This is a genomic window from Myxococcus sp. SDU36 (assembly GCF_030168875.1).
GTDB lineage: Bacteria > Myxococcota > Myxococcia > Myxococcales > Myxococcaceae > Myxococcus > Myxococcus vastator.
The window spans coordinates 8,682,686-8,740,356 of sequence record NZ_CP077414.1 but is presented as its reverse complement, the minus strand read 5'-3'; the positions used below and the strand labels follow the sequence as shown (position 1 = coordinate 8,740,356).

Below are 57,671 nucleotides of genomic sequence, written 5' to 3'. Positions count from 1 at the left end.
TCTTCCGCATGGAAGAGTCCAACAACACCTACGTCGCCGGCCACGTGGAGAACCCCACGGGCAGTGGGCCTGTGTCACTGCTCATCGACTTCGATTCGAAGGCGATGGCGGCCGATGACTACACGCGATTCCTCGACAGCAAGTTCCATGTGGTGCTGCGTGGCTCAGCCGCCCCTTCCTTTATCGACAAAGGAGCGGACGCCGACTTCCAGTCCACCTTCTCCTTCACCGCGTTCGAGTAGCGGGGCTCGGTGCGCGCGTAGTGGTGACGCAAGCCCGGCACCGGCGACGGAGGCCGCGCGAAGATTGAGCTGCGCCCGCTGACAGACGCCCAGCAGCAGGACGCCCTCTTCCATGCCTATGACGCGCGCAACATCGACAAGGTGGGCAGCGCCTTCCGCCTGCCGCCCCTGCTGCGCGGGGACGGGCGGGACTACTGTTGCCGCGCACGTTGGTTGATGGTCGCGTGAGTCGGCTGGTTGATGGCCATCGCCGGAGGCGCGCGTCAGCGCGCCGCACGGCTGATGGGCATCAAGGGCGAGCGCGCGTCAGCGCGCAAGCCTCTGATGCTCATGCAAGCTACGGCTCGTCGGTTCCGACGGTGTCGAGCACGCGGGCCAGCGCGTCGCGCTCCACCAGCTACTTCTTTCGCCGGGCGGCCTCGCGCAGCGCCGCCGTGGCGAGCCGGTCCACGTCGCGCAGCGCGCCGCTGGCGGCCTCGTGCAGCATGGCAAGCGCGTCGGAGGCGAAGAGCTCGCGTTCGCACCCGGCGCGGGCCAGTCGTGTGCGCAGGTACTCCGCGGTGTCCTCCGGGGTGAGAGGCTCAATGCGCAGCCGGGTATGCAGGCGCGAGTAGAGGCTGCGGTTGTGTCGGCGGGCCAGCCTCGACTCCAGCTCGGGAAGTCCGACGAGGATGAGGGAGAGCAGCGCGCGCGAGTCCCACTGGTAGTTGAGGAGGATGTGGAGGTGGTCGAGCACGTCCTGGTGCAGCAGGTGGGCCTCGTCCAGGAGGAAGACGGGGTGCAGCTTCTCCCCGCCCAACTGCTCGACGTGCGTCGTCACCGAGTAGAAGACGGCGGCCGCGGTGGCCGAGGGCTTGAGTCCGAGGGCCAGGCACAGCTGGCGGTAGAAGTCGCGGCGGCCCAGGGTAGCGTTGTGGCAGTAGGTGAGGCGAAAGCCCTGGGCGGGCAGCCGGTGGCGCAGCGCGCGCAGCACGCAGGTTTTGCCCACGCCCGGCTCTCCGGTAAGGACGACGCTGGTGCGGTTGCGCAGGGCCTCGCCCAACTCCTCCACGAGGGCGGCCTTGGAGGTGGGCAGCCACAAGTCCGAGTCGGCCACCTCCTTGGAGAAGGGCGCGTGGCCCAAGCCGAAGTGGCCGACGTAGGCGGGCGTCATTCGTCACCTCCGTCCAGTTGGGCGTGCGCGGGGCGGCAGACGAAGACGAGACGGCCGGCCAGGTGGCCCGCGTCCAACTCGTAGTCCACCCCCTCCAGTGCCACGGTGGTGTCGCGGCGCACGCGGCGGCGCACGCGCACGGTGAGGGCGTCGGCCAGGGCCTTCTCGTCCAGGCCGTCCGGGGCGCTGGCATGGGCCTGGAAGACGGAGGCGGGACTGCGGCCGACGAGACTGGAGTGCGTGGCGGCGTGGTAGTGCTCATCGAGGAAGGCCCACAGCCGGACGTTGACGTCATGGAGGCTGGCCACCGGCCCCAGGAAGTCCAGGCACCCCTCGCGCAGCGTGCGCCAGAAGCGCTCCATTTTTCCGCGCGCCGGAGCGTCGTAGGGCTTGGCGTGCAAGAGGCTGATGCCCAGGCGCGCGCAGGCGGTGGCCAGCGTGTCGCCACGGTAGGTGGCGCCATTGTCCAGGTAGAGGGCGTCGGGCTTGTCGTGCCGGCGCAGGGCCCGGACGAAGAGGCCCAGCATGTCCACCTCCCTCTCGGTGTGGTGGGCCTCCAGGGCCACCACGTAGCGGCTGGCGTCGTCCAAGAGGGCGTGCACGCGCAGGGGCCGTGACTTGCCGCCCACTTCGAGCGCTGGGCCGTGGCAGACGTCCCCCTGCCACAGCGCCATGGGGCGCGCCGCCTGCCACCGCAGGCGCGTGCGGCTGCCAGCCGAGTCGCGCAGGGCCACCCTGTCCAGCCCCTCCTGCCGCAAGAGGCGACGGACGGTGGAGGCGGAGACGGCGCCCTGCTGCATACGCCCGTCCGCTACCAGCGTGCGCAGGATGAGGGCGGCCGAAGCGGAGGGGTGCTCCCGGCGAATGTCGCACAGCAGCTCTCGCAACTGGGGCGCGACGTCTTGCGCCCGGCCCCTGTCACTTCGTGGCGCAGGCGTCAGCCCGGCCAGGCCGCGCCTGCGGAAGGCGGAGTACCACCTCTCCAACGTCGGCACCGAGAAGCTGCGCGTCGCGTCCGCCCCAGGGGGCCGGAAGCGCTGGGTGGAAAGCTGTGCGAGGGCAGCGGCCAACTGGCCTCTGTCCAACTCGGCTTGTGTCAGGGCGCCAATGACTCCGTGGCGGAAGACGGCCACGGCCTCGGCGTGTGAGGCGGCAGACAACTCGTCCATGCACTCCTCCAGGTGGCCCGCCGCGAGGAATGGGAGGGCGGGCCAGGCGCGCCGAAGGGTGCCGGGGCGAGGCAAGCAACGCAGCGGGGCTGTCGGGTGGGACGGGGTAGCGCGGGCGCCCGCGGAGGGCGCCGGGCGAAGCGCCCCTCGGCCTGAGTGCGCGGCCCCCATGGGGGCCAGGACGTGCAGCGGTGGAGGGCTGGGGCCTACCGCCTCAGGGGCCCGAGCCGCGAGCGTGGCCGCCGCCCGCGCGGCGATGCGGCGGGGACTCCAGTCCTCCGGACATGGGGGCAGCGCCCCCCAAAGCCCGCCTCGCGGCAGTGCCCGTACCCATGCGTAGAGCGCGCACCAGCGCCCCACGCTGCCTGGGCCCACCACGCGCCAGGGACTGACTTGCGCACGCACCTGGGCCACCGGGAGCGCAAGCAGCCCGAAGAGCGCCAGCGCCAGCGCAATGGCCCTCGCCGAGTACAACCGTCTCGTCAAAACTTCCCGAGGACAGACGGTGCACGTGGCCCTGCACGCGGTGCACCGGAAGCGGCGCACGGGCACCACGCGCACCTGCGCGGGGGCGTCCCACTCCAGAGGCCCCAGCACCTGCCTCTGACGCAGTCCATGTCCATGCAGCCCCAGGGGACCTCCGACAGGCCGACTGGCCGCACCGCACTCTGGGCAACGTGCGGGACGAGCCTCATCCACCGAGGGCATTGCCTCGGCCCAGGACTTGACTCCTCTCTGACTTCGGATGACTCCTCGGGTGCTCCGCGAACCTCTCGACACAGTCTTCTCGCGGGGCATTGGTGGGAGGGGTGTCGCCACACCCCTCCCACCGCCTACTCGTCGCCGGCACTCTCCGGCTGCGGTAGCAGCACCACGCCGCGCCCCGCCCTCTCCACGGCGCGACAGCGGACCTCAACGACAGTGACTCGCAAGAATCCGGCTCGCTGATGGTCAACGCGTCCGCGCGCTACCACTCCCCATCATCCAGTCGGTCCGAGAACGGGCCGGTCTCCCTCATCCACCGTGCTCAGCAACACGAACTCCGAGCTGAAGGCGCTCAACATCACGCCCGCCGATTTTCATGGTGAGTGGAACTACGTCGTCAGGCCGAAACCGATCACGTAATTGAATCTCAGGCCCTTAGTTTCCGCGTTCACGCCCGCAGTGCATAGGCCGGGACGACGCGCAACGGCCGAGCGCCACGCTGTCGCCAAGGCAGGAGGCAGGCATCTCTCGGTGATACGGCCGGAGCCTTGATGCCTCAAGGACTCCCTCTTTCAAGGTGACCCAGCACGACTCCCCAAGACTGAGCCTGGCTCACGGGGAAGGCGAATAGTGAAGGCCGCGCCGCCACCAGGCAGATTGCGGGCGCTGATACTTCCTCCGTGAGCCTCGACAATTTCGCGCGTGATGTAGAGCCCCAGCCCCAGCCCCCCGTAGTGGTCGCGGGAGGTGGCACGCTCGAACCGCGCAAAAATGCGCGAGAGCGCTTCCGGCGGAATCCCGGGCCCTCCGTCTGCAACCTCCAGTACCGCGTCCCCGCCTTCGCTCGTCAGGGCAACCCCCACGGGTGTCCCAGTCGCATATTTGAAGGCGTTGGACAGCAGGTTCGTAATCGCCTGCTCCACTCGCAGAGAGTCCCACGCCCCCGTCACGCCTGGCTCAATGCGCGCGGACACCACGCAGCCCGCGCGCATGGCGGCGACCTGGTGCTGCTCCAGGACCTCATTCACCGCCCGGGAAAGGTCCAGCGGCTCAAGCTTCAGCTCCAGCCGGCCGGTCGAGATGCGTGCCACATCCAACAGCGCCTCCACAAGGGTCGTGAGCCGCGTGGTGCTCCGGGTCGCCCGCTCAAGGGTGGAGAGGACTTTCGGGTCCAGCGTCTTCCCTCGCATGAGCTCCAATTGCAATTGCAACGCGGCAATCGGCGTCTTCAGCTCATGCGAGGCGACGGTGAGAAACTCGTCGCGAAGCCGAATGGCTTCGCCGGCCTGTACCAGCCGCAGCCTTTCCTCCTGGGCGAGCTTGCGGTCGGTGAGGTCACGCGTCACCTTGGAGAAGCCACGCAGGACGCCTTGGGCATCGCGCACCGCGGAGATGACCACGTCCGCCCAGAAGCGCGTGCCGTCCTTGCGCACGCGCCAGTTCTCCTCCTCAACACGTCCCAGCCGCTCGGCGTCGGCCAGCAGGCGCCCCGGCTTGTCGGCGGCGCGCTCCTCCGGCGGGTAGAACTGAGAGATGTGTTGGCCGATGATTTCGTCGGCACGGTAGCCCTTGATGCGCTCGGCGCCGGTGTTCCACGTCTGCACCCGCCCCTGCGTGTCGAGCATGAAGATGGCGTAGTCCTTCACGCTGTCGATGAGCAGGCGGAACCGCTCCTCACTCGCGCGAAGCGCATCTTCGGCGAGCTTGCGGTCGGTGAGGTCACGCGTCACCTTGGAGAAGCCACGCAGGACGCCTTGGGCATCGCGCACCGCGGAGATGACCACGTCCGCCCAGAAGCGCGTGCCGTCCTTGCGCACGCGCCAGTTCTCCTCCTCAATACGTCCCAGCCGCTCGGCGTCGGCCAGCAGGCGCCCCGGCTTGTCGGCGGCGCGCTCCTCCGGCGGGTAGAACTGAGAGATGTGTTGGCCGATGATTTCGTCGGCGCGGTAGCCCTTGATGCGCTCGGCGCCGGTGTTCCACGTCTGCACCCGCCCCTGCGTGTCGAGCATGAAGATGGCGTAGTCCTTCACGCTGTCGACAAGCAACTGAAGTTGCTCCTCCGCCACTACAGCACGCAGTTCAGCATGATGCCGGGAGGGCGGTGGAAGCATTCCTGGCTCCACCTCCTGCTCCGTCGTCGCACTGAACGATGAGGCCACAGGCTGTGCTGCTTTCTGGTCTATGCGGGATTTTCTAGAGGGGGGCATGTTCACGGAGGTCGGGCGACCCGTCTCTGGACCCGGGGATAAAGTTCAAGGGTCTATACTGGCCAGGACTGCGACCATAGACGTTTTTAGGCACCCTCCCGGTCCCCATCAATAAGTGCTGGGAAGTGCACGCTTGCCGCAGTGCCGTCCTAGCGGATGCCACAAGGATGCGTCTGGCGCGCCGAACTTGCCCGCCTGTTCGCCAGATAGGCACCCAGCGGTCCTTGGGGGCCTTTATTAGGCCCCTGGAGCGGAAGTGAGCATTCCTGCTGTCGGGAACGAAGAGTGACTTGAGACACAAACTGGTTGGCTCAGCAGTCGGGCTCTCCTCTGTTCCCACCCTAAGCTCGCCCGCTGAGTCATGGGTGCCCCCTGTGTCAGGGAAGATGTCGCCTCGGAGAAGGACTTCACCAGCAGGGCCTCGACGAAGGTGCAGCAGTTGTTCAGCCGGGGCGGTGCCACCGGGACACGGACGCCCGACAGCGCCCATGGGTACATGGGTAGTAAGCCCGGCTCACGTCGTACCTGTAGTCGAGGAACGCTCCGAGAAGAGTAGTGATCCGCTCCTCCGAAACAGCCAGCGGCTCGCCGTCGAACGACAGCCTACCCATGACCGAGGCGCGCTCCTGGGAGACGAGCGTCGCGGAACGCTGGGTGCGCCAGCGCGTGCACACCCAGGTGCCGAGCGGGCTCAGCTGCGATACCACCAGCCGGGCGTAGTCGGCATCGGTGAGTGGTCGGGTAGACCAGGGAAGTCACCCTCCCTGGCCCCCCCACAGATCCGGACGTGCGGGACTACCGCATCCAACTCTTCGGCTCATGGTTTTGCTGCGAGAGTGCGATAGCGGTGGATGATGCGCACAGGTGGCAGCGGGTAGCGTTGCAGCAGCCGTGCGAATCTCTCCCATGCCAGCGTGGCGCGCTGCGAGCGGCGTCCAAGCCATTTGCGCCACGTGTGTGCCACCCAGTACAGGAAGCGAGTGAGGCTCCGCGTGTTTCCGCTGATTCCGTAGTACGCGTAGTGGCCCCTCACCTTCTGTACGAGGCCGCGGTGCTGCTCGGCAACGGGCAGATGCCTGTTGATGCGACACCAGTCCGTCATCCTGCTCAGCGCCCGCGACATCCGGCTTGACGTGGTCTTCCGCTGGACGGCCCACCTGCCCTTCAACGTCTTCCCCCAATAGTGGGTGAAGCCGAGGAAATCGAAGCTGCGCGGCCGTGCCCCGAGCGGCTTGGTAGCCGAGCGGGGTGGCCGAGGAAACTGCACCAGCCTCGTCTTCTCCGGGTGGAGCGTCAGCCCATACTTGCTGAAGCGCTTTGAAAGCACGGCCATGACGCGCCGAGCGTCCTTCTCCCGGGTGAAGAGCACCACGAAGTCATCGGCGTAGCGGACGAGAGCGGCCCGGCCCACCAGACGCGGCCTCACCTGCCTCTCAAACCACACGTCCAGCACCTCGTGCAGGTAGACGTTTGCCAGCAAGGGGGAGATGACGCCCCCCTGCGGAGTGCCTTCCTCGGGGTGGACGACGGCCCCATCCTCCAGCACTCCTGCGTTAAACCACTTGCCGATGAGGCGCAGGAGCACCCCATCGCGCACCCGCCGCTGAAGGAAGGCGAGGAGTTGTCCATGGTCCAGGGTGTCGAAGAAACTCTGGATGTCGACCTCAAGCACCCACCCACCGTTCATCTCCATCGACTGCTGCCACAATGCCTCCAGCGCCAAGTGTGCACTGCGTCCGGGCCGGAAGCCGTAGCTGCACGACAGGAAGTCCTGCTCGTACACGGCCTCCAGCACCATGGCGACCGCCCGCTGGAGGAGTTTGTCCTCGAAGGTCGGAATCCCGATGGGACGTGTCTTGCCTTGCCCCTTCGGGATGTGCACCCGACGCACGGGCGGCGCTCGGTAGGTGCCGGACTTCATGCGCCCCAGCAGCGAGTGGAGGTGGTCCTCCAGCCTCGCCGCGTACTCCTGGGCCGTTTGTCCGTCGACGCCTACCGCGCCGTCCTTGCGCACCCGCCTGTGGGCCTCGCGCAGCCAGTCGATGTCGATGTGGTGGGCCAGCGTCGTGAAGGCCATGTCCGGCCCCTGCCTCGCCAGCGTTGCTATCCGTTGAAGTCGCGTTGAGATGGGGATGGGACTCGGTGTTCCCGCCATCTTTCCCTCCTTCGGGTCCATGTTCCGGTGCTCCCTTCCCTCCGCAGGGTCCGGCCCCGGGCAGCAGCCGTTCCCCTGCCTCTGCGGTACTACGGAGCACTCCGACGCCCTGTCGCTCCTCCCGCTATCGGCTTCGTTGCCTTCGCCCTCGCGGTACCACCCTCGTCCGTCTTTCGCTCCTCCGGGAGGCGGACGCATCGCCCGGAAGCCGGGGTTGTTCTGACGGGTTCCCCAACCGTCTCGTTGTGGTGGAAGAGACAGGGCCTCCCAGGTTCCTGGGGAGCCCCTTGCGTACGTGCCCCGCTCTGGCGACTCCGGTGAGGCTGGGAGCGCCTGGCCGAACTCACGGCGCGCCCAGTACAGCCTTCCGTCTCTTGAACGACGTCGGCCCTCACGAGACCAACTCTTTCGGGGCTCAATGACGCGGCCCGCACGCTCGCTGTCTACGCTTCGCAGCCCGGGTTACCCCGGCGCCACGCAAGACTCGCTTCCGGCTGGTGGCCACCTTTGCCGGGCAGGGATTTCACCTGCTGGGCTCCATGTGAGGTTTCGGCTCCGGCTATGCCATTACGTCCTCCTCATCCAGGCTTGGCCTGGCGCACTCAAGGTAGATGTCGCGTGAAAGGATTCAGCCGATGCGCTTCATCTCCTGCACTGCCGGAGTGAGGTTCGGAGAGGGGCCGAGACGGACGGGGCCCGCGGGCGTCCAGTCTCGCGTGTCACGGCTCCATCGCTCGCGGTGCCGGGCTTTGGCGCGTTGGTACACCTGGCGGCGTCGGGCCAGCAGCGCGCCCTCGCGGCCGAAGTGCCTGTCCTCGGGCGTGACGTAGCGGATGCCGGAGTGGCGATGCTGGGTGTTGTACCAGGCCACGAAGCGAGTCACCCAGCGGCACGCGTCCTCGACGGAGGAGAAGGGGCGCTGAGGGAAGCTGGGGCGGTACTTCAGCGTGCGGAAGAGGGACTCGGAAAAAGGGTTGTCGTCCGAGACGCGGGGCCAACTGAAGGACGGGTGACGCCCAGCCACTGCAAGGTGGCCAGCAGCGTGGCGCCCTTCATGGGGCCGCCGTTGTCCGAGTGCAGCACCAGCCTCTCGGGACAACCAGCCTCCTGCCAAGAGCGGCGAATGAGGGCCGCGGCATGCTCGGACGACTCCTCCTCGTGCACCTCGAAGCCCATGATGCGCCGGCTGAAGACGTCCACCACCAGGTACAGGAAGAGGAAGCTGCCCTTCAGCGGGCCCTTCAGGTAGGTGATGTCCCAGCTCCAGACTTGGCCGGGCCCGGTGGCGGTGTGCTCGGCCGCGAGGAAGTCAAGCGCCCGGTCAGCTGCCAGGGTGCGGGGGAAGCGCATTCTCTGCTCTGGCAAATGGCCATCGAAGGGTATGAGGAATACCCATGAGTGAAGAGCGCACGTCTGCCGAGCCCGAAGTGATGGAGCCCACGTTCTGGCGGAAGAATGGTTGGTCGGCCCGGGTCATCAAGAACGAGGAGGATGACGGCTGGGCCGTGGAGATCCGCAAGCAGGGAATCGCCGAGCCCGTCCTCATCAGCCCATGGGTGATGGGCCGCGACAAGAAGAACCCCAAGCCTTTCGATGCGCCCGCGTTCGCGACCTTCGTGAAAACGGCCTCGGAGGTCCTCGACCGCTCCGCGCGACAGCGCGACCAGGCCATGACCCGGAAGCTCTCCATCGCATGGGAGGGCCGCTGGTACGAGGTCCGGCTCGAGTTGGTGGCCGATGAGTATGAGCCCCACGCCCTCCTCTCGGCCATCGACGACGCAGGCGCCACTGTCGCGAAGTATCGCGTGCCGATGAACTTCAAGTTCAACAGAGACGCCGCCAACGCGTGGGTGCAACGCGGCTTCTCCGAGCCGTGACCTGGCTGTCCTCCGTTCGTCTATGATTCGCGAGGCCTCCCAGCCGCGCTGAATCCCCGACGAACCTTCGAGTGAGGGCAGCACGCATGTTCAAGGACAGCGCCGCTTCAGGACTCGGGTCCGAGTACCGCCCGCTCGAATCTCCCCAACCACCGTGGGTGCCGCGACGACGCCTCCGGAGGTGGTCGCCGCGCTGATGGACGGCTACCCCCTGGTCCCCAGCCTCGTCGACAATGACCCGCCAGCGCATTCGCGCTTCCGGAGCCTCGTCAGCAAGGCCTTCACCGGGCGGCGCCTCGCGGAGAAAGAGCCCTTCATCCGCGCCCTCGTGGACGAGCTCATCGACTCCTTCCGGCAGGAGGGGAAGGCGGACCTGTTCCTCAGGTTCGCCCATCCGCTGTCGGCCAGCATCATCGCGGAGATTCTCGGAATCCCTCGCTCGGACATCCACAGGTTCCGGCGCTGGTCCGACGAGCTGACCACGGTCCTCGCGGCGCATGGCCCCATCGAGCACCAGGTCGCATGCGCGAGAGGCGTCGTCGACTTCCAGCGCTACCTCGCCGAGGCGCTCGAGGAACGAAAGACAGCGCCCCGGGAGGACTTGCTGAGCGACATCGTCACCGGCTCGCGGGGGATGACGCCGCCCATGAGCATGGCGGAGCTTGTGAGCATGCTGATGCAGGTCCACTTCGCGGGGCACGAGACGACCGCGGGCCTCATCGTGGGCGCGGTGGAGCTCCTGCTCGAGCACCCAGAGCAACTGCGAGCCCTTCGGGACGACCCGAGCCTCATCGCGGGCGCGGTCGAGGAGGCGGTGCGGATGACCTCCCCCGTGCATGCCATGTTCCGGACCGCGCTGGAGGCGGTGGAGCTCGGGGGCGTTCCCATTCCCAAGGGAGCCCACATCCGAATCGTCTACGCGTCGGCCAACCGCGACGAGGCCCGGTTCCACGAGCCGGAGCGCTTCGACGTCCGGCGACCCGACGTCAAGGAGCACCTCGCCTTCGGGCAGGGGCTGCATTTCTGCATTGGCGCGCCGCTCGCACGGCTCGAGGCGCGCCTGGCGCTGGGGGCCCTGCTCCGGAGTCTCCCGAGGCTCCGGCTCGTGCCAGGGCAGACGCCGGGCTTCTTGAGGAGCGTCACCGTCAGGAGGCACGAGAGCCTCGAGGTCGCCTGGGATGTCCACGCGCCCCAGGCTCGCTGACGACAGTGGTGAAGCGGCACGGCGACTGGGACCGATAGACGCCCGGCGTCAGCCGAAGACCCCGTGGTTGTAGTTGGAGATGTGTCGAGCGCGACAGGCCGTCGTACTCGGAGAGCTCCGCCTCGCGGGCATCGCGCGTCGGCCCCGCGTTCACTCGAGCGAGCTGGTCAGCGCCGTCATCACCTCCAAGAGCACCTGCTCTCCCTGACTGGAATCCCGCGGCCCCTTCACGCGCATGGCGCTCCTCCACGTCTGGATTCAAGCGCAGGCACGACAGTCAAGGCATCTTCCCAGCTCCGCAAGGCCTGTAAAAACACGGCAAATTCAGCTCTTTCCGGAAGACCGCCCCTTGACATATGACAGGCATCGGCCCCGATGACCGACGACACCCTCAGCGCCGAACACGCCCCCTCGTTTGAAAGTGGAACCGGTGCGGCGACGCTCTTCCTTGCCTATACGCGCAACGCGTTCATCGAGGATGAGCGTCATGGGCCTGGCAGCGGCGCGACGCTCCTGGGGCGTGGCGCCCCCCTCTTCCCCCGGGTTGCCCTGGAGGACGCCCGGCTCTCCCGGGGCCATGCGCGCATCGAACACGCCGGGGGGACCTGGTTCGTGGAGGATTTGGGAAGCCACAATGGCACCCATCTCAATGGACGACCGCTCACGGGACGCGCTCCCCTCGCGTGGGGGGATGTCCTGCGAATGGGGGACACGCTGTTTGTCTTCGCCGAGGCCTCCGAGGCCCCCAATGACGAACACCCGGTTGACGGACTGGTGGGCAGGAGCGCCGCGCTGACGCGGCTCCACCGCGACCTCGATCGGGCGGCGCGGCAGGTGCAATCCGTGCTCATCCTGGGGGAGACCGGGACGGGCAAGGAAGTCGCCGCGCGCGCGCTCCATGAACGAAGCGGCCGAGAGGGGCCCTTCGTCGCGCTCAACTGCGGAGGCGTCGCGGAGAGCGTGCTGGACAGCGAGCTGTTCGGGCATGTGCGCGGCGCGTTCACGGGCGCGGCATCCGCCCGGGACGGTCTTCTGCGCGAAGCCCATGGGGGCACGCTGTTCCTGGACGAGTTGGGTGAGATGCCGCCCATGCTCCAGGTCAAACTGCTCCGCGTGCTGGAGACGCGGCGGGTCCGCGCCCTGGGAGGAACGCAGGAGGTCCCCATCGACGTGCGGGTGCTCGCGGCCACGCACCGGGACCTCGTCTCCCAGGTGAATGAGGCCGCCTTCCGCGCGGACCTCTACGCGAGGCTCGTGCAATGGCGCCTCCTGATGCCCCCCCTGCGCGAGCGCCGCGAGGACATCGCGCCCATCGCGCGCCACCTGCTCGGACGCATGAAGGCCGAATCCCGGTCCATCGACGTGAGCCTCGCCGAGGCGCTGCTCCTGCACGACTGGCCGCTCAACGTGCGAGGACTGCTCAACGTGCTCTCCATCGCGGTCATCGCTTCAGATGGCGGGCCGTTGAAGTGGGGGGTGCAGGTGGAGCATGAGCTGGAGGCGGAGCGGCGGATGCGGACAGCCCGGCCCTCCACGCAGCCGTCCGTGGCGGAGGTCTCCTCCCAGCCTCCTGCTCCGCGTTCGGCGCGCGCCGTCGATTCCACCCCCCAGGAGTTGGAGACCCACCTGCGCGCGCACCAGGGGAAGGTCGCCGAAGTGGCCCGGCACCTCGGGTGCTCGCGGCAGCAGGTGTATCGGTGGATCGAGGACTTCGGACTCGAACTGGACCATTACCGCGCGCCCCCGCCGCGCCTCAGCTGAGACTTCCCAGAGGGTCCCATGCGTTCTCTCCTCCCCCTGACGATGATGGCCTGGATGGCGACGCTGAGCGCCAGGGACTGCGTTCCGCCCATGGCCTTCGAGCCGCGGGCCCAGGAGTCCCGCGAGGCCCCGCTCCTCCAGCCCGAGCACGTCAATCCTCAGGCACCCAGCCTTACCGGGTGGACCGGCGTCGATGGCGGCAGTGTCTTCTTCCAGAGACAGTTCGACGGAGGCGCCGGCGACTGGGTGGGAAGCGATGGCAGGGCCTATCAAATCCGCGAGAGCCCCCCCGCGGACCCGTGCCTGCCCGCGCTCCTGAAAGACGCGGGCGCCCAGCTCAAGCTCTATACCGTCACCGATGTCGTCCTGAACCGCAACGTCTGCGAAGGCCAGGGCTACGTCACGCGGAACCCCCAGGAATGCTCACCGCCCACGAGCCACTTCTATAAAGGGAAGGCGGTCGTCATTCCCGGCTGCTGGATGCCGGATGGAGGCTTCAACGACGGAGGCGGCGACACGCCCTGCTTCACGGCGAGCTGCACGACGGGCGCGGTCGGCGTCTGCGCGCACTGGGGCTACCTCCCCAACCAGGAGTGGGATGGCGGGCCCCCGCTCGCGCGGCTGTTCCAGGCGTGTGTGCGGGCCGCGCGCGCCGACTACAACGGCGACGGAGAGCCCTTCACGTGCCAGGGCACCTACGTCGACTTCGTCGATGGTTATGGCATCCAGACCCAGGACACCTTCTCCGGAGGGCTTCCGCCGTTGCTCTTCGAGGCCGCCTGGAATGAGCACGGCGCCCTGCCCTTCGGCGTGACGCCGCACGGGGAGCGCTGCGTGCGGCCGCGTTACGCCCCCACCCTCCTCTCGAAAATCCGGGGGGCGCCAGGAGCCCCGGTGAGGGCCAGCTACGACTGCCGCCAACCCGGTGACGCGGGGACCCCCTTGAAGGACTACTTCGACGGGGGCGTGCCCTTCCTGCTGCTGACCCAGACCTGGAAGAACGAGTACTGCGTCACGGACGCTGGACCGGGCGGCGGGCTCCGCACCCAGTGCCCCGTGTGCACTGGGGAGCCCCTGGGGCCAAGGACCTGTCATGGGGGGAGCTGCGTGTCCCCTCCGTTGCCTTGAGCGCCCCCACGCCAGAGGGTTGGGAGCCGCCCCCGGCCTTCGACGAGTACCGCCTCATCCGCCTGCTGGGCCAAGGGGGGATGGGCCGCGTCTACCTGGCCGAGGACACGGCGCTCCAGCGGCGAGTCGCCATCAAGTTCATCGGCGCGGAGCGCTCCGGCCCGGGACAGCGGGACCGGCTCTTCGCCGAGGCCCGGGCGCTCGCCCGCCTCCGCCACCCGAACGTGGTGACGGTGTACCGGGTCTCGGAAGTGGGCGCCCAGCCCTATCTGGTGCAGGAGTTCCTCCCCGGCGTCTCCCTGCGGGACCTGGACAAGCCGCTCCCGCCGGAACGGGTCCTGGCCATCGCGCTGGGACTGGGACGGGGACTGGCCGCCGCGCACCGCGCACAGGTGCTCCACCGCGACATCAAACCGGACAACGTCATGGTGCTCCCGGAGGGCGAGGTGAAGCTCGTCGACTTCGGGCTCGCGCTCTCCTGGGCGGCGGAGCAGGCAGACGCCGCGGCCAGGGCCACCGTCCCCATCGCCGGCACCCGTGGGTACATGGCGCCGGAGGCGCTGCGTGGCGAACCGCCCGGCCCCCGGGGAGATGTCTATGGGTTGGGAATGGTGCTTCACGAGCTGCTGGAGGGCCATCGCCCCTTCGACACACCCACCGCGAGCGGCGCGGTGGACGAACCGAGGACGCCAGAAGCGCGTCCTCCCCGCCTGGAACCCTCCGGAAGCGGGCTCGGCGTCCGCCTGCGCGCCGTCATCCTCCGGTGTCTCGAATACGATCCGGCGCGGCGCTTCGCCTCCGCCGACGCGCTGTGCGCGGAGCTCGAGCGCCTGAACGAGGACAGCGATGCGGCGCCGGTTCCTCCCGGCAATCCCTATCGCGGGCTGCAGGCCTTCGACGCGGAGCACCGGGCCGTCTTCTTCGGACGTGGCGCGGAGGTCCGCGCCATCCATGAGCGGCTTCGCGCCCAGGCGCTGGTGCTCGTCGCGGGGGACTCGGGCGTGGGCAAGTCCTCGTTGTGCCGGGCGGGCGTGTCGCCGCTCGTCATGCTCGCGGGGCTCGACGACGGCTGTGCGTACACCGTGCTGTCGCTCATGCCCGGGCGCCGACCCTTCACGGCGTTGGTCGCCGCGGTGGCGGGACGGCTCGGGATGTCCGAGGAGACACTGGCGGCCCAGGTGCGGCAAGAGCCCGCGGCGATGGCCCGGACGCTGCGCGCCGCCGGGCCCACGCGAGGCACCCTGCTGTTCATCGATCAGCTCGAGGAGCTGTTCACCCAGAGCGAGTCGGACGAAGCCGCCGCCTTCACGCAGGTGCTCGGGCACCTGGCCATCCTGGCCCCAGGTGTGCGCACGCTGGCCACGGTGCGAGGCGACTTTTTCACCCGGCTGGCGGCGCTGCCAGGGCTGGAGGATGAAGTGGCGCGCGCCCTCTTCCTCATCAAGCCACTGGGCCCGGAAGGGACGCGCGAGGCCGTGGTCGGTCCGGCGCGCGTGACAGGCGTCGCGTTCGAGACAGAGGCCCTGGTGGACACGCTCGTGGCGTCCTCCGCCCACGCTCCGGGAGGACTGCCGCTCCTCCAGTTCACGCTCGCCGAGCTGTGGGATGCCCGCGACCGGGCGAACCAGCGCATCCGAGAGGCGTCGCTGGAGGCGCTCGGGGGCGTGGCCGGGGCCCTGGGTCGTCACGCGGACGGAGCGCTGGCGGCGCTGGCACCCGAGGCGCGCCGGGCGGCTCGCGGCCTGCTCTTGCGCCTCATCAGCCCGGAAGGCGCCCGGGTCCGACGGACCACCGGGGAGCTGGGTGCCGAGACCTCCGCGAATCGCATCGCGCTGGAGGCCCTGGTCCGGGCGCGGCTCGTCGTGGTGAGGCAGGACGGTGAGGCGTACGTCCACGAGGTGGCGCACGAGGCGCTGCTCGAGGGTTGGTCCACCCTGCGCGGATGGCTCGAAGCGGCCCGGCAGGAGCGGCAGGTGCTCGAACGGGTGAGGCTCGCCGCGGCAGGATGGGAGCGCGCGGACCGCGCCACCTCGGCGCTGTGGAGCCGGCGTGAACTCGAAGCGGTGACCGCGGCGGGCGAGCTCGCGCTGACGCGGCAAGAAGTGGCTTTCCTCAAGGCCTCGCGGAGGGCGCTCCGGCGCACCTTCGCGCGGCGCCTGGGGCTGGTGCTGGCCCTGCCCCTCACCGCGCTGGTGGCGGGGGGCGCGGCTTGGATGAAGGGCCGCCACGCGCTGGAGCGCACCGTGCAGGAGCACCTGGATGAAGCCCGGGTGTCTCTCACCGAAGCCCGCGCCCACCATGCCGAAGCGAAGGCAGCGCGCGCGGACACCTTCCAACGCTTGGACGCGCGCGGGGAGCGCGTCCTCACCGGCGCGCTGGCCAAGGCAGACGCAGGGGAACCCGAGGAGGCCTGGACCCAGGCACGAACGAGCGATGGCCACGCGGACGAGGCCTACCAGCGCGCCACGCAGGCACTCGACACCGCCCTGCTGCTGGACGGCTCGCGGAGGGAGGCCCGCGGGCTCCTCGCGGAGGTCCTGACCGGGCGCATGGAGTTGGCGGAGTGGTTCTTCCGCCCCGGACAGCGGCGCGAAGCCCTGCGCAGGCTGGCGAGCCTCGATGACGACGGTGACGGGCGACGCAGGCTCCTCGCTCCGCCGGTCCTGGAGCTCGCCACGGAGCCCCCGGGAGTGGAGGTGCTGCTTCAGCGTGACACAGGCATGCCCGGAGCACCCAGACTGTCCGAAGGCATCTCCCTGGGCCCGACGCCCATCGCGTCGCGTGCACTCGATACGGGCCCGGGGTCCTATGTCCTCACCTTCCAGGCACCGGGCCTGACGCGCGCCGTCCTGCCGGTGGTGTTGTCATCGGGAGAGCGCCTCCAGGCGCGCATCCCCCTGCCGCGGTCGGCCGACATCCCGGAGGGCTTCGTCTACATCCCGCCGGGCCGTTTCCTCTTTGGCAGCAGCGACGACGAAGCCCTGCGACGCGAATTCCTCCAGGCGCCCCCGCTCCGGCCGGTGATGACCGAGGGTTACCTCATCGCCCGCCATGAGGTGACGTTCGCCGAGTGGCTCGCGTTCCTCGATGCATTGCCACCGGACGAGCAGCGGCGACGGACGCCCGGCGTGAGGTCCACGGCCGGCGCCCTGGCGCTCACTCGGGAGAAGACGGGCTGGCGGCTCATGCTCCAGCCCACGCAGCATCCCCTCTCCGCGCGCAGCGGCGAACCCATCCACTACCCAGGCCGCACGCACAGGGCCGTGCAGGACTGGTTGCGGTTTCCCGTCTCGGCCATCTCGCTGGAGGACGCGCGGGCGTACCTCGCGTGGCTGGACCGCTCCGGGCGCGTTCCGGGAGCCCGGCTGTGTTCCGAATACGAATGGGAGCGCGCGGCACGTGGCGCGGACGCCCGCCTGTTTCCCATGGGCGACCTGCTCGCGCCGGACGACGCGAACTTCGATGAGACCTATGGCCGCCAACCGCTGGGCTTCGGTCCCGACGAGGTGGGTGCCCACCCTGCTTCCGCCAGCCCCTTCGGGGTGATGGACCTGGCCGGCAACGCCATTGAATGGGTGCAATCGGTCCGCGCGCCCGGAGAGGCAGTGGCCCGCGGAGGGTCCTGGTACTACGACCGCATCTCCAACCGCTCCAACACGCGAATGCCCAACGAGCCCTGGCTGAGGGACATCCGCGTTGGCCTCCGCGTCTGCGCGCCCGACATGGGTTCGCGTCACGCCCCGTGATGTGACTGGAGCCGTCCGCGTCCGGACATGTCCGGACATGTCCAGGACAGGCGCCCGCACGCGAGCGCGCCACCACCGCCCCTGCGGACACCACCTCCGTGCGGGCTGGCACAACGCGTGCTCAAGGGAAGGTCCGAGCCCACGCAGGGCTCCTCGACCCCCAGAGAGGTTTCACTCATGCAGCAGAGCAAGCTCTTCGGCCTCCTCTTCGTCCTTCCGATGCTGATGCTCAGCACCTCCGCCCACGCCTTCAACATCAATGGGACGTACAAGTCCGAGAACGGTGAGTTCGTCCTGACCATCACCCACTCCAGCGATTACGACGGCTCCTTCAGCGGGACCTACGACACCCACTTCACGCCAGTCGGACCGTTGAGCACCCCCGTCTCTGGGACCTTCCACTTCGTCAACAACCCCGACGGGAGCCTGGTGCCGCTCGCCCTCAAGTTCTCCGCGGTGACGCGGCCTGGTGACTGGTCCTATGTGCTGGCGGACTCCTGGTCGGGCATTCTCACGCAGCCCGGCGTCATCTCCGCGACGGGCGTGAGGTCCTACCTGCCCGCGGGAGGCACGGGCGTACTGTCGAGCCTCGGAACCCATACGTTGCAGTAACGCTTCAAGTCTGCCCACCACAGCCCCATGGGATTGAAGCCATGCGCTGTGGGTGGGCAGCTGGGGTCCTCCGTAGCAAGGCTGAGTGCGAGAAGAAGGGACTGCGGCACCGGAAGAAGACGCAGTTGGGCCGAGAGCTGGTGGAGCGTGTCCTCACCTGGCTTCCCACCGGCAGTCTGGAACTCGCCGCGGATGAAACCTACTCGTGCAGCACCGTGCTCGAGGGGTTGCCGCAACGGCTCATCTTCGGCCAGTCGCGACAGGTAGACTGCAAGGAGTTGGTGGCTCGGTGGAAGAGCGCGGCCGGAGCGCGGATGCTCAAAATCGTCATCTGGAGCACCGAAGTGCTCCTCCGGGACTTGAAGCAGTTGCTCGGCTTCGCCGACTCGCGCGCCCGCCGCCGTCTGGCTGTGCTGCGCACCGCCCCCTTCGCAGGCTTGAGCTACACCCTGCGCGTCCTCTGGTACATGGAGCTGGCCACCCACTGGCAGCAGCTGAAGCTGCCGCTGCGGCCCTGGTACACCACCAAGGCCACTGTCAGCTTCGCGGATGTCTTGCGCCTGGCTCAATCCACCCTGGCCCGTACTCGCTGGCACTCGCCGCGTCGAATTCGCGCCAACGTACGAGCGGTTCTGGATCAACCTGGCAGGAACGAGCACCTGCAAGATCAAGACGTTGCCAGAAATGAGAAGAGGAGCTGATGGAAAATCCCCATCAACCCCCCCTCTGTTGATCTGAAACGAGGAACGCCCAGACTCAACAGCGGGCGTCAAACCGACTGACTACTAGCGCGCCTTCGGGCCGCCGCGAACGTGGATCTTGATCTTCATGTCGAGCCTCCTTTCTTCGAATTGAACGCTACGTGTACTCGAAACAGGATGTCAAATCGAACCAGTGATTAATGTGCAACGCATTGCGGCGATGCGGACGAAGTCGCGCGGCGCATCGAGGTGCCCGTGTTCAGACAAGGGCAGCGTGAATCACAAAGCAGTGGCCGAGGTGTTGACAGGGCGCGACCATTAAGGCGACTTTGGTTCGCGGACCATGGCATATCCCTTCGAGCGAACCCTCCGTTCCCTGAATTACGAGTCGGACACGCGCCTCGTGTTCGTCGCTCTGATGGTGTTGTGCGCTGGCGGGCTCATCGCCTGGTCGCTGTTCGCCAAGGTCCCGCTCGTCAAGGCCAGCTCACAGGCCCGGATCGAGCCACACAACGCCGTCCATCGCATCGAGCCGCCCAGCGCGGGCAGGGTCGTGCTCTCGCGGCTCAAACTCGACCAGGAGGTCAAGGAAGGCGACCTTCTCATCGAGTTCGACACACGGGCCGAGCGCCTCGAGCTCGAGCGGAGCAAGGCGACGCTCGCCGCGACCGAGAAGGAGCTCGCCATCATCCGCCAGCAGATCGCCAACAAGCACGAAGAGGCGGCTTTGACGGCACGGGTGGACGAGGTCGCAATCAAGGAGGCGATGGAGAGGGAGCAGGAGCTCGCCCCCAGGCACCGGCTCGCGGTGGAACGCGCGGAGCTGGCCCTCAAGAGCCCGACGGGCGCGGTCTCGGAGATGGAGAAGCTCGAGCGCACGACCGATGTCGACGCGCTCCGCTTCGCGCAGACGGCGCAGGGCCTGGCGCTCATCCGGCTGCGGCGCGAGCAGAACGTGCGCCGTCAAGCCCTCGCCGCGCAGCTGCTGGAATTCGAGCGCGAGGAGCTGGGCGCCGAGGGGCGGATCCGGGAGCTCCAGGGCACCATCGACCGCCTTGAGTACCAGATCGAGCAGAAGCTGTATCGGGCGCCGGCCACGGGCCACCTGGTCGACGTGGCGGAGCTCGGCGCGGGAGCGTTCATCGCCGACGGGCAGCGGGTCGGCACCATCCTCGCGAGCGATGCCGAGGTGCGGGTGCGCGCCCGTTTCCCGAAGGAGATCGTCGGATTGATCCATCCCGGTCAAACGGCGCGCCTCAAGCTCGACGGCTACCCGACGACCATCTACGGGACGGTCCCCGCCAGCGTGACGGCCGTCGGGACCGAGCCCGGCCAGACGGCCACGCCCGAGGCCATCCCCGGTACGGTGCGCGTCGAGCTCAAGTTCGCGCCGCCGGACGATCCGCGCATCCAGCTGCGCCACGGCATGACCCTGGCGGTGGAGGTCGAGGTCGCGCGGGCATCGCCTGTCGCGCTGCTGATGCGGGCGGTCGGCGAATGGAATCCGCAGCCTGAAGAACGGCCCACGACTGTGTTCCGGCCCGAAGAAGTGGCCCGCTGACCATGACTCCTCCCAGGCGCCGACGCTCAATCATTCCCGAGGTGATCCAGATCTCGGCGACGGATTGCGGCCCCGCTTCACTCAAGAGCCTGTTCGCGGGGATGGGCGCCGAGCTCAACTATCGCGTCCTTCGCGAAGTGTGTCAGACGGACGTCGATGGCACCTCGATCGTCACCTTGGATGAAGTCGCGAACCAGCTCGGGCTCGACGCCGAGCAGGTGATGCTTCCGCTCGATCACGTGGTGGTCCCCGAAGCCAAGGCGCTTCCCGCCATCATCGTCACGCTCAGCGCGGGAGGACGGCCGCACTTCGTGGTGCTGTGGAATCGCGTTGGCCCGTTCATCCAGGTCATGGACCCGGCGGCGGGCCGTCACTGGACCCGGATTTCGACGCTGCTGAGCCACCTGTACCAGCACACCACGTCCGTTCCGGAGACCGGCTGGCGCGAATGGGCCGGGTCCGAGGAGGCGGTCGCGACGTTCGAGCGCCGCCTGCTGAACCTGGGTGCGACGCAGGCGCGGGCGCTGGTTGCCCAGGCGCTCGAGGACCCCGGGTATCTGTCGATCGCCAGGCTCGACGCCGCGTGCCGGGCGTCCGAAGCGATGATCCGCGCGGGCGCCGTCCGGCGAGGCCGGACGGCGGCGGGGCTGCTGCAATCCATGATTGCGAAGGACGATTCCGGCGCAGTGCCCATTCCCGCTGCCTATTGGTCCGTTCGCCCCAACCCCGAGGTGGAGGGCGAGCTGTCGATGACCGGCGCGGTGCTGATGCGGGTTCGCGGTTGGCGCGAGGCTTCGCGCGCAGGCGAAGACGCGCCAAGGGCCGTGCTCGCGAGCGACCTGGCGACGGAGCTCGTCGCCAAGCAGGTGAGCCCGGCGCGAACGCTGCTCCGCCTGCGAGGCGAAGATTCGTGGATCGTTCCGGGCCTGATTGCGGTGGGACTGGTGTTCGCCACCTTCGGGCGGATCCTGCAAGCGCTGATGCTCCGTGGCGTGCTCGACCTGGGGCGCGACCTCGGCACGTTCGCGCAGCGTGCGACGGGCATGGCCGTTCTCGCGGGCGTCGCGCTCTGCTTCATGCTCATCCAAATCCCCATTTCATTGGGATTGCTCGGCATCGGCCGCCGGCTCGAGGTGCGGCTGCGAAAGGCGTATTTCGAGAAGCTCCCCGAGATGGAGGACCGCTACTTCCAGAGCCGGCTCGCCTCCGACATGGCGTCTCGCACGCACAACATCCAGGCGATGCGGTCGCTGCCGCCCCTGCTCGCGCAGGCCCTGGTCCTGTCGCTCGAAGTCGCGAGCATCACTGCCGCGCTCATCTGGGCCGCACCGCACGCATGGCACATCGTGCTCGCGCTCGCGGCGGTCACGCTGCTCGTGCCTCTGGTCGCGCAGAAGCTGCTCTTCGAGCCCGACCTGCGCGTGCAGATGCACGCAGGCGCGCTCAGCGGATTCACCCTGAACGCGCTCGTCGGGCTCACGCCGATCCGGATCCACGGGGCCGAGCGGTCGCTGCGCCGCGCGCAGGAGACCTTGCTCGTCAGCTGGAGCAAGGCGCGCTATTGGCTCCAGACGCTGTCGGTCGGGTTCGAAGGCGGGCTGATGCTGGTGAGCTACGGCCTCGTCATGCTGCTCGTCTATTCGTACCTCGCGGGCACCGATCGGGCTTCGCTGGTGTTGTTGGTCGTCTATTGGGCGCTGCGGTTCCCCATCCTCGGCCAGCGGCTGATGATGCTGAGCCGCGCGTTCCCGAATGCGATGAACCGGGTTCGCCGGCTCCTCGACGTCATCGGCGACATCAAGGAGCCGCAGGCCCGGCCCGAGGCGCCAGTGCGGGAGCCTGTCGCGCCCGCGGGCGCCGCGAGCGGCGTTTCGATCGTGATGGAGAAGGTCCGCGTGAAAGGCGGCGGTCACACCATCCTCGACAAGGTTTCCTTGAACATCGCCCCCGGCGAGCACGTGGCCGTGGTCGGTGTCTCCGGAGCAGGCAAGTCGACGCTGGTCGGCCTCTTGCTCGGCTGGCTCCGGCCGGCGCGCGGCGAAATCAAGGTCGACGGGCAGGTGCTCGATCAAGCCGCTGTCGAGCGGCTGCGGCGCACCACGGCCTGGGTGGATCCAGCGATCAGTCTCTGGAACCAGAGCCTCATCGACAACCTCCGGTATGGCAACGACGGCGCGCAAGGCTGGTCACTGTCGGGGGCGCTCAAGGGCGCCGAGATGCTCGACATCCTCGAGGCGCTTCCAGACGGGCTGCAGACGTCGTTGGGCGAAGGCGGAGGGCTGGTCTCGGGCGGCCAAGGTCAGCGCGTGCGCCTGGCGCGCGCGATGCTTCGCTCCGGCGTGCGCCTGGCCATCCTCGACGAGCCCTTTCGCGGTCTCGATCGCGACCGGCGCGCGCGGCTCCTCGCCGAGTCCCGGCGGCTCTGGGCAGACATCACGCTCCTCTGTGTCACCCACGACGTCGAGCACACCCAGGAGTTCGATCGCGTGCTCGTGATAGAGAACGGTCGGATCCTCGAGAACGGGCCGCCGAAGGAGCTGCTCGCGAACAAAGAGTCGCGGTACGCCGTGCTCCTTCGCGCCGACCAGGAGAATCGCACGCTGCTCTGGGGCGGTGGGCGCTGGCGCCATTGGTGGCTTTCGGACGGCCAGTTGGTGGAGAAGCCGGCGCCGAAGCCGGTGGAGACGCCGGTCGCGGAGCCCGTCGCAAGCGAGTTGGAGCTGGTGGGATGACGCGCTCGCACTCCGACCTGTTGTGGCCGGTCGAGCGACTGCCCGACGCGCTGGAGCAACTGGCGCAGAGGCAAGGCTATGGCAGGGCTGCGGGCGAGATCGCTCCGCCCGCGGCGGCCGTCGAGCCGAGCCGGGTCTGGATGTTCGCGCTCGGAGATCGACTCGGCGTGGAGCTTGAGCCGATCACGCCGCTCTACCACGAGCTGCCCGACGTCCTCGCACGCGCCGCGCCCTGCATCCTCCAGGTCCGGCGAGACGGCGTCCCGTCCTATCTGGTGCTGCTGGGTACGCGGCGCGGGAAGCTGCGCCTGCTCGCGCGCGACGCCACAGCGGTTTCGGTCCAGACGAAGAGCGCGATATCGCTCCTGCGCGAAGAGCAGGAAGCCACCGTCGCCGAGGTGGACCAGCTGCTCGGCGGCGTGGAGATGTCGCCCCGTGCGCGCGAGCACGCCCGCTCACAGATGCTGCTGCAGCGGCTCGGTCAGGCGCAGCTGCGCACCGGCTGGATCATGCGCCCCAGGCGCACTGCGAGCCGGAAGACGCTGCTCGGCGACATCCCGTCGCTCGTCGCCGGCATCCTCGTGAGCCACACGCTCCTCTCGCTGGTGCTGGCGGGCTCGTTCTGGTTGCTCGGCCGCGCCGCGCTCCAGGCCCACCTCGAGACCGGCTGGTTCCTGGGGTGGATCGCCGTCATCGCGTGCGCGATTCCGCTACGCATGCTCGAGGTGTGGTGGCAGGGCGTGTTCTCGATCCGGCTCGGAACGCTGCTGAAGCAGCAGCTCCTTGCGGGAACCCTCAAGCTGACCCCCGACGAGGTGCGGCTCGACGGCATCGGCCGCCATTTCGGCCGCGTCGCCGAGGCCGAGGTCGTCGAGCAGCTCGCGGTCGGCGGCGCCCTGCTCGCGGTGTTGTCGCTCGTCGACTTGATTCTGGCGGGCGTCATCCTCGTGCTCGGGGCGGGAGGGTGGCCCCAGGCGATGGTGCTCGTCCTGTGGGTCGTGGTCGCGTTCGTCCTCGCGCGCCGCCACTACGGCGTCCAGCGGGCGTGGTCGAGCGCGCGCGTCGAGATCACCCACGACCTGCTCGAGCGCATGCTCGGCCATCGAACGCGGCTGGCGCAGCTCCCGCTCGAGCGCTGGCATGATGGCGAAGACGTCCGCTTGAGCTCCTACTCCGAGATCTCGAAGGTCATGGACCGCCGGACCATGCAGCTGACCGCGCTCCTGCGCGACGGCTGGTTGGTGCTCGGCCTGCTGACCTTGCTGCCGGCGTTCGCCAGCGGTACGGCCAATGCCAGCGCGCTGGCGGTGTCCGTGGGCGGCATCTTGCTCGCGCTGCGAGCCTTCGACGAGGTCGCCGTCTACTTCCAGCAGGTCTCCCAGGCGGCGGTGTCGTTCGAGCAGATCCGCGACTTGTTGCTCGCGGTGGGCCGCCCCGAGCTCGAATCGAAAGTCCCTCTCGAAATGGAGGGAGGCAAGCCCACCGACGCCGCCGGCGGAACCCTCATCGAGGCGCGGGGCGTGACCTTCCGGCACGACGCGCGCACCCGGCCGGTGCTCGAGAACTGCTCGTTCCAGATCGCGCAAGGCGACCGCATCCTGCTGGAGGGCCCCTCGGGCGGTGGCAAGTCGACGCTGGTGTCGCTGCTCACGGGCCTGAGGACGCCGCAGGGCGGTGTGATGCTGCTGCACGCGTTGGACCGCGCGACGTTCGGCTCCTCGGGTTGGCGCAAGCGCATCACCGCCGCGCCGCAGTTCCACGAGAACCACGTCCTGTCCGGCAGCTTCGCGTACAATCTCCTGCTCGGGCGCGAGTGGCCCACCTCGCCCGAGCTGCGGACCAAGGCCGCCGCGCTGTGCAAGGAGCTCGGGTTGGACGAGCTGGTCGCCAAGATGCCCGCCGGCCTCGAGGAGATGATCGGCGAGACCGGCTGGCAACTCTCGCACGGCGAGAAGAGCCGGCTCTACATCGCGCGCACGCTGCTGCAGGGGGTCGAGCTGGTCATCCTCGACGAGAGCTTCGCCTCCCTCGATCCCGAGACCATGCGGGTCGCGCAGCGCTGCGTCCTCAACCACGCGAAAGCCCTCGTGGTCGTCAGCCACCCATGAGACTTCGATTTACGCTCGCCCTCCTCGCGATGACCTGCTCCGGTTGCGAGCTCATCCGTCCCGTCGTCGTCAACCCGCCTCCGACGCCGAGCAGCTACTCGACCGCCGCCGAACCGCGCACCGAGCCGCCCCCACCGTCCAGCGCACCCGAGGGCGGGGTTCCAAGCCCGCAGCCGTCGAAGGAGGGCGTGCCCGCGCAGCCTGCCGAGCGCGTCACCCAGGACGCAGTCTGGTGGTCGGCGTTCGCCGATCCGGCGCTCGACACAGCCATCCAGGAGTGCTTCAGCGACAACCTGGTCCTGCGCGAAGTGCGGGAGCTGATCTACGAGAACCAGCTCGACCCCAACGTGCCGCAAGGTTGGTGGTACCCGCTCCAGGTCGGCATCCTGAACCCGGCGGGGCTGAGGCATGTCGTTGCCAACGCCAACCTTCCGCCCGCGCCGCCAACCCGGGCCGAGTACGACGTCGCCACCGTCGGTTTCGGCGTGGCCTACCAGGTCGACCTGTTTGGAGCCCTCGGTGCGCAGCGGCGCGCGGGATTGAACTTCGCCGAGCAGCAGCGGCAGCTCACCGAGGGCCGCGTCCAGGACCTCGCTGTGCGGATCACCCAGGTCTGGTTCGACATCCTTGAGGCCCGCGCGCTCCGGGACCTCACGCTGCGGCAGATCGACTACAACAAGGAACTGCTCCGGCTGATTCGAGCGCGGTTCGAGCAGCACCTCACGCCCCGGCTCGTGGTGCTGCAGCAGGAGCAGTTGCTGGTGAACCTCGAATCGCAGGTGCCGCTGATCGCCACCCGGAACGCGCTCTTGAATTCGGAGCTGAAGGCGCTGCTGGGCCGGGTCCCCACCCCCGCCGACGACGTCGTTCCACTCGATCGACAGCTTCCCGATCTCCCGCCCCCACCGAAACTCGGAACGCCGGGCGACCTGAACGTGAACACGCCCGAGATGCGGCTCGCGGAGCTGCGCGTCGCCGAGGTCGAGCACCGCATCAACGCGAACCTGGCGAGCTGGCTTCCGACGATCCAACTGGTGGGCAACGTGGGCGCTTTGAAGGTCGGCCTCTCGGAGCCGGCCCTGGCCGAGTCCATCGTCGGGGTGAACCTGACCTGGGCCCTGTTCGACGGAAGGCGAGTCACCGAGTACATGCGACTGCCGATCCAGCTCCAGCGTCGCGAAATCCAATACCAACTCGCGCTGCACACCGCGATCGGACGGGTGCAGGATGCCGTGGTCCAGGAGGAGAACGAGGCGACGAGCCTGCGCAGCCTGCGTGCGCAGGTCCAGCTCGGGCAGCAGCTCCTGGACGAGGCGAGGCGGCTCTTCGAGCAGGGGCAATCGGACTATCTGACGGTGCTCGCCGCCATGACGAATCTGGTCGGGCTCGAGCGCGCGAGTCTGCAAGCGCAACGGCTGCTGCTCAACCATCGCGTCGAGGTCTATCGCTCGCTCGGCGGCACCTGGTCGCGCGACGTCACACTGAAGCGGGAGTGAGAAGCCATGGCACAACTGCAAGCGGATGAGATGCTCTACATTCCCAATCGAAGGCGGCTCACGCACGACCGGCTCGACGCGGGGAATGGCCAGCAGGTCCTGCACCTCTTCTATGGCGAGGTGGAGCTCATCTTCGACGAGCCGGACATCGCGCCCTTGGGCGAGAAGCTGCTCCAGGTCGAGCAATTTCAAGCCTCCGACGCCATGGCGTGGTCGGACGGCGCGCCCCATTCCTGGGACAAGATCCGGGACCTGCTCGAAGCATTGATCGAACAGGGGGTGTTGAGGCGGGTCTCGGATGCGCCCACGGGCCGCCCCTCGGTGTCCTTCCCTGAGCGGTTGGGTGAGGTGCCAGCGGGGCGTGAGCCGCTCACGTTCAGCGCCAGCGACAATCGTTGCCCCGTGCTGACCGAACAGGCGTTCGGACGGGCGTTCGAGCTCTCGAACCTCGAGGTGGTCGTGCCGGTCTACCGCGTGGCGCATCCGGCGCTCGACGGTGACGGCCGGCAAGTGGGCGAGAACAACGTCGCACCGCGCACCTTGTTCCTCGATCTCCCCACCGTGCGCAAGCAGTGCCACTACGCGGGGAGCCGGTACCAGAGCGAACGCCCGATGAACGTGACCGCGATGAAGGGCATGGCGCGTCAGTGGCCGGACCTGCTCTCGCTGACCGAGCAGTTCCGCAGGGCCTTCCTCGCGCGCATGCCGCCCCGGACCCCGGGCGTGCTCACCGCGGGCGAGCTCCACATGATGGTCGTCTGCACGCTCGCGTCGGTCGGGTACGTGCTGGTGCGGGGCACCCATCCGGTGCCGAACGGCGAGCTCGACAGCGGGCTCGCGGCCATGTTCCGGCTGATCGACGGAGTTCGCCTGGTCACCAACGACCTGGTGCGCGACGCCCCCGAGCAGCCCGTCACCGCGCAATCGATCGTGGACTATGCCGAGCGTCACGCGGTCTTCCATGGTCCGCACGGCGTGTGCGCCGGGCCGCCGGCGCTGATCAACGAATATATGCAGGTGTTGACCGGCTCGGCCCCGGCACCCATCGAAGCCCAGCCCGACATCGCAGCGCGCCTCGGCGATCTCGACGCCGCGCTCGATTACGGCCTGCTCGGGCAGCGCGTCGAATCGGTGGTCCGCTTCCTCGGCGCGACCCAGGGGCTGCTCCACGAACGGCTCCGGGCGGCGTTCGCCGGACACCTCCCGCGCACCGCGCTGCAAGCGTGCGTGGAGGCGCCCATCGATGTCGCGCATTACCCGTTGCTCCGGGACGATTTCCCACTCGCCGAGACATACCAGCGCGAGATCAAGCTCAGCCGCTGGTTGTTCGCGCGCATCGGCGAGGCGTTCCCCGGCACGCCACAGGGCACCTCGCTGGACGCGCTGGCGAAGCTGGATCCCGCCGAGCAGGCCACGAGCCAGCGGCGACTGGCCGAGCTCTTCGCGCATGGGCTGCCGGGAGACAAGGTCGTGGCGGAGCCCATCTGCGGTGAGCTCGCTGGCGTCGCCGCCAGCGCGTTCGCCCTCGAGCGCCGGTGCCTGCGCGTCGTCGAGCGCGAGCAAGCGATGCTGAACCAGCGGCTCCGGCGCCCGGATCACCCCCTGACCGGCGCGGACCTGGCTGTGTTCACGCGGCCGCGCAATGGCCCCCCGTTGGCGGAGACCCTCGCGCGCGGCCTGGGCGTCTCGGTCACCAGCGACTCTGCCTCGACCGTGCTGGGCTACGGTGAGAGCAGCCTCACGTTGAAGGACTAGAGGGTTCAATGCATCCAGAGCTCGTCCGCCGCTTCCACGAACCGATTCGCGATGAGGCTGCGCGCCGGTATGGCCTGTCGCCCGAGCAGCTCACCGAGCTCACGGCCTTCGAGAACTTCGTCTACGAGGCGGAGAACGACGACGGCGAGGGCCTGATCTTGCGCATCTCGCACAGTACGCGGCGAACAATCGACTACACGCTGGGTGAGGTCGAGTTCGTTCGCTATCTGGCCGCCGCGCGCATTCCAATCGCCTCGCCGGTCCTCTCCGATGCGGGGCAGTTCGTGGAGCGGATCGAAGACCGCGAGCCCGGCAGCTACTTCGTCGCCACCGCGTTCGAGCGCGCGCCGGGCATCGTCTTCGACGACGCGCCTCCGCTCAAGGAGCGCTACTGGAAGCCCCCCCTGTTCCGCGACCTGGGCCGGCTGTTCGCGCGGCTCCACAACCGCGCCCAGACCTACGCGCCTTCGAGCCCCAGGCTCAAGCGCCAGGAATGGCATGAGTACGACGTGGTCGACATCGACCGGTTCGCGCCTCCCGAGGAGAAGCTCGTTCGCGAGCGCACCGCGGCGATCATCGCGCGGTTGAACCAGCTACCGCGAACACCGGAGAGCTACGGGCTGATCCACGCCGATCTCCACATGCACAACTTCTGCTTCGCCGAAGGCAAGGTCACCGCGTTCGACTTCGACAACTGCGAGTACGCGTGGTTCGTCAAGGACATCGCGGTACTCCTCTTCTACATCGCGCGAGGCGAGGCTCGAGAGGCGCGCGACGAAGCGGTCGCTGCGTTCCTGGGGCCGTTCCTTGAAGGGTATCGGGAGCTCCGCCGGATGGAGCGCGAGTGGCTCGCGGCCGTGCCGGACCTGCTCGCGCTCCAGCGCTCGATGAATTACGCGCTGTTCCACCAGTATCGCGACCCGGCCGTGCTTGACGAGAGCACGCTCGACCGGTGGGGGCGGTTCCGGCGCGACATCGAAGCGGACACACCCATCCTGCAGATTGATTTCACGAGCTTCTAGCTCACAAGAGGGATGGGGGCTGCAGAGGGGCCGAGGAGGGCCGCTGACGGGGTAGGCTCAGTGGCACACGCCGACGCGGCATGGCCGTCCCGACGCGACGATGCGGACGCTGCCGCACAGGCAGCCGCCGGAGAGGCGCTCGGGTCCTTCCACGCTCATCCCGCTTTGCGACGGAAGTGGAGCGCCTGCACGCCGGACTTGAACCGCTGCGTCGATAGGAGCTCGAGGTGCCGCGCACTCGACAGGCCATGAAACAACGTCGGCCCGCGGCCACTGATGATGGGATGAACGACGATGCGGTATTCGTCGATGAGCCCCAACTCCTCGAGCACAGTCGCGAGCTTGGGCGCTCCGACGAGGACCCCCCGCTCGGTCTTCGCTTTCAGCGCCGAGATCGCCTCGCGAAGGTCACCCTCTACCTTGATCGTGTTCTGCCACGGAAAGTCGCTCCGCGAGCCCGACACGACGTACTTCGCCTTCGCCTCGAGCTTCTGTGCCCACTCGCGCATCGCGCGCGGCGCCTTTTCGTCGCGTGCCACTGCGGGCCAGGCCCCCTCCATCAGCTCGTAGGTGTTGCGCCCGAAGAGCATCGCCCCGCTCTGCTCCATGAGCTGCGTCCAATAGTCGTGCAGCTCGTCGTCCACGATTCCCTGGGTGTGATCGATGCACCCGTCCAAAGTCACGTTGAGACCGAAGGTGAGGAGGCCCATGGCGTGGGATTCTACGAAAAGCGCGCCCAGCGCGCAGCAGCCCGAGCCATCGACGCAATGTGTCCTTCCGGCAAACGTGCGTGAAGGGCCCTGGCGCCCCCCGGTACCGTCTTCGGCCCATGGGAGTGGACCGGGAGAGACACGGTGGCGCGACGAAGTAGAGCCGCAGCGGCAGAGGTGGAGGCGTTGCGCGGGCGCGTGCAGCAGTGGCGGCTGACGCGTCCCCAGCAGGGACGGATGCCGGAGGCGCTGTGGAGGGCGGCGGTTTCGGCGGCGCAGCGCTACGGAGTGTCGCATGTCGCGCGCGCGTTGGGGGGGGTGGGCCATGCCCGCTGGAGGCCCGGACGTCGGCGGCGCTCCAGCCGAGCCGCCAGTCAGGCGCGGTGGCCAGGCCGGACGGCTTCGCCGAGGTGAGCGCCGCGCGACTGCTGGCACCCGTCCCCGCCGCCAACCTCGTCATTGAGTACGAGGCCCGGGAGGGCGGCCGGCTGACGCTCACCGTGCCCGCCTCGTGCCAGGGCTTCGACGTGCCGGCCCTGGTGGCCGCGCTGCGGGGCCCATGATTCAAATCACTCCCCAGATGCGGGTGCTGGTGGCCATTGAGCCGGTGGACTTCCGCCGGGGCATTGATGGCCTGGCCCGGCAATGCCGGGCGGCCCTTGCGGAAAACCCCTTCAGCGGGACGGACGACACCCAAGCAGCAAATCCAATCCAACAGACAGCTAATAGCTGCACTGCAGCACCATGTCGTCGAAGCGAACAAACTTCTTGATGTTGTCACTATTTCCATAGATCACCTGCAGGTAGACCGTTCCAAACCTGGAGAGGTTCAGGTTGCCGATCGCGATCTGGTGGTAGCCAGTGCCATTTCCGACGATCCATGGATAGGTCTCAGCGATGATCGTCCAGCCGTTCGGATTCCAGATTTGCAAACCCACAAAGGCGCCCGGCGCGAGCACATTCACGGACACTGCAGCGGCGCAGTTGTGCCGCTGCCAGTGGCCGATATTCACCGGAATGCGATTGGCCGCCCAGCCGTTGCCAACGTACAACCAGCCGTTGTTCGCACCGTAGAGGGCCACGCCGCCGTTGATGTCGTAGCCGGCCACGCCGTCGCCATCGCCGCCGCCCTGCCAGCGGGTCCACGGCGTGGGCCCCTCAAGGCTGTCCCAAACCTGGATGATGTCCGCGTAGGCCGCATTCGTGCCGAGCATCGTGAGACTAGCGGCCACCACTGCCGCAGTACGGACAAAGGTCATTCCAGACACAATCCCACTCATAATCATCCTCGCAATAGCCCCTACTGGAGGCTGTTTCCAATCCAGGCCACTCAAACAACAAAACTCCAATCCCACACCAGCAACCCACGTCTCGCCAACACTCCACCACAACCCCCTAAGAGCAACTCAACGAGGCACCCCCAAGTGGGCAAAAATCAACACCCCCATCGCCAGCCACAACTACGTCCATAACAATCCAACACCTACGCCACAATCACAGCAACACGTAACCGTTCAGGGGTGGTGTTGAGGCCGTCGGCGCGGCGTGCAACCCGTGGCGGATGCACGCGCCCCCCCTGCGACGCTGGAATTGAAGATTGAACGACTGGTCCACGAGCACCTGGTGGAGCAGCAACGCCTGGTGAAGGCGGCGGTGGGGAGCGCGCGTTCTCGGCGGTGGCTCCCGCGCCCGCCGTGGCGATGCAGCGGCGGGGAACGAGAGTCCGACGCTCTTCAGATGCCGTCGCCAACCTCGCGAAGCGGTTGCTCGATGCGGTGCAGGCGTGGCCGGGCGAGACGATGAAGGTCATCGCCGCGCACGTCGGAGAAAAGCCTCGGGCGCATCATCGGCCGATGATGCGTTTGAAGCACGAGGGCCGCGTGCGCAGCACAGGAGAGCGGAACGCGACGCGCTACTTCCCCATGGGAGGCAAGGCCACGTAGCGTTCAGGGCGCGGCGAAGAGCGAGGGCGCCCCCGTCCGGACGGCGGTGCATCAGGCCGTCAGGAATTCGAGCACATTCTTTTCCTGCTTGCGGGCGGTGTGCGCCACCGTCATCACCCTCTCAACGAAGAGGTTCTCCCGGGTGCTCTGCGTGCCGAAGCTTCGCTTGCGCCACAGGGCGAAGGCCCGCAGCTCACGCTCCGCGTGGTTGTTGGTGGGCTCGACTCCGTCCCTGTCGACGAAAGTCCACAGCGCCGCCCGGTGCTCGATCAACCGCCCATCCCACCTGAACGCTTACGCGAAGTCACCTATCCGGGAATGCTGCACCTCACGGTGGGCATCATCACCTGATTCCACGCGCTCCTACCGAGATAAGCTCTAAGCTCCGGGATCTTGGCCCCTCAATTGCCTTAGGCTGAGGCAGCCCCCGTCTCGTCACTGGAAGCCGAGCACCCATGCGTTCCCGCCCCTTCGTCCCTATCCTCCCGGCCGCTTCCACCTCGTCTGTCCGCTCCAAGGAGGTGGCCCTGTGAGTCGCATCGCGGGATGGGTGTTGCTGGTGCTGGCGCTGGTCGTGTCGTACCGCCCGGCCGAGGCCGCGCAGGCGAAGAAGACGCAGGCGCAGAAGACCCAGGTGGCGGTGCTGCGCCCGGAGGGCCCCCAGGCGGCGGCGCTGCGCAGGGTGCTGACGCAGGAGCTGGGCAAGAAGGGACGCGGGCGAGAGGTGCTGCCCGCGAAGAAGGTGGATGCCCAAGTGAAGCGCATCCGCGGCGGTCCGAAGACGGCTGCGCAGCGGCAGGCGCTGGCGAAGAAGCTCGGCGCGGACGTGCTGATCCTCGCCTCGGTGAAGGGGACGAAGCGCTGGGACGTGGAGGTCCGCGCCTACTCCGGCAAGGACGGCACCCTCCTCGCGGAGGAGCGCTGGGACGTCCGCCCCCACCGCGCCTTCCCCGACGTGCGGCGCGAGCTCGAGCCCAAGCTGGGCGCGGCCCTGAAGCCCGGCCCGGCGCAGCGCCTCCCGCCTGCCGCCGTCACGCCTCCGACGCCTGTCTCCGAGCCGGAGGTCGCGCCCCCGACCCCCATCGCGGAGGCACCGCGCCCGGCGGTGGTGAAGCCTCCTCCGCCCTCCGTGAAGAAGGAGGAGCCGCCGGTGAAGCCCGAGCCGACCGCAGCCGGCCTTCGCAACCTGGACGGCCCCATCCTGGAGGCGCTGCTGTCCGGACAGGGGCTGTTCCGCCGCTTCAACTTCTCGGGCAACAACGCCAACGCGCTGCCCGACTACAGCCTCAACAGCGCCGCGGCGGCGAGCCTCGCGGTGAGCTACTTCCCGCTCTCCCACTTCACGGATGGGATGGTGCACAACCTGGGTATCGTGGCGCGGGGCTCACGCGCCCTCGGCCTGTCCACGCAGCTCCCGGATGGCTCCACGTACGGCACCACCGCGCAGTTCCTGGAGGGGGGCCTGCGCTTCCGCCTGCCGCTGCGGTGGCTGGAGGTCTCGGTGGGCGCGCTGTACGGCACCCACTCCTTCGCGGTGGACCTCCCGCCGGAGAGCACCTTCGCCCTGCCCGACGTGGACTACCGCTTCGCGCACGTGGAGCTGGGCCTGCGCAAGGCGCTCACCGAGCGATGGGCCATCGCCGCGCGCGCGGGCTACCAGCACGTGCTGAGCAGCGGCGAGCTGTCCTCGGACGACTACATCCCGGAGCTGAGCGGCTCTGGACTCGATGGCGAGCTCGCCGTGGAGTTCGCCCTGACGCGCATGCTGGGTCTACGGCTGGGCGGAGAGCTGCGGAGCTACTCCTTCACCGCCGACGCCGCGGAGGGAGCCCCAGTCTTCGCCGGCGGCGCCAAGGACCTGTACTTCAACGGTCAGCTCGGCGTGTATCTGAGGCTGTAGCACCGGCGCATTGAGGGGGTCTGTCCCCCACGCATGTGGCGCCTCCTCCACACTTTCCGCCACGGATGCACGCGTGACACGAGTTTTTCAGTATCCGTGTCATCGGGCCATATGACCGATGCGCGTGCGAGTCGCGGATACATTGACAGGAACGCGTCATCCATCCGATGGATATGTCTCCCAATGATGGAGGCGCTCGTGCCGAGGATGCGGTCACAACGGTTGTCACGAGAGCCAGCGGAGCGGGGACGGTGGTGGCGCCCGGTGGTGCTCGGGCTGGTCTTGAGCGGGGCTGCTGGCTGCGAAGGAACGATCTCCAACCCGGAGGGCCCCGGCCCCGGTACACCCCCGCCCACCGTCATCGAGAAGCCAGCCCCGTCCGTGCGGATGGCGCGCCTGACGCACGTGCAGTGGGCCAACAGCGTGCAGGAGCTGCTCAGGCTGGACGCACCGCCCACCACGCTGGCGGGCACCTTTCGCGCGGACCCCGCCCAGAGCGGCTTTCTCTTTGACAACGATGCGCGCGCCCTCTCCGTCGACGAGGCCCTCTGGGGCGCCTACCAGCGCGCCGCCGAGGAGCTCGCCGGCCAGGTGACGACGGACGCGACGAAGCTCGCGCGCCTGCTGCCTCCGTCGGCCGCCACCGACGAGGAGCGCGCCCGCGCCTTCGTGGAGTCCTTCGGCCTGCGCGCGCACCGGCGCCCGCTGACGTCCGAAGAGGTGGAGCGCTACCTCGGGCTGTACCGCAAGGGGCCCCAGGCCTACGCGGACATCTCGGCCTTCGAGGGTGGCATCCGGCTGGTGCTCGAAGCCTTCCTCCAGTCGCCCCACTTCCTCTACCGCGTAGAGCGCAGCACGGAGGCCGTGCAGGACCGGGTGCCGCTCGACGACTACGAAGTGGCTTCGCGGCTGAGCTACGGCCTCTGGAGCGCCATGCCGGACGACGCCCTGTTCGCCGCCGCGAGCGAGGGCACCCTGCACTCCCGCGAGGGCGTCGCCACGCAGGCACGGCGCATGCTTCAGGACGCGCGCTCGAACAAGGTGGTGGAGGCCTTCCACAGCACCCTCTTCGACGTGCCCCGCTATGCCGCCATCCGGCCCTCCCTCACGCGCTACCCGCAGGTGTCCGAGCGCCTCGGGGAGTACGCGGCCCGGGAGACGACCCTTTTCGTCCAGGACGTCGTCTTCTCCCGCAGGGGTGGCTACAGCGACCTGCTCACCTCGCCGGCCACCTTCGTCAACGACGAGCTGGCGCGCGTCTACGGGCTGAGTGGCGCGTTCACCGCCGACTTCGTCCCCGTGACGCTGGACTCGCGCGAGCGCAAGGGCGTGCTCACCCAGGTGGGCTTCCTGGCCTCGCACGCGACGTCGGTGGACCCGGACCCCATCCACCGCGGCGTCTTCGTGTCCGAGCGCATCATCTGCCGGAAGATTGGCGCGCCGCCGGCCAACATCCCACCGCTCCCCGCCCCCCAGGGCCGCACCAATCGCGAGGTCGTCGCCTCGCACACCGAAGTGCCAGGGACTGCGTGCGCCAGCTGCCACTCGAACCTCATCAACCCGCTCGGCTTCCCCTTCGAGAACTTCGACGCCATCGGCGGCTACCGCACCACGGACAACGGACATCCGGTGGACGCCAGCGCGTCTCCCAACATCTTCGGAGAGACGGTGTCGGTGCGCGACGCGCTCGACCTGGCGGACGCGCTCGCGGCCAGTGAGGTGGTGCATTCGTGCTACGCGCGGCACTGGGTGGAGTACCTCCACGGGCGCCCGTTCTCCCACGAGGATATGCCGCTGGTGGAGCGGCTCGGAAAGCTGTCGCAGGCGGGCAACCTGTCCATCGTTGACCTCGTGGTGGAGGTCGTCACCAGCGAGGGCTTCGTGAATCGCCACCCGGAGGAGCTGCCATGAAGCTGAGTCGCCGGCTGGTGTTGAAGGGCCTGGGCGGGACGATGCTGAGCCTGCCGTTTCTCGAAGGGCTGATGCCGAGGACCGCCCGCGCGGCGGACTCGGGGGCGCTGCCGTACGCCATCTTCTTCCGGCAGGCCAACGGCGTCGCCTCGGCCCAGACGACGTCGGAGCTCGGCGCGGAGCCGGAGCGCTTCTGGCCGCGCACCCTGGGTGCGCTCACCGCGGAGAGCATGGCCGGGCGGGCCGTGGGCGTGCTCAATGACCACCGCGCGCACCTGCTGCTGGTGCGCAACGTCAACATGAGGGACTACAACTACGGGGACGGCCACGCCCGCGGCGCCATGCAGGGGCTGACCGCGCGGGGCCCCGTGGTGGAGGGCGCGGGCGGCGGCTCCGAGTCCGGAGGCGAGTCCATCGACCACCGCATCGGCCGCGAGCTCAATCCGCAGCAGCGTGACTCGCTCGTCTTCTACGCGGGTCGGCGTGGCGGCTGGCTCGGGGGGCCCTGCCTCTCCTACCGAAGCAGCAACGTGCGCCGGGCCGCGCTGCATGACCCGTGGAATGCGTACCAGACGATGATTGGCGGCCCGGGAGGCCTGACTCCCGAGGCTCGCGAGCAGCTCCTCGTCCGGCAGCGCAGCGTGAACGACCTGGTGAAGGCCCAGCTCCAGGCGCTCCAGCAGCGTCCCGAGCTGAGCGCGTCCGACCATGAGCGCCTGGACCTGCACCTGTCCAACGTCCGGGACCTGGAGGTCGCCCTGAGCTGCCGCATGCGCGCGGACCAGGAGCTCATCCTCCAGCAGCAGGCGCCCGGCTATGACAGCACAGACGGCACCGAGGTGCTCGCCACCGCCAGGCTGCACATGGACATCGCCGTGATGGCGATGGCGTGCGGCACCAACCGCGCGGCCGTCATCCAGGTGGGCAACGGCAACGACGGCGACACGCGCTACCGCAACCCGGAGACGGGGCAGTTGATGGAGAACTTCCATTACGTGTCCCACCGTCGCTCGTCGCACGACGCCAGCGGCGGCATCATCACCGGTTCGGACCTGCTGCACCACCACGTGGACGTGCAGTTCGCGAGCGCCTTCAAGCACCTCCTGGACCGGCTGGTGGCCTACCAGATGCCGGACGGAAAGCGCCTCATCGAGCACGGCGTGGCGGTCTGGTACAACGACCTGGGCAACGGGCCGGCGCACTCGGCGCGCAATGTGCCCTTCGTCCTGGCGGGGAGCTGCAATGGCTTCCTCAAGCAGGGCGTCTACGTCGAGGCGTCGGGCGGCGGCAGTCCCAACCACAACCGGATGCTGAACACGATTGGCACCGCCGTGGGGCTGAGGAACGCGGCCGGCGGGAACCTGGACGACTTCGGCGACCCGGCGCAGACCAAGGGCGTGCTCTCCGAGCTCATCGCCTGAGTTGAGTGGACAATTGCGGCCTGCTCCCGTGTTCGGCGCTGGAGCAGGTCGTTCAGGCAGCGTGACCACGCTGTTCGTGGAGCTGGGGCAAGCGCCTGGCTGGGCGAGCGTGTGACCGAACACTGCTGACACGCCCTGTCAGCACACCTCGGGCACAACCTTGGGATGCACAAACCAAGGAGACGCACGATGAGCCCATTCACCATTGCCATTTCCGATTCCGAGCTCGCCGACCTTCGGGCGCGGCTGAAGGCAACTCGCTTCCCCGCAGCGGTCGAAGGCGTCGGCTGGGACGATGGCACCGATGCTGAGCTGCTCAGGAAGTTGGTCACCCACTGGGCGGAGCGGTTCGACTGGCGCACCGCCGAGCAGCGCCTCAACGCGATTCCGCAATTCATCGAGGAGATCGATGGCGAGCGGGTTCATTTCGTTCATGCGCCGGGTCAGGGCGAAACCCGCATTCCCATCGTCCTTGCCAATGGCTGGCCATCGAACTTCGTCGAGTTCCTGCCGCTCATTCCGCTGCTCACCGCCGAGCAAAACGGGGTGTCGTTCGACGTCATCATTCCCTCGCTGCAGGGATTCGGGTTCTCGGGCCGGCCGACGAAGAAGGGCATGAACATGAGTCGCATGGGTCATCTCTGGGCCGAGCTGATGACCCGGCTGAGCTACGAGAAGTTCCTCGTTGCGTGCTCGGACCTGGGCTCCGGGGTCTGCTTCAGCCTGGTCCGCAACCATCCCGGCCGTCTCATGGGTGCGCACTACCTTAACGTCTTTTCGGGGTACCCGCGACCGGAGGCGCCGACGCCCGAAGAAGCGGACTACTTCCGGCGCGTCGATCTGTGGACCGTCACGCAGGGCGCCTACGTCATGCTTCACGGAACCAAGCCGCAGACGCTCGCCGTCGGCCTCAACGACTCACCCGCGGGCCTGGCGTCGTGGATCATCGAGAAGTTTCACAGCGTGAGCCGGCTGCAGGACGGCCGCCTCGAGTCGGTCTATTCGCTCGACGACCTCTGCACCCTGCTCTCGGTCTACTGGTTCACCCAGACGATTGGTTCATCGGTTCGGCTGTACAAAGAGGCCTTCGCCGATCAGGAGCTGCTGGCGCCGATGCCCCGCCACGACGTGAAGCATGGCGTGCTGGTGCCCGCCGACGTCGACAATCCCGCGCCGCGCGCCTGGGGCGAACGGCACTTGCAGAACCTGGTCCACTGGACCGAGGCGCGGCAGGCCGGGCACTTCCCAGCACTCGAGGCTCCGGAGCACTACGCGGCCGATATCCGGGCCTTCTATCGCACCATCAGGTGAGCCGCGCGCGCGCATGGACAAGACCGAACGCCTCTTTGCAGTCATGGACGCACTTCGCCGGCACCGCCGCCCCGTCACTGCGGCGGCGCTGGCCGAGGAACAGGGTGTTTCCATGCGCACGCTCTATCGCGACGTGCGGACGCTCATCGGTCTTGGCGCGCCCATCGTTGGCGAGGCGGGCGTGGGCTATATGCTGAAGCCGGGCTTCTTCCTGCCGCCGCTGATGTTCACGGCCGAGGAACTTGAGGCGCTGGTGCTCGGCTCCCGCTGGGTCGAGGCCCAGCCGGATGCCGGCCTTGCCGGGGCGGCGCGCAATGCGCTGGGCAAGATCGCCACCGCCTCGCCCGACGACCTGCGCGACCGAATGAAGGACACCGGGCTCTGGCCCATCCTGATGCGCGGCGGGGCTGCGTCCGTCCCGGTGCTCGGCCTCGTGCGCCGGGCCATTCGCGAAGAGAAGGCGCTCCTCATCGTGTATGCCGACGGGAAGGGCCAGCCGAGCCAGCGCGACATCTGGCCGGTGCAGCTCGCGTTTCACGAGGGCAAACAGCTCGTTGCCGCCTGGTGCTGCTTGCGCCAGGCCTTCCGCCATTTCCGCGTCGACCGCATCACCGCAGCCTCGGCGACCGAGGCCCGCTACGGCCGCCAGCGGTCCGTGCTGGCGCGGGAATGGCGGGAGGAATGGAAACGCCTGTATCCCGACTGAGTACAGCGACCTTCTTGATTCGCGGTTCCTTGTGCGTCACCCCGCCTGGTTGGGCGAGCGCAGCAGCAGTTGTCGCTTGAGCGCCGCTCGGATCGGGTTGGCCTCGAGACCGACTTGCGCCTGACCGAGCCGCTTCGAGGCAAGCCCCCTCTCGTCTCCCTGCGCATGAAGCGCCCTGGCGCCCGCTGGAAGGAGGCGTCCGGCCAGCACATCCTGGACTTACGCGCCCTGGTGCTCTCGGAGCGGTGGGACGCGGAGTGCAGCACGCCCAACGTCGCATGCGAAAGCGACAGCACCCTCTTGGCGTGCAGGTCCTCCTCAAACACGTTCTCCAGGAACGCCCGCATCTGCTCTTCGTTGATGGCCACCTGGCGTACCAGCATGGCCTCTCCTCCTGCACCCCACCACTCCGCTTCGCATGGAGCTGTCAGGTAGGCCCTAGCAAGCCGCTCGCTTAAATGCGGGGATCGCTCAGGTTCGTGCCCCGCACCGCGAGCAACGCTGCGCAATATCCTGACTATCTTCGCATCCAGTCAGGCTCCGGGTGTTACTCCAGTTATGGACGCCAGGGTGGCGAGCAAGGAACGTGGCTGGATGGCAGTTGCAGCACCGGCACCATCGTCCATGAGCTTGGACACATCCTGGGACTCGACCACGAGCACAACCGGCAGGACCGCGACACCTACGTCATCATCCGGTGGGAGAACATGGCGCCGGGCGCGGCGACCCATTTCCAGCAGAACAACAACGACGACGACGACTACTACTTTGGCTACGACTACGGCTCCATCATGCACTACGGCCCGATGCAGGGCTCGAGGAACGGGCGCCCTACCATCGAGGCCCGGGATGGACAGTCCATCGGGCAGCGCAACGCGCTGAGCACGCTCGACGTGGTGACCATGACGCGAGTCTACTCGAGGACCATCACCCTTCGTGCCTCGACCGGCCACTACGTGGTGGCCGAGGGCGGCGGTGGCGGAGGAGTGACCGTCAACACCGACGGCGCCTACCTGGGCGCCGCGAACATCTTCACCGTCGCGTTCCCGTGAGCGAAGCATCCGCGCGATTCACGCCCGGACCTTCGCCTTGAAACGACACCGGAGATTCGGCCCGCGACGCGGTGGCCGAATCCCCAGTGGACTTGCCAGTCTGGCGGCGTCCCAGCCCTTCCTGGAGGGCCTCCAGCCGCTTCCTGGCGTACTGAAGGCTGGGAGCCTCGAAGTCCGTGTCACCCGGCTCACCGCCGAGCGAGAGACGGCCTCCCCCGTGATGAGCCGTGCCCCGAGCAGCCAATGCGCAGGGGATAAACTCAAACGATGCCCACGGTGATTGAACTCCTTGCGACGCTCGGAGCGTACTCGCCAACAACGACCTTCCCTGGTGGGCCTTTGTCCTCCTCCGTGAAACCGGCCTATCAGCCACGTTGCAGCCCCTCCCCTCCTCCAGGAGCGCCCCATGAAGACCCGCTTTACCGAACGCTTCCAACTGAAGTACCCCATCGCCTGCGCACCCATGGCGCTGATTGCCGGCGGAGTTCTCGCGGGGGCCGTCAGTCGCGCGGGAGGGCTGGGCCTGATTGGCGGTGGGTACGGCGACCCGGAATGGATTGCCCAGGAGCACGCGAACGCGCAAGGCGCCCCGGTGGGCGGCGGGCTCATCACATGGATGATCGAGCAGAACCCCTCCATCCTCGACGCGGCGCTGTCACACCAGCCGCGTGCGTTCATGCTGTCGTTCGGCGACCCACGCCCCCATGCCCCGAAGGTCAAGGCCGCCGGCGCGGCCCTGATATGTCAGGTCCAGCGCCTCCATCAACTCGAGCAAGCCCTCGAGGCGGGCGCGGACGTCATCGTCGCGCAGAGCAGCGAGGCCGGCGGCCATGGAATGGCCAACCGCGCGACCATCACCTTCATCCCCGAGGTTGCCGACATCCTCGCCCAGCGCGCACCGGACACACTCCTGCTCGCGGCCGGAGGCGTGGCCGACGGACGCGGGCTGGCCGCAGTCCTTGCGTTGGGAGCGGACGGTGCGCTGGTGGGCTCGCGCCTGTGGGCCAGCCGCGAGTCACTGGCGCACGAGGCCTCCAAGGCGAGGTCCGTCCATCTGACGGGCGAGGACACCGACCGCTCCATCGTCTTCGACGTCCTGCGCGAGAAGCACTGGCCGCCCGGCTATACCTTCCGTGCGCTCAAGAACACGATGACCGAGCGCTGGTCGGGCCGCGAGGACGAGCTGCTCGCCGTCGCGGAGCAGGAGCGTGAGACGTATCGCGCCGCGATGGCGGCCCACGACTACACCATCGGCCACAGCCCCGTGGGACAAGCCACGGGGCTGATTCGCGACATCCCCACCGCGGAGGAGATTCTTGAACGAATGGATGGACAGGCGGCCGACGTGCTGAAGCGGCTGGGACGACCTATCTAGCCCCGGCTCGGACCGGGCTCATGACGAACACCGGCCGGGCGCGGGAGCCGTATGAATCGCACCGGCAAGTTGCTCACTGGATTGGGATTGGCGGGGGGCGTCATCGCCCTCGCCCTGGGGTTCCGGCGGGACCGCCCCGCCCGCGAGGTCGAATCGAGACGCTCGGGAGCGCCCTCGAGATTCGTCACCGTCAACGGGGTCCGGACACACTATCGCGACCAGGGCCAGGGGCCCGTCCTCGTACTCCTGCACGGCTCCAACGCGTCGCTCCACACCTGGGACGGCTGGGTGGACGCGCTCTCGTCCCATTACCGGGTCATCACCATGGACGTGCCCGGTCAAGGCACCACCGGGCCGGACCCCTGGAACCGCTATACCCATGACGACGAGGTCGCCTGGCTGGATGCATTGGTGCGACAGCTCGGGCTCGAGCGCTTCACCCTGGGCGGCAACTCCATGGGCGGCGGCATCTCCTGGCGCTACGCCCTGCACCATCCCAAGAAGGTGGAGCGGCTCATCCTCGTGGACGCCTATGGCTTGCGGCGCGACGAGAAGCTGCCCATCTACCTGCGGCTCTACAAGGTGCCTGGGGTACGGCACGTGGTGCGGTGGTACACCCCACGCTTCATGGTGAGGCGCGCCGTGGCCGCGACCTACGGCGACCCACGGCGCATTACCGAGGAGACCGTGGACCTGTACGAGGACATCCTCCTGCGCGAGGGCAACCGGGAGGCCACCTGGAGACGGCTCGCCATCGACGAGGACGACTCGCTCGAGGAGCGGCTGCGTGAGATTCAGGTCCCCACCCTCATCCTCTGGGGCAGCCGCGACGAGTGGATCCTCCCGAACTACGCGGAGAAGTTCCACGCCAACATTCCCGACTCACGCCTGGTCGTGTTCGAAGGGCTGGGCCATGTGCCCATGGAGGAAGACCCGACCACGACGGTGGCCGTAGTCCAGGACTTCCTCCGGGACACCGCGCCGGCCCACACGGGCCGGCTCACCTCCGCCTACGCACAGCGCCAGTTGGACCCCTAACGGCCCAGGGGCCACGCGAGGAACCGCGCGACGGCCCGGACCTGCTTCCGGTTGGGCTTCGTGTCCACCGTCCGGCTGATGTCGCGCGGCACCTTGCTCAGCGTCTTCAGGCCGTCGCTCATCGCTTTGCCACTGTTCCTCATCACGTCCCGCAGCGCGCCGTCCTTCTTCTTCTCCGCCGACCGCTTCTGCTCCTTGCGGTAGGTGAGCAGCCCGTCGGAGACGGCGGCGGACAGGTGCTCCAAGGCGCGGCTCACGTTGTCGTGGGCCCTGTCCAGGTTCTTCAACCCCTTGCCCGTCTTGCGCTTGCGCTTGCCCTCAAGCGTGCGCTCCACCACCACGTCCGAGGCGACCATCTGTCCGCCCCCGGAAGTGGTGGTGCGCTCCACGGTGACCGCGGTCTGGCTCATCCCTTCCTTGCCTGGAATGCTCATGTTCTGGGCTCCTTCGCCTTGCGCTACGGGAGGTTCACGGCAGGAAGGGAGGAACGAAGGGCAACGACAGCCCGTTCCGGCTCTTCCGCTTCTTCTTCTGGTAGACCAGGACGACCGGGACAAACTGCTTGCCCACCGCCTCGTTCCCCATCCGAGTCTGGACTTCGCTCAGGGCCTCGCTCACCTCAAGCATGAGCGCGCCCTTGCCGCGCTTGAGGTCCTTGAGCTTCTTGCGCTGCTGTTTGCCCAGTTCAATGACAATAGGGAGGGTACTGAGCAGGTACTGGGGTTCAATTGCCATACGGTGCACTCCTTGAAACGTCATTCCAGCGCGCCCCGGGTGGCGCGGTCAGAGCGCGGTGCGTGTGCCCGCTTCCCGGTCCTTGTCGGAGAGTCGAAAACTGAGCCCCCGAAGCGTCACCACTACTGCGACGACCACGGCCCCCAGGAAGAGAGGACTGAGGAACGTCCGCGCCCACGGGGGGCTCGTCAAGAGCTCCGCGTGGAGGGCTTCCCCGACCTCCCTGCCATGCAGGATGACACCCACGAGCGCCGTGCCCGCGCGGACCACGAGCGCGCCCGACAACAGCCAGACCCCGGCGCGCAGCACCGCGGCCAGCACGAAGGAAAGCAGCCGCTCGGTCACCGCGAAGCGGTAGGTGGAGGAGTCGAGGAAGCGCTGGAGACGGTAGAACCCCGCCATGGCCGCCTCGAAGAACTGGTCGTAGCGGATGAACGAACGGTCCTCGGTCAACCCGTGCAGCTTCTTCTCCAGCCGCCGGCGCATCCGCCGTCCCAGCTGCACCTCGTACCGACGGTACTCCCGGTAGTGGTCGATGCGCGGATCCAGCCGAGCCGCCAGGCTGTCGGAGAGCATGGTGGAGCGAATCATCCGCAGGGTGTTGAGGTTCATCGGCACCCGGTACTCCTGGGCCAGCTTGAAGAAGCCAATCCAGAGGTTGGCGGACGTCCGCTCCCACCACCGCGAGGTGCGGCTCTTGTTGGCGTAGAGGTCCTGCCAGAAGATGCCCTCCAGCTTCCGGGAGAACTCCTCCACGTCCACCGAGGGCAACGGCTCGAGCAACGCGAGCACCGCGGACACCATCCGGCCGACATCCTCGTTCGCCTGGGCGTCCGCGATTTCCCGCCACACCCGCCGCTCCCTCGCGGTGAAGGCGCCACACGAGCCGAAGTCGATGAGCACCAACCGGCTGTCCGGATGCACCACCACGTTCGCCGGGTGCATGTCCGCGTGGAAGAAGAGCCCCTCCTGCGCGCAGAGGCGGGCAATCTTCAGCAGCCGGCGGGCCACCTTGCGCGGAACGATGCCCAGTTCCGCGAGCTGGGGCAGCCCCTCCTCGTCCTGGCGCTCGGCCGCGGAAATGAGGTCCTTGAGCCAGATGCCGGAGACGAACTCAGAGACGAGCACCTCGTGGTTGGAGAGTTCGCCATGGACGCGCGGCGAGCGCGCGAAGCGCTGTCCCAGCCGGTTCATCCGGTCCTGGAAGAGCTCGGTGTAGCGGGCCTCGCGGACGAAATCGAGCTCCTCGTAGAGCATGCTGCTCAGCTCGTAGAGGAGCTGGCGCGAGTAGCCGGGCGGGATGAGCCACAGCTCGGCCAGCCAGAGAATCCACCCCAGCGCGCGCATGTCCGCCGCGAAGAGCGCGCCAACGCCGGGGCGGCGGACCTTCACCGCCACCACCTCGCCGCCATGGAGGACTCCGCGGTAGACACACGCGACGGAGCCGGAGCCCACCGGCTCCTCGCTCAGCTCGGAGAACACCTCCGAGAGCGGCCGGCGGACGGCCTTCTCCACCAGCGTCCGCACCTGCGTGAACGGGATGGGGGGCGCCGCGTCCAGCATCTTCTCCAGCTCCTGCGCCACCGGGTACGGCAGCAGGTCGACCCGGATGGCCAGTTGCTGGCCCAGCTTGATCCACGTCCCACCGGCTCGCTCGATGAGCCGCCGCAGATGGAGCCCCCGCGCCTGGACCGAGTCGCGCCGCAGAACGATGTCCAGGGCAATCCGCCCGAGCAGCCAGAACGCACCGGAGAGCCAGACGCCAAGCTGCAGCAACGTCCGGCCGATGCCGGCGCGGTACGCCTCCGCTTCCCGGTGATGAGGCGTGGGCGGAGCCTCCCGGGCCCGCGCGCGCAGCGTCTGGCCCAGGGCCCGTGCGGCGTCGATGCGGGCGTCCTGATCCTCGCGCTGGCGCCAGCGGTGGACGGCCGCGCCGATTCCGCGCCCGCGCGGGCGTGATGGCGCCTGGGCCGCGGGCGGCGCCTCGTCGCTTGCCTTCGGAGCGAGCCGGAGCGTGCTCACGCGGCGGCGCCACGCAGGTGATGGACGGTGGACTCCAGCGTCGCGGCGGTGTGGAACGTCTCCGCGGTCAAGAGCGCATCCGGGAAGGAGATGTCGAAGGCGCCCTCCAGCGCCAACATCAGGTTGATGGCGCTCATCGAATCCAATCCCAGCTCGTTGAGCGGGCGCGCCATCTCCACCGGCTCACCGGGCGCCACCCGGGGAAGGAATTCACGCAGCACCTCGACGAGCCGGCTCCTCATCTCTTCCGTGGTCATCGTGCCTCCTGCTTCGAGCGCAACCGCGCGGTTGCGGGCGGTTCGTAAGACTCGTGCCCCCAGCGCAGACGGGACACCGAGAGCACCACTCCGTCCCGATGCGCCACCTCCACCGGCGGCGGGCGGCTCAAGAACCCCGTGAGGCTGGCCGTCAGCCCATAAGCCCCTACGTTGGGGATGAAGACGTGGTCCCCCGGCCGGAGCGACGGCAGCTTCAGGTTGCGGGCGAAGCAGTCCAGCGGCGTACACAGGGGCCCCACGACGTTGACCTCCTCGAGCGCGCCGGGCTCCGTCTCCGCGCCCGCCCGGGCGACCCCCATCCCCACCAGCGGCACCCGCCCCAGCCCGGACATGCCGCCCAGGTGATGGATGCCGCTGTCGAGCACGACGTACTGCTTCCCCTTGGAGCGCTTGACGTCCACCACCGTCGTCCACAGAGCGCCGGAGGAGGCACACAGCCAGCGACCGGACTCGAACCAGAGCGCGGAGGACGCGGTCCGCTGGCGGCGGGCGGCCAGCAACGCGAGTGGCCCTTGCAGCGCGGCCGCCTCCAGCCCCACGCCGGGCGTGGCGAAGGGCCAGGGGAAGCCACCGCCCACGTCCACGACCTGGAAGGGCATCTCCAGCGCTCCGCACAGCGCCTCGCCCACCTCCAGCGCCTGTTGCACCGCCGCGAGCAGCGCCTGCGCGTCCGCCAGTTGCGTCCCCTGGTAGATGTGCAGCCCCATCAGCTCGACGCCGTCCAGCGAAGCCAGGCGCGCCCGACCCTCGACCAGCTCCGTCTCGTCGAAGCCGAACTGGCTGCTCACGCCGCTCATCGCCAGTCGGGCCACCGGGGGCGCGTTCGGGTTGACGCGCAAGAGGACCCGCGCGCGCACTCGCGCCGCCCGCGCGGCTCGGTCGATGCGCTCCAGGTCCAACCACGACTCGGCGGAGAAGCCCGTCACCCCGGCGCCCAGCGCGCGGTGGACCTCCTCCGCGCTCTTGCCGGGGCCCGTGTAGAGCACCCGCTCCGCCGGAAAGCCCACCGAGAGCGCCACCGCCAGCTCTCCTGGCGACGACACCTCCGCATCGCACCCGAGCTGGCACAGCCGCGCGGCGATGGCCGGCAGCGGATTGGCCTTGAGCGAGAAGAGCAGGCGGCTGCCCGCGGGAAGCACCGCCAGCAGTTCCCGGGCACGGAGCTCCACCTCGCCCAGGTCATAGACATACAGAGGTGAGCCATACGTCTCCAACCACGCCGCGGCCCTGGCGGCTTCGCGTGCGGAAGCGAAAGTGCTCATGGCCGCGCCTCCCGCTCTACCCAGCCCGCCAACGCGCCGCGGTCGAGCTTCCCGTTGGGCGTCCTGGGCAACTCCAGCACCCAGTGCACCCGGTCCGGCACCTTGTGGGTCTCCAGCCGACTGGAGAGTGCGTCGAGTACGCCCGCCTCCCGCCCCGGCGGCGCGTCCGGGCCTCCCGCGGCGGCGACGAAGAGGTGCAGTCGGTCGGAGCCTGCCTCCTGCGCCACGCCCGCCTCGGCCACTCCCGGAAGCGCGCAGGCCACCTCCTCGATTTCCAGCGGGTGTATGCGGAAGCCACGGCGCTTGAGGAGGAAATCCTTGCGGCCGACGAACTGGAGGAACCCCTCCGCGTCCATTCGAAACAGGTCACCGGAGTACAGCACGCGCCCCAGGTTTCGAGGATGGGGGCGGTACCGCAGCGCGGTCTCCTCCGGCGCCTCCCAGTATCCCAACGCGACATGGCGGCCCTGGATGACCAGCTCCCCCACCCCGCCCGGCGGCACCACGCGGCCCACCTCGTCGAGAATCATCGCCTCCGTGCCAGGCAGTGCGCGCCCCACCGAGCCCGGGTGCGCTTCCAGCTCCTCGGGCAGGAGGATGGAGACACGCTTGCACTCGGTCAGTCCATACATGGGGAAGACCAATACGCCCGGCAACAGCTCGCGGAGCCGTGACACGTGGCTGGCCGGCAGGTGCGCGCCAGTGTTGGTGAGCGCGCGCAGCACGAGCCCGCCCGTCCCTCCACGCTCGAGCAGCATGAGCAGCGCCGCGAAGAGCGTAGGCACACCGGGCAGGACGGTGACGCGCTGGCGCGCCAGCGTGGCGACCAGGGCCGGGCCCGCCAGCTCCGCCCCACCCACGAAGACGGCGGCCCCCACCTGCGCGGCGAGGAACACCTGGTAGAGCCCGTAGTCGAAAGAGAGCGGCACGAAGACGCCCACCACGTCCTCGCGCGCGTACTGGAGACGCGCCTGGATGGCGGCGACCACGAAGAGGATGTTGTCGTGGCTGAGCGTCACCCCTCGTGGCGCGCCCGTGGAGCCGGAGGTATAGACGAGGCAGACAGGGTCCACGTCCGTGCCGGAGAAGGGCGGACACTCCCGCTGCTCGTCCGCCAGCAGTCGTTCCAGCAGATGACCCGAGGGAGGCACCGCACCTCCCCCCACCCAGACAATGGGCACCGCGCCCAGGGCCGGCGCCAGATGCGCGGTCGTCTCGTCCAGGAAGGCGACGGCTGGAGTCACCTGGTCCAGTATCTTCCGAAGCCCCTGCTCGCGGATGCCGCCATGCAGGACGGCGAAGACGCCGCCGATGCGCGCCGTCGCGAAGGCGGCCAGGGCCACTTCCACCCGGTTGCGGGTGAGGATGACGACCCGGTCTCCCCGCCGCACGCCCAGTGCCGCGAGCCAGCCGCCGAGCCGCCGAGTGATGGCGGCCAGGTCCGCGTAGGAGCACGAGGTCCGCTCGTCCTGGAGGAACGGGCGCGCGCCGTGCAGACGCTCGGCCTCGTCCAGCAGGTTGCTGAGGTGTCGCGGAGTCATTCGTGGCGCCCCTCAAGCCAGCCGGTCATCGGTGAAGATTTCTTTCTTCACCATGAACCGTGTCGTCTTGGACAGAATGCGCTCGTTGAAGGCGATGCGCTCCGGATGCGTGAGCAGTTCGTTGCGGAGCTTGAGCGGCTCGGGCAGTCCGACGTCCTTGTACATCTCCGGGTTGTAGAGCTTCTGCATCGACGTGAGCATGAAGCGCTTGAGTGCATGCTCCACGTCGCGAAGCCGCTCCACGCTGTACCGGGCACGCAGGCCCTCATGGAGTCGCTCGATGTTCAGCCGCCCGTAGGTGATGTGGCGCGTCTCGTCCGAATGGTGCAGCCGGTTGATTTCCCGGATGAAGGGCGGCAGCCGCCCATCCTTCGCCATCTGGTGGTTGTAGATGTCGACAATCTCCTCGAACACCAGCACCGTGGCGAACGCCAGGAACTCCTTGATGTCTGGCTCGGGGAAGGTGTCGTAACGGATGCGACGGTCTCTGTATATCTTTCCGCCGTACGCGATGCAGAATCGCGAGAAGTACCACATGTGCTCGTTCTCCTCGAGCACCAGGTGGTGGAGGTACTCCGAGGACTGCTCGTAGCCGGGCGTGTGCATCCGGCTGATCATCTCCATGAGCAACTCCCGGATGCCCGTCACGTTCAGGCTGAAGAAGTTGATGCACTCCCACTTGCTGAGCTGGCGGAGCTGCTCCGGCGTCAGCTTCTGCTCCCAGGGCGTGCCATGGATGGAGAGCAGCTCCGGGCTCATCCAGTATTGGTCCTCCGGCAACGACTTCTCCCAGGCCAGGTCCCGGAAGGGATTGGCCGTGTCCGCGTTGGACAGGTGGACCAGTCGCTCAAGGGTGCGCGCGAAGCTCTCTGCGGTGGGCTCCGCCGGACGGACCTTGGACGGCGCCTGCTGGGCGAATTCCTCAATCATGGCGGCAATCCCTTCGTCATAGAAATGCGAGAAGTGGTCCGCCGATGGCTGGAGCACTGTCCGGGCGGAGGCGAGGCGACGGGCGAGCGAGGCCACCTGGTCGGGGTGCGAGATGAGGTCGGAGCCACCGCCAAAGACGAGCACCGGCTGCTTCACCGAGGACGTCCACGCGTCGTCGCGCTCGCGGAAGAGCGAGGACACCATGTGCGCGTAGCGGAAGAGACTGGTGGGCGTCCGGAACGGGACGCTCGTCATGTAGAGCAGGTGTGGATCCGTGGAGGTGAGGACGCTGGCCACCACCTTCCGGTCCTCGCTCTGGGGCGCGCCGCTGGCGGTGTCACCGCCGAAGATGAGCTTGCAGTAGCGCTCCGCCACGCGCGGGTTCGCGGCGATTTGCGGGAACAACTGACGCAGGTTCTTCTCGAACGAGGTGAGCGGATGGTCCGGCGCCTCCGGCAAGGAGACGGTGCCATTCAAGAGGACGCCGCTGGCGAAGCGCTCCGGGTGCTCGGCGAGCGCGCGCAGGGCCACCTGCGCACCGCTGCTCCAGCCCACCACCGCCTCCGCCCGGGCGATTCCCAGTCGGTCGAGCACGGCGAGGAGGTCCTCCACGTGCACCCGAGAGTCGCAGCGCACGGGGTCGAAGTCCGGAGTGGGCGTGGGCAGCCAGCGGGTGTTCCACGTCACCACCCGCCAGCGCTGGGCCAACCGCTGCGCGAGCGGCGCCAGGAACTCCTCTGGCATCGCATACGCATTGCACAAGACGAGCACCGGGTGAGACGGGTCTCCTCGCGTAAACGCACACACCTCCGCCCCATCAAACGCGCGCACCTGGACCGGCGTGAAGGTGTCTCCAGAGCGCTCCCGAGACAGCTCCGCGAGGAAGCTGGCCAGGTAGACCTCCAGGTCCGCCAGGGTGAGCGGAGGATGGGGTGGCAGCGCGCGGGCGAAGCGCTTCGGATTCAGTCCGTAGCTCGCATAGAACGCTCCCCTCAGGTCGAAGAGCTGCTCGATGGGTGTCGCTTCCGTCTCACGCCTGGTGGTGAAGCGGAGGATGGGGATCCGGAGGAGGTGGGCGAGCCTGGCGACGAGCCCCTCGAGCGGCACCTCCACGGGCCCCACCAGGTGGTGGTACGCCCCGCCCTCGAACCCCGTGGCGCTCAGCCGGAGCATGTCCTGCACCACGTGGTCCACGGGAACCAGGTTGATGCCCGCTCCCTCGTCGCCCAGCAGCCGAAGCGGGTCCGTGACCTGGGCCAATCCCTCGCGCAGTCGGTGCAGCTCGCGCACGAGGCCATAGAGCCCGAACCGAGTCCCACCACTGCGCCGCGTCGTGCTGGGCCCGACGATGACCGAGGGCCGCAGGATGCTGAAGTCCCTTCCTGTCTCGGCGCAGATGCGCGCGACATCCCACTCCGCCTCGGCCTTGCTCGCCTCGTAGTAGTTGTTGAAAGAGGCGGCTGTCTGCTCGGGCGGCGGGAGCGCCTGCTCCGGTATCACCCCGCGCCGCGTCCCCGCCGTATACGCCGTGGAGACATAGACGAAGCGTCGAGCGTCGACGCGCCGGGTGACCTCCAGGACGTTCCTTGTCCCGACACAGTTGTGCGCGTGAATCTTCTTCCTGTGCCGGTCTTCATAAGAGAGGCTCGCCGCCGAATGCCAGACTTCGTCGAGCCGCGCCTCGGCGAGCAACTCCAGGTCCACGGATGAGAGGCCACAGAGCGGAAGGGTGATGTCCCCCTTCAGGCATGTCACGCGGTCCTCGAAGGCCTCGACCGGGACTGGGATGTCATACGACGCTGCGCTCTGCGCGAGCGACTCCAGGAGCCTTGCACGTGCCTGTTCCGCGGACTTGCCCCGGACGAGGGCGAAGATGTGCCCTCCTCCCATCAGGCGCCAGAGGAGGAAATGACTTCCCAGAAACCCCGTACCACCCGTGAGCAGCAACCGAGTGGGCCGCACCGCGCGCGCACTGATCTCGTATGGATTTCCATGGGATGCACTCAAGGCCACGCCCCCCGACTAGTCATTGACACGGAATACATCCATACCCGCCAGGTCACGTCCAGTCAAATCAAACAGCCATTGCCGCACATACAAAAACCACCTTCCAGAGAAATAGAAAACATCGACTCCCCAACAAAGACATGCCCATTTGGCGTGGGGCGAAGCCCACTCGCGGACCCAACCACGCGCTGCCTGGGCGCTCGAAAGGCATGCGCCGAGGACCCGCATGTCAGTGGTTGGGCGCCACCCCACCCATGACGTTGGGCGAGCACGCTACCAGCCCCCGAATGCAAGTCGGGACGGTCGTGTCGCGTTCCCGTGGGGTTTGCCTACCCGAATTTCGGTCGCGGCATCCTGAGCGCGTCCAGGCGAATGAATGACAAGCCAGGGTGACCACCACCATGAGGCGGGCAGCTGCGCGGATACCAGCAGGCGGGGCAGAACGCAGCCCTCATCCGGGCTTACGCGGGAGAACCTACCAGACGAACCATGAACTGCGCGCCAGCCAATGCCGCTTGGCGCGCGAGGAGCACCTGTGCCTGCCCAAAGTCCAGTCGCTGCGTCACGGGCGCGGCGGCTTGTGTCGCCTCCGCGCGAAGCGCTGACGTCTGGCCGCGCGCCTGGGGCTCACCGGCGCTGTCGGCGGTACGCTGCCCTTCCTCATCACCGCCCGTCGATTCGCTGAGACGGGCAGGTACTTCATGGCGTTACTGGCGTCCGTTCTCACCTGCACAGGCGGCGCATCTTCGTCCAGGACGGCCAAGTTTCGGCTCTTGAAGCATGACGCCAGACTTCTGTGAAGCCCTCCGGCGCCCGCCAGGAGTTGCGGGACGTGCGTGCCTTGGCAGTCGCGTGATTGCCGCAGCAGCGCCCTCCAGCGAGGGCGCTCCGCGACCCATGCTCAGGCTGGCATCACCTTGTCGAAGGGGCGCACCACCTGCTTGCCGTCGCCGACGCGCTCCACAGTCACCGTCCTCGCCTCCTGGTTGACGGCCTTCACCTTGGCGGGGAAGGTGCCCCGTCCTTGCTTGTAGCTCACGTCCTGCCCCTCCTTGAAGGAGACGGACGCCTCCGGGCTGGGGCTGGGGGCGGCGGCTGTCGCCGTGCGTCCCGCAGCACGCGCGCGCGCCCGCACGCGGCTCTTCTGGGGTGAGGGCTCGGCCCGCGTGGGCTTCGGCCTCACCCATTTCCGCGTCGCCACCGTGGGCTTCGGAGCAGGCGTGGTCGCGGGTGTACGCTTCGGCGCGGACGCCGCGGGAGTACGGCCAGGCGCAATGCCCAGGTACCGAGCAATCTGCTCCAGCAACTCCAGCTGCCGGCCCAGCGTCTTCCCCACCTCCTCCGCCACCACGGTCCGAATGGCACTCATCATGTCGTTCTGCATGTACTTGCACTCACTTTCTGCGCGGGCCAGACAGCCCGAGCATTCCCCAGCCGGACAACAGTCAACGCTTTGTCCCCATGCCGCAACAAGTAATCCGAGTATTCCGACTTCCGTCTTGGAATGGTGATTTGCGCTGGCGGAGCTCGGGGCGCTTCGTCACGACAACCCGGCGCGCTGCGCATGCCCCGGCATCACGGGCCCCGGGCCGGGACGACGGCCTCCCGCTCGTCGCGTGCTCGTCCGTTCCGCGCGAGGGCGAGGACGTCGTCCACCTCCCAGTGGTCGTCCGCATGGCGCCCGTAGTGGACCGCGCGCACCCGGCCGGTGGCGTCGAGGAGGAAGTCCGCGGGCAGCCCTCGCTGTCCCCCCTCTCCGGCGAACGGATTCGACGGGGCCAACGCCAGCCCCCGCACCGCGGAGAGCATGGCGCGAGGATGCGCCACCGCGAGGACGGACTGCTCCACGCCGAAGTGGCCGTACCACCGGCGCTCGAGGTCCGGCACGACGGGGAAGGGCAGGTCCCCCTGGTAGGGCCGCATCGCCTCCGCGGAGGAATGGAAGAACGCCACGGTGTGGACTCCCGCCTCCACGAGCCGGCCCTGCGCCGCCGCGAAGCCGCGCAAATGCAGGTTGCAGACGGGGCAGCCCGCGAAGCGGCGGAACTGGAGGTGCGTGAACGCGCCAGGCGCCCTCATGGGCAGCTCCAGCAGGCCGTGGGACAGCGTGGTGACGGAGAAGGGGGCGAGGACGTCGCCCGGCTGGCGGCGGGAGGCCTTGGAGGTCATGCCGCGAACCTAGCGGCGCGCAGCCCCTCCACCTCCTGCATGTTGCGCATCTTCATCATGGTATTTTTCGATGATGCTCCTCGACCGCATCGACGCCTCACACCTCTACTCGCTGCACGTCCTGCTGGAGGAGCGGCACGTCACGCGCGCGGCCCGGCGCCTGGGCATCACCCAGTCGTCCATGAGCCACCGGCTGCAGCGCCTGCGCGCGGCGCTGGGAGACCCCCTGCTGGCGCGCGCGGGCGGAAGCCTGCTGCCCACGCCGCGCGCCGAGGCCCTCGCGCCGCGGCTGGCCGAGGCCCTCCGGGCGCTCGAGGCCGCGGTGACGCCAGAGGCGGCCTTCGACCCGGCGGCCTGCACCCAGACCTTGACGCTGATGATGCCAGACGTCCTGGCGCCAGTGCTCCCCCACGTCCTCACCGCCGTCGGGCGCGCGGCCCCGGGCATGAGCCTCCGCGTGCGGCCCGTCTCCGCCGAGCTGCCGCACCTGCTCGCCGCGGGTCCGCTGACCCTCGCGCTCGCGCCCGCGCACTTCGTCGGCGGGCACACGCGCTCGCGCCTGCTGGGGGAATTGCGGTTCGCCGTCGCCGGACGACGGGGGCACCCGGCGCTGCGCCCGCGGTTGACGGTGGCCCGCTGGCTGGCCCACGGGCACGTCGTCGTCCACATCGGCAACGAGCGCGCGAACGCGGTGGCGGACGCGCTCACGCGCCGCGGGCTGCGGCGCCGCGTGGCCCTCGAGGTGCCCTCGTTCCTGGCGGGCCTCCAGGTCGTGGCCCGCTCGGACCTGCTCATGAACGTCCCCGTGCCCCTCGTCAACGAGGCGGCCGGCGCGCTGGGGCTGGAGGTCCACCCCGCCCCCCTGGCCCTTCCCCGCGTCCGCTTCGCGATGCTCTGGCACGAGCGCTTCCAGCACGATGCGGCCCACCGGTGGGCGCGGGACACCGCATTCGCGGCCGTGCGTCCCCTGCTCCACGAGCGGCCCCGGGGATGAGCCGGGCAAGCCTCGGAGTGGGCGCTTTTCACTCTGAGAGAAGGTAGCCTTGGGGGATTCTCTTCCGCGCGAGGAACTCCGAATGGCGACAGTCCGCTTCGACGTGCAGGGCCATGTGGCGCTCATCACCCTGGACCGTCCGGAGGCGCGCAACGCGCTGGACGCGCAGATGGCGTACGAGCTGGCCGAGGCGTGGGAGCGGCTGCGCCGCGACGAGGCGCTTCGCGTGGCCATCGTCACTGGCGCGGGCGACAAGGCCTTCTGCGCGGGCGCGGACCTGGTGAAGACGATTCCGCTCCTGTCCGGGGCGCGCGAGCCGAGAGACCGCTACGAGGAGGCGCTGGTGGCGGACCGGAGCTTCGGCTGGAAGGCCATCCTGCGCGACTTCGACTGCGAGAAGCCCGTCATCGCCGCCATCAACGGCCACGCCGTGGCCGGGGGCATGGAGCTGGCGCAGGCCGCGGACCTGCGCGTGGCCTGCCACGAGGCCCTCTTCGGTCTCCAGGAGGTGAAGTGGGGCCTGTTCCCCGCGGGCGGCTCCACGGTGCGCCTGCCCCGACAGATTCCCCAGGCCCACGCGATGGAGCTGCTGCTCACCGGCGCGCTCATCCCCGCGTCCCAGGCCTTCTCGCTCGGCTTCCTCAACCGCGTCGTCTCGCGCGAGGAGCTGCTGCCCACCGCCTTCCAGCTCGCCGAGCAGATCGCCGCCAACGGCCCGGTGGCCGTGCGCCTCATCCGCCGCGCCGTGCGCGAGTGCCAGGGGCTGCCGCTCCAGGACGCGCTGCGACGCGAGCTGGAGCTCGCCGAGCCCATCTACCAGACCGAGGACGCCGTGGAGGGCCCCCGCGCCTTCCTGGAGAAGCGCCCCGCCCACTTCAAGGGTCGCTGAGAGCCACCCGGAGCCCACCATGATGACCCACGCCCCCTACCGTCCCCTCGCCATGCGCGGCCCCAACGTGCGCGTCCAGTCCCGCCCGGATGGCTCGCTGCTCCTGGAGAGCGGCTATGTCTACGAGGACGTCGAGCGCAGCATCGTCCATGTCCTCGCACGCCAGGCCCGCGCCCACCCCGAGCGCGTCTTCCTGGCCCAGCGCGCGCCAGACGGCGCCTGGCGGCAGGCGACGTACGCGGACGTCCACCAACGCGCGCGCTCCGTTGCCCAGGCCCTGCTGTCGCGCGCGCTGCCCGAGGGGCGCTCGGTGATGATTCTCTCCGGCAGCTCCATCGAGTTCGCCGTGGTGATGCTCGGAGCCATGATGGCGCGCGTCCCCGTCGCGCCCATCAGCGTGCCCTTCTCGCTGTGGAGCACGGACCATGGCAAGCTGCGCCACGCCTTCGCCGTGTGCCGGCCCGCCGTCGTCTACACCGATGACGCGGACCGCTTCGCCCGCGCCCTCCAGGCCCTGGACCTCAGCGACGTGGAGGTCGTCACCGCCACGGGCACCCCGGCCGTGCCCCGGCACTCGCCGCTGTCCTCCTGGATGGACACGGCGCCGACGCCGGCGGTGGACGACGCCATCGAGCGCATCCGCCACGACACGGTGGCCAAGTGGATGTTCACCTCGGGCTCCACCGCGCGCCCCCGCTGCGTGGCGCAGACGCAGGGGATGATGTGCCACCAGCTCGCGAGCTGGGCCGCGATGGAGCTGTCCGCCTCGGACCGGCCCGCGCCCGTCATCCTCGACTGGATGCCCTGGAGCCACGTGGGCGGCGGCAACATCGGCTTCAACCACAACCTCCTGCGCGGGGCCACCGTGTACCTGGACGAGGGCCGCCCGATGCCCGGGCTCTTCGAGCGCACCCTCGCCAACATCCAGAGCGTGTCGCCCACGGAGTTCTCCTCCGTCCCGGTCGCCTTCCGCATGCTGGTGGACGCCCTGCGCACGGACGAGGCGCTGTGCCACGCCTTCTTCCGCCGCCTGGAGACGATGGCCTACGGAGGCGCCGCGCTGCCCGCGCCCGTCGCGCACGAGCTTCAAGCGCTCGCCGTGCGGACGGTGGGCCACCGCATCCCCTTCACCACCATCTATGGCGCCACGGAGACCCAGTGCATCACCCAGGTGCACTGGACCACCGACGAGACGGGGCTGGTGGGGCTGCCCCTGCCGGGCGTCCAGCTCAAGCTGGTGCCCATGGATGACCGCCACGCCCTGCGCGTGCGCGGGCCCACGGTGACGCCGGGCCATGACCTCGAACCGACGGGGAGGCAAGGCTTCGACGAGGAGGGCTTCTACGAGCTGGGGGACGCGGTGCGCTTCCTGGACCCGGCGCGCCCCGAGGTGGGGCTCGTCTTCGCGGGCCGGCTGGCCGAGGACTTCAAGCTCAACACCGGCACGCGCGTGGCCGCCAGCGCGCTGCGCCAGCAGGTGCTGAGCACCGCCGCGCCGCTGCTCTCCGACTGCGTCGTCTGTGGCCTGGGCGAGGAGGCCATCGGCGTCCTGGCCTGGCTCAACCCCAGCGCCATCACCGCCCTGCTCGGGCCCGCCCCGGACGACGTGCCGCCGCACGCGCGCCAGGACGTGCTGGCCCGCCTGCGCGAGGCGATCGAGGGCCACAACCGCGCCTTCCCAGGCTCCTCCCAGGCCATCCGCCGGCTGCTGCTCGTGGCGGAGCCGCCGTCGTTCGACACGCACGAGCTGACGGACAAGGGCTCCATCAACCAGCGCGTCGTCCGCGAGAATCGCGCGGAGCTGGTGCGGGAGCTGTTCGCCCCCGGCCCCGGCCCCCGCGTCCTCGTGCTGGACTGAGCGCTGTCCACGCCGCGCGGCCGGGCGCGCGCTCCGCCCGGCTGCTTGCGTGGACGTCAGGCGCCAGCGGCCCGCGCCCCCAGGGGCAGGCCCTGAAGGAAGGTGTCGAGCGGCGCGACGAGCGCCTTCATGCCCTCGGGGGTGGTGGGCCAGTGGCCCTGCCCCGACAGCTCCACATAGGCCTTGGGGATGTCGCCGAGCTGCTCGTACGTCTTGCGGCTGTACTTCATGGGGAACATCCGGTCGTTCTGGTCATGCATGACGAGGAACGGGTAGCGCACGTCG

The 57,671-nt window shown here is 68.7% G+C and carries 43 protein-coding genes and 3 pseudogenes (2 of these 46 running past the window's edge); 28 read left to right on the top strand and 18 right to left on the bottom strand.

Features of this window, described 5'->3' with window-relative positions; all coding sequences use genetic code 11:
• Positions 1-242, top strand: the final stretch of a protein-coding gene (locus KGD87_RS35585) for a hypothetical protein (RefSeq protein WP_284665357.1). Its footprint begins 322 nt before the window's first position; only the last 242 of its 564 coding nucleotides appear in the window; the start codon falls outside the window, past its left edge; it ends in the stop codon at positions 240-242.
• Between the two features lie 36 nt (positions 243-278).
• Positions 279-437: pseudogene (locus KGD87_RS35580) on the top strand (phage portal protein); the annotation flags it as partial.
• 202 nt (positions 438-639) lie between these two features.
• Here KGD87_RS35580 and KGD87_RS35575 read toward each other — a convergent pair.
• From KGD87_RS35575 to KGD87_RS35555, 5 genes and pseudogenes are all read right to left on the bottom strand, one after another.
• Entirely contained in the window at positions 640-1,395 is a 756-nt protein-coding gene (locus KGD87_RS35575; protein WP_284665356.1) for an ExeA family protein, read from the bottom strand.
• Positions 1,392-2,564 carry a DDE-type integrase/transposase/recombinase gene (locus tag KGD87_RS35570; protein ID WP_284665355.1) on the bottom strand — a complete coding sequence of 391 codons (1,173 nt, stop codon included), beginning with the start codon at positions 2,562-2,564 and terminating at the stop codon, positions 1,392-1,394. The genes KGD87_RS35575 and KGD87_RS35570 overlap by 4 nt, the downstream gene beginning before the upstream one ends.
• A 1,277-nt stretch (positions 2,565-3,841) precedes the next feature.
• On the bottom strand, positions 3,842-5,476 hold the full coding sequence (locus KGD87_RS35565) for a sensor histidine kinase (protein WP_284668733.1): 1,635 nt from the start codon (positions 5,474-5,476) through the stop codon (positions 3,842-3,844).
• A gap of 817 nt (positions 5,477-6,293) precedes the next feature.
• Positions 6,294-7,553, bottom strand: coding sequence for a group II intron reverse transcriptase/maturase (gene ltrA / locus KGD87_RS35560; protein WP_284665354.1), 1,260 nt, complete (start codon positions 7,551-7,553; stop codon positions 6,294-6,296).
• 706 nt (positions 7,554-8,259) lie between these two features.
• Positions 8,260-8,927: pseudogene (locus tag KGD87_RS35555) on the bottom strand (transposase); the annotation flags it as partial.
• 98 nt (positions 8,928-9,025) lie between these two features.
• Here KGD87_RS35555 and KGD87_RS35550 point away from each other — a divergent pair.
• The 13 genes from KGD87_RS35550 to KGD87_RS35490 all read left to right on the top strand — a co-directional run bounded on the left by KGD87_RS35550 (position 9,026) and on the right by KGD87_RS35490 (position 29,334).
• On the top strand, positions 9,026-9,508 hold the full coding sequence (locus KGD87_RS35550; protein WP_284665353.1) for a hypothetical protein: 483 nt from the start codon (positions 9,026-9,028) through the stop codon (positions 9,506-9,508).
• 154 nt (positions 9,509-9,662) lie between these two features.
• Entirely contained in the window at positions 9,663-10,712 is a 1,050-nt protein-coding gene (locus tag KGD87_RS35545; RefSeq protein WP_284665352.1) for a cytochrome P450, read from the top strand.
• Positions 10,713-11,087: 375 nt separating this feature from the next.
• Positions 11,088-12,473, top strand: a complete 1,386-nt coding sequence (locus KGD87_RS35540; protein ID WP_284665351.1) for an FHA and sigma-54 interaction domain-containing protein — start codon at positions 11,088-11,090, stop codon at positions 12,471-12,473.
• 18 nt (positions 12,474-12,491) lie between these two features.
• Entirely contained in the window at positions 12,492-13,601 is a 1,110-nt protein-coding gene (locus KGD87_RS35535) for an ADYC domain-containing protein (RefSeq protein ID WP_284665350.1), read from the top strand.
• Complete coding sequence (locus KGD87_RS35530) at positions 13,598-17,347, top strand: bifunctional serine/threonine-protein kinase/formylglycine-generating enzyme family protein (RefSeq protein ID WP_284665349.1); 3,750 nt, start codon at positions 13,598-13,600, stop codon at positions 17,345-17,347. The genes KGD87_RS35535 and KGD87_RS35530 overlap by 4 nt, the downstream gene beginning before the upstream one ends.
• A gap of 177 nt (positions 17,348-17,524) precedes the next feature.
• Positions 17,525-17,959 carry a hypothetical protein gene (locus KGD87_RS35525; RefSeq protein WP_284665348.1) on the top strand — a complete coding sequence of 145 codons (435 nt, stop codon included), beginning with the start codon at positions 17,525-17,527 and terminating at the stop codon, positions 17,957-17,959.
• A gap of 125 nt (positions 17,960-18,084) precedes the next feature.
• Positions 18,085-18,660 (top strand): hypothetical protein, encoded by a 576-nt coding sequence (locus KGD87_RS35520; protein WP_284665347.1) that lies wholly within the window; start codon positions 18,085-18,087, stop codon positions 18,658-18,660.
• 403 nt (positions 18,661-19,063) lie between these two features.
• Positions 19,064-20,221, top strand: a complete 1,158-nt coding sequence (locus KGD87_RS35515) for an HlyD family secretion protein (protein WP_284665346.1) — start codon at positions 19,064-19,066, stop codon at positions 20,219-20,221.
• Positions 20,222-20,223: 2 nt separating this feature from the next.
• Entirely contained in the window at positions 20,224-22,953 is a 2,730-nt protein-coding gene (locus KGD87_RS35510) for an ATP-binding cassette domain-containing protein (RefSeq protein ID WP_350100955.1), read from the top strand.
• On the top strand, positions 22,950-25,061 hold the full coding sequence (locus KGD87_RS35505; protein ID WP_284665344.1) for an ATP-binding cassette domain-containing protein: 2,112 nt from the start codon (positions 22,950-22,952) through the stop codon (positions 25,059-25,061). The genes KGD87_RS35510 and KGD87_RS35505 overlap by 4 nt, the downstream gene beginning before the upstream one ends.
• Positions 25,058-26,557 carry a TolC family protein gene (locus KGD87_RS35500; RefSeq protein ID WP_284665343.1) on the top strand — a complete coding sequence of 500 codons (1,500 nt, stop codon included), beginning with the start codon at positions 25,058-25,060 and terminating at the stop codon, positions 26,555-26,557. The genes KGD87_RS35505 and KGD87_RS35500 overlap by 4 nt, the downstream gene beginning before the upstream one ends.
• Before the next feature lie 6 nt (positions 26,558-26,563).
• On the top strand, positions 26,564-28,312 hold the full coding sequence (locus tag KGD87_RS35495) for a hypothetical protein (RefSeq protein WP_284665342.1): 1,749 nt from the start codon (positions 26,564-26,566) through the stop codon (positions 28,310-28,312).
• Positions 28,313-28,320: 8 nt separating this feature from the next.
• Positions 28,321-29,334, top strand: a complete 1,014-nt coding sequence (locus KGD87_RS35490) for a phosphotransferase enzyme family protein (protein WP_284665341.1) — start codon at positions 28,321-28,323, stop codon at positions 29,332-29,334.
• A 155-nt stretch (positions 29,335-29,489) separates the two neighbouring features.
• Here KGD87_RS35490 and KGD87_RS35485 read toward each other — a convergent pair whose 3' ends face one another.
• Positions 29,490-30,044 carry a dihydrofolate reductase family protein gene (locus KGD87_RS35485; RefSeq protein ID WP_284665340.1) on the bottom strand — a complete coding sequence of 185 codons (555 nt, stop codon included), beginning with the start codon at positions 30,042-30,044 and terminating at the stop codon, positions 29,490-29,492.
• A gap of 383 nt (positions 30,045-30,427) precedes the next feature.
• On the opposite strand from KGD87_RS35485, the gene KGD87_RS35480 reads away from it, so the two are divergent.
• On the top strand, positions 30,428-30,607 hold the full coding sequence (locus KGD87_RS35480) for a hypothetical protein (RefSeq protein WP_284665339.1): 180 nt from the start codon (positions 30,428-30,430) through the stop codon (positions 30,605-30,607).
• A 159-nt stretch (positions 30,608-30,766) separates the two neighbouring features.
• Here the strand turns inward: KGD87_RS35480 and KGD87_RS35475 are convergent, their stop codons facing one another.
• Positions 30,767-31,303 carry a hypothetical protein gene (locus KGD87_RS35475; RefSeq protein WP_284665338.1) on the bottom strand — a complete coding sequence of 179 codons (537 nt, stop codon included), beginning with the start codon at positions 31,301-31,303 and terminating at the stop codon, positions 30,767-30,769.
• 417 nt (positions 31,304-31,720) lie between these two features.
• Here KGD87_RS35475 and KGD87_RS35470 point away from each other — a divergent pair, with 417 nt between their 5' ends.
• Entirely contained in the window at positions 31,721-31,987 is a 267-nt protein-coding gene (locus KGD87_RS35470) for a hypothetical protein (RefSeq protein WP_284665337.1), read from the top strand.
• Between the two features lie 51 nt (positions 31,988-32,038).
• On the opposite strand, the pseudogene KGD87_RS35465 reads toward KGD87_RS35470, so the two are convergent.
• A pseudogene (locus KGD87_RS35465) lies at positions 32,039-32,260 on the bottom strand (IS66 family transposase); the annotation flags it as partial.
• 256 nt (positions 32,261-32,516) lie between these two features.
• Here KGD87_RS35465 and KGD87_RS35460 point away from each other — a divergent pair.
• The 8 genes from KGD87_RS35460 to KGD87_RS35425 all read left to right on the top strand — a co-directional run bounded on the left by KGD87_RS35460 (position 32,517) and on the right by KGD87_RS35425 (position 42,701).
• On the top strand, positions 32,517-33,887 hold the full coding sequence (locus KGD87_RS35460; RefSeq protein ID WP_284665336.1) for a hypothetical protein: 1,371 nt from the start codon (positions 32,517-32,519) through the stop codon (positions 33,885-33,887).
• A gap of 207 nt (positions 33,888-34,094) precedes the next feature.
• Positions 34,095-35,798 carry a DUF1592 domain-containing protein gene (locus tag KGD87_RS35455; protein WP_284665335.1) on the top strand — a complete coding sequence of 568 codons (1,704 nt, stop codon included), beginning with the start codon at positions 34,095-34,097 and terminating at the stop codon, positions 35,796-35,798.
• Positions 35,795-37,219, top strand: coding sequence for a DUF1552 domain-containing protein (locus KGD87_RS35450; protein ID WP_284665334.1), 1,425 nt, complete (start codon positions 35,795-35,797; stop codon positions 37,217-37,219). Before KGD87_RS35455 ends, KGD87_RS35450 begins: the two co-directional genes overlap by 4 nt.
• Before the next feature lie 189 nt (positions 37,220-37,408).
• Positions 37,409-38,530, top strand: a complete 1,122-nt coding sequence (locus tag KGD87_RS35445; protein ID WP_284665333.1) for an epoxide hydrolase family protein — start codon at positions 37,409-37,411, stop codon at positions 38,528-38,530.
• A 13-nt stretch (positions 38,531-38,543) separates the two neighbouring features.
• Entirely contained in the window at positions 38,544-39,236 is a 693-nt protein-coding gene (locus KGD87_RS35440) for a helix-turn-helix transcriptional regulator (RefSeq protein WP_284665332.1), read from the top strand.
• 479 nt (positions 39,237-39,715) lie between these two features.
• Positions 39,716-40,288 (top strand): M12 family metallopeptidase, encoded by a 573-nt coding sequence (locus KGD87_RS35435; protein WP_284665331.1) that lies wholly within the window; start codon positions 39,716-39,718, stop codon positions 40,286-40,288.
• A gap of 406 nt (positions 40,289-40,694) precedes the next feature.
• Positions 40,695-41,663 (top strand): NAD(P)H-dependent flavin oxidoreductase, encoded by a 969-nt coding sequence (locus KGD87_RS35430; RefSeq protein ID WP_284665330.1) that lies wholly within the window; start codon positions 40,695-40,697, stop codon positions 41,661-41,663.
• Positions 41,664-41,714: 51 nt separating this feature from the next.
• The gene (locus KGD87_RS35425; RefSeq protein WP_284665329.1) at positions 41,715-42,701 is read left to right on the top strand and encodes an alpha/beta fold hydrolase; all 987 of its coding nucleotides are present in this window, start codon (positions 41,715-41,717) and stop codon (positions 42,699-42,701) included.
• Here KGD87_RS35425 and KGD87_RS35420 read toward each other — a convergent pair.
• From KGD87_RS35420 to KGD87_RS35380, 9 genes are all read right to left on the bottom strand, one after another.
• Entirely contained in the window at positions 42,698-43,135 is a 438-nt protein-coding gene (locus KGD87_RS35420) for a DUF6312 domain-containing protein (protein WP_284665328.1), read from the bottom strand. The genes KGD87_RS35425 and KGD87_RS35420 overlap by 4 nt on opposite strands.
• Before the next feature lie 34 nt (positions 43,136-43,169).
• Entirely contained in the window at positions 43,170-43,436 is a 267-nt protein-coding gene (locus KGD87_RS35415) for a DUF6200 domain-containing protein (RefSeq protein WP_284665327.1), read from the bottom strand.
• A gap of 48 nt (positions 43,437-43,484) precedes the next feature.
• Positions 43,485-45,458, bottom strand: a complete 1,974-nt coding sequence (locus KGD87_RS35410; RefSeq protein ID WP_284665326.1) for an ABC1 kinase family protein — start codon at positions 45,456-45,458, stop codon at positions 43,485-43,487.
• Entirely contained in the window at positions 45,455-45,715 is a 261-nt protein-coding gene (locus KGD87_RS35405; protein ID WP_284665325.1) for a phosphopantetheine-binding protein, read from the bottom strand. The genes KGD87_RS35410 and KGD87_RS35405 overlap by 4 nt, the downstream gene beginning before the upstream one ends.
• A complete protein-coding gene (locus KGD87_RS35400; RefSeq protein WP_284665324.1) occupies positions 45,712-46,998 on the bottom strand; it encodes a type III PLP-dependent enzyme domain-containing protein in 1,287 nt (428 codons plus the stop codon). The genes KGD87_RS35405 and KGD87_RS35400 overlap by 4 nt, the downstream gene beginning before the upstream one ends.
• A complete protein-coding gene (locus KGD87_RS35395) occupies positions 46,995-48,539 on the bottom strand; it encodes a class I adenylate-forming enzyme family protein (RefSeq protein ID WP_284665323.1) in 1,545 nt (514 codons plus the stop codon). Before KGD87_RS35395 ends, KGD87_RS35400 begins: the two co-directional genes overlap by 4 nt.
• 12 nt (positions 48,540-48,551) lie before the next feature.
• On the bottom strand, positions 48,552-51,431 hold the full coding sequence (locus tag KGD87_RS35390; RefSeq protein ID WP_284665322.1) for an alpha/beta fold hydrolase: 2,880 nt from the start codon (positions 51,429-51,431) through the stop codon (positions 48,552-48,554).
• Between the two features lie 946 nt (positions 51,432-52,377).
• On the bottom strand, positions 52,378-52,860 hold the full coding sequence (locus KGD87_RS35385) for a PspA (RefSeq protein WP_284665321.1): 483 nt from the start codon (positions 52,858-52,860) through the stop codon (positions 52,378-52,380).
• Positions 52,861-53,051: 191 nt separating this feature from the next.
• Positions 53,052-53,645, bottom strand: coding sequence for a peroxiredoxin-like family protein (locus tag KGD87_RS35380; RefSeq protein ID WP_284665320.1), 594 nt, complete (start codon positions 53,643-53,645; stop codon positions 53,052-53,054).
• Between the two features lie 70 nt (positions 53,646-53,715).
• Between KGD87_RS35380 and KGD87_RS35375 the strand changes: the two genes are divergently transcribed.
• From KGD87_RS35375 to KGD87_RS35365, 3 genes are all read left to right on the top strand, one after another.
• Positions 53,716-54,639: a LysR family transcriptional regulator gene (locus KGD87_RS35375; protein ID WP_284665319.1), complete on the top strand. Its 924-nt coding sequence runs from the start codon at positions 53,716-53,718 to the stop codon at positions 54,637-54,639.
• An 82-nt stretch (positions 54,640-54,721) separates the two neighbouring features.
• Positions 54,722-55,528, top strand: a complete 807-nt coding sequence (locus KGD87_RS35370) for an enoyl-CoA hydratase/isomerase family protein (protein WP_284665318.1) — start codon at positions 54,722-54,724, stop codon at positions 55,526-55,528.
• Positions 55,529-55,547: 19 nt separating this feature from the next.
• Positions 55,548-57,386 carry an AMP-binding protein gene (locus tag KGD87_RS35365; RefSeq protein WP_284665317.1) on the top strand — a complete coding sequence of 613 codons (1,839 nt, stop codon included), beginning with the start codon at positions 55,548-55,550 and terminating at the stop codon, positions 57,384-57,386.
• A 56-nt stretch (positions 57,387-57,442) separates the two neighbouring features.
• Here the strand turns inward: KGD87_RS35365 and KGD87_RS35360 are convergent, their stop codons facing one another.
• A protein-coding gene (locus KGD87_RS35360) for an alpha/beta fold hydrolase (RefSeq protein WP_284665316.1) crosses the window boundary here: on the bottom strand, positions 57,443-57,671 show its end. 740 nt of this gene lie beyond the right edge of the window; 229 of the gene's 969 nt are visible here — the last part of the coding sequence; the start codon falls outside the window, past its right edge; it ends in the stop codon at positions 57,443-57,445.

Excerpts from the sequence above, each read along its gene's own strand:
- KGD87_RS35575 (WP_284665356.1), bottom strand. The coding sequence starts at position 1,395 with ATGACGCCCGCCTACGTCGGCCACTTCGGCTTGGGCCACGCGCCCTTC.
- KGD87_RS35570 (WP_284665355.1), bottom strand. The coding sequence starts at position 2,564 with ATGGACGAGTTGTCTGCCGCCTCACACGCCGAGGCCGTGGCCGTCTTC.
- KGD87_RS35565 (WP_284668733.1), bottom strand. The coding sequence starts at position 5,476 with ATGCCCCCCTCTAGAAAATCCCGCATAGACCAGAAAGCAGCACAGCCT.
- ltrA (WP_284665354.1), bottom strand. The coding sequence starts at position 7,553 with ATGGCCTTCACGACGCTGGCCCACCACATCGACATCGACTGGCTGCGC.
- KGD87_RS35550 (WP_284665353.1), top strand. The coding sequence starts at position 9,026 with ATGAGTGAAGAGCGCACGTCTGCCGAGCCCGAAGTGATGGAGCCCACG.
- KGD87_RS35540 (WP_284665351.1), top strand. The coding sequence starts at position 11,088 with ATGACCGACGACACCCTCAGCGCCGAACACGCCCCCTCGTTTGAAAGT.
- KGD87_RS35535 (WP_284665350.1), top strand. The coding sequence starts at position 12,492 with ATGCGTTCTCTCCTCCCCCTGACGATGATGGCCTGGATGGCGACGCTG.
- KGD87_RS35525 (WP_284665348.1), top strand. The coding sequence starts at position 17,525 with ATGCAGCAGAGCAAGCTCTTCGGCCTCCTCTTCGTCCTTCCGATGCTG.
- KGD87_RS35510 (WP_350100955.1), top strand. The coding sequence starts at position 20,224 with ATGACTCCTCCCAGGCGCCGACGCTCAATCATTCCCGAGGTGATCCAG.
- KGD87_RS35505 (WP_284665344.1), top strand. The coding sequence starts at position 22,950 with ATGACGCGCTCGCACTCCGACCTGTTGTGGCCGGTCGAGCGACTGCCC.
- KGD87_RS35500 (WP_284665343.1), top strand. The coding sequence starts at position 25,058 with ATGAGACTTCGATTTACGCTCGCCCTCCTCGCGATGACCTGCTCCGGT.
- KGD87_RS35495 (WP_284665342.1), top strand. The coding sequence starts at position 26,564 with ATGGCACAACTGCAAGCGGATGAGATGCTCTACATTCCCAATCGAAGG.
- KGD87_RS35490 (WP_284665341.1), top strand. The coding sequence starts at position 28,321 with ATGCATCCAGAGCTCGTCCGCCGCTTCCACGAACCGATTCGCGATGAG.
- KGD87_RS35485 (WP_284665340.1), bottom strand. The coding sequence starts at position 30,044 with ATGGGCCTCCTCACCTTCGGTCTCAACGTGACTTTGGACGGGTGCATC.
- KGD87_RS35475 (WP_284665338.1), bottom strand. The coding sequence starts at position 31,303 with ATGACCTTTGTCCGTACTGCGGCAGTGGTGGCCGCTAGTCTCACGATG.
- KGD87_RS35455 (WP_284665335.1), top strand. The coding sequence starts at position 34,095 with ATGCGGTCACAACGGTTGTCACGAGAGCCAGCGGAGCGGGGACGGTGG.
- KGD87_RS35450 (WP_284665334.1), top strand. The coding sequence starts at position 35,795 with ATGAAGCTGAGTCGCCGGCTGGTGTTGAAGGGCCTGGGCGGGACGATG.
- KGD87_RS35445 (WP_284665333.1), top strand. The coding sequence starts at position 37,409 with ATGAGCCCATTCACCATTGCCATTTCCGATTCCGAGCTCGCCGACCTT.
- KGD87_RS35440 (WP_284665332.1), top strand. The coding sequence starts at position 38,544 with ATGGACAAGACCGAACGCCTCTTTGCAGTCATGGACGCACTTCGCCGG.
- KGD87_RS35430 (WP_284665330.1), top strand. The coding sequence starts at position 40,695 with ATGAAGACCCGCTTTACCGAACGCTTCCAACTGAAGTACCCCATCGCC.
- KGD87_RS35425 (WP_284665329.1), top strand. The coding sequence starts at position 41,715 with ATGAATCGCACCGGCAAGTTGCTCACTGGATTGGGATTGGCGGGGGGC.
- KGD87_RS35420 (WP_284665328.1), bottom strand. The coding sequence starts at position 43,135 with ATGAGCATTCCAGGCAAGGAAGGGATGAGCCAGACCGCGGTCACCGTG.
- KGD87_RS35415 (WP_284665327.1), bottom strand. The coding sequence starts at position 43,436 with ATGGCAATTGAACCCCAGTACCTGCTCAGTACCCTCCCTATTGTCATT.
- KGD87_RS35405 (WP_284665325.1), bottom strand. The coding sequence starts at position 45,715 with ATGACCACGGAAGAGATGAGGAGCCGGCTCGTCGAGGTGCTGCGTGAA.
- KGD87_RS35400 (WP_284665324.1), bottom strand. The coding sequence starts at position 46,998 with ATGAGCACTTTCGCTTCCGCACGCGAAGCCGCCAGGGCCGCGGCGTGG.
- KGD87_RS35395 (WP_284665323.1), bottom strand. The coding sequence starts at position 48,539 with ATGACTCCGCGACACCTCAGCAACCTGCTGGACGAGGCCGAGCGTCTG.
- KGD87_RS35385 (WP_284665321.1), bottom strand. The coding sequence starts at position 52,860 with ATGCAGAACGACATGATGAGTGCCATTCGGACCGTGGTGGCGGAGGAG.
- KGD87_RS35380 (WP_284665320.1), bottom strand. The coding sequence starts at position 53,645 with ATGACCTCCAAGGCCTCCCGCCGCCAGCCGGGCGACGTCCTCGCCCCC.
- KGD87_RS35375 (WP_284665319.1), top strand. The coding sequence starts at position 53,716 with ATGATGCTCCTCGACCGCATCGACGCCTCACACCTCTACTCGCTGCAC.
- KGD87_RS35370 (WP_284665318.1), top strand. The coding sequence starts at position 54,722 with ATGGCGACAGTCCGCTTCGACGTGCAGGGCCATGTGGCGCTCATCACC.
- KGD87_RS35365 (WP_284665317.1), top strand. The coding sequence starts at position 55,548 with ATGATGACCCACGCCCCCTACCGTCCCCTCGCCATGCGCGGCCCCAAC.